The sequence below is a fragment of the Streptococcus sp. HMSC034E03 genome (genome assembly GCF_001811505.1).
GTDB lineage: Bacteria > Bacillota > Bacilli > Lactobacillales > Streptococcaceae > Streptococcus.
Genome location: NZ_KV804969.1, coordinates 57,672 through 101,017, shown reverse-complemented (window position 1 = coordinate 101,017; position 43,346 = coordinate 57,672). Strand labels below are relative to the sequence as shown.

Sequence of the window (43,346 nt, the reverse complement as noted above, 5' to 3'; positions counted from 1 at the left end):
AATTAATTGTCTAACTTTTTGGGGTCAGTACATTTGAAATCTTGATATTATACGTTTTTTTAATTTTAAAGACTTTTTAACTATTTTCTACGATTTGTTAAATTTATCAAGGTTAAAAAAATGCTACAAGACAGTAGCCATCCTGAAGTTTCTATCTTATTTTTAATACTAATTGAGTTATAAAAGGGCATGTTCAAATAACACCTCATCTGTATACAATAAAATGGACTAGGTAATCATTTTAGGGAATTGACCGATTACAATAGTATAGATCCGTGAATGCCATCTGCTTCAGTCTTTTTTCTGTTAATGTAGTATAATAAAGGGTGTAGGGATTCTATTTTTTAAAAGGATTTTTCTAAGAACGAAACTCCAATTAGAAAGAGGAGAAGTATGAAGCAATCACTTGAATTTTTAAGAGAAAGAATCACCGATAAGATGCCCTTAGAGGATATGGTAGCTATCTTTGAAGACTTGTGTCGTGAGCCTATTGATGATGAGATGATTTTGTTTGAAACAGGGACATTTACAAGTATATCTGATAAACCATTGTTTCAACTATCATTAGTAAGGCAAGCTCCAAATGAAGATGAAGAGTTTTATCAAGTTCACCTTGATATTTTCTATGAAGCAAGTCAAGACAATCAAATCTTTAGTGAATCAACCTGGGATGAAGATTTAGAGGAAAATATTTTTGACTACATTAGAAATTCAGAAGTATTTGCCTATGCTAAAGAGCAGGAATACCTAGCAGTCAAAATGTATCTTGAAGAAACTTAAGAAGGTGAGTTAAATGTTTGATTTTTTTAGAAAGAAAAAAGCTAAGGTCCTTTCTATGAATTTCCACGGAAATTCTATCGATGTTCTAGAAACAAGCTTGCATTTCCCTTTATCATTAAAGGATATAGAAACTGTTTTTGGAAAACCTGACCGATTTTTCAAAAAAGAAGGGCAGTTTATCAAATATATTTATGATGAACTTGGTTTCGTATTTGTGCATTCCTTTGAAATTAAACAACACTTAAAGAGTTGTGAGGTCTATATTGATGAGGAGCATTTAATTACTTCGCTTTATTTATATTTTGGAGAGAAGGTCAAACCCATGTGGGACGAGGAAGAATTACCTCTCAATCCTTGCAAGACCCTGATAACTTGTAATGGAATTCCAGAGACCATTACAGATACACTATCAATTTCCTACTTCCCAGAGGTCAAACATGAACGGGAAAGCTACAAGTTAAAAGAAACTGACGAAGAACTGCTACACTTTGACAATATAAATTTTAAACTAACTATTATCCAAGTTTTGATGTACGATTTACGAGTACTGAAACCCTACTTTGACATCTATGATTTTGCGGATGAATTTAGTGAACTGGAAATCGATACAGAAAGTATGGAGATTATTCAGCCAGCACTTGATTATACGATAAATCTTCCGATACCCAAAAAATATGCCGAACAAGTCCAAGAAATCTATATGGATGGCGGAAATGAAATTTATCTGAATTTGATTCCTCAGTGGGATGGAGAAGATGATGGTTTCGATCTAAATGAAGTTAGTCTTAAAGAACTGCAACAGTTTCCAAATCTGAAGCAAGCGACTATCATAAGCAGTAATTTTGAACATGTCAAAGAAACGTTCGACATGCAAGGGGTTCAAGTGAAGGTATTATAATTGTTGCATTTATCTGAATAAATCATAAATGGATGGTATAAGTTCTTTAAGGATAAGGGCTAAAAAGGAAAGAAATCTGGTGATAGATAATGAACATTCTTGATCTTAATTCTAATCAGAAAGAGACGATATTGTTAATCCACCCTATGTTATCTTCTGCTAAAGGGATGAAGTCCCTCATTGCAGATCAGATGGGGCAAGAGTTTAGATATATTATTCCGGCTTTGTCCGCGCATGGGCAATCAGCTTCGGATACTTACGAGTCAGCTCTTAAGGAAAGCCAGATGATTTATGATTATCTAAAGGCTCATCATATAAAAGACTTGTGTTTAGCCTTTGGCGCATCCTTGGGTGGTGTTGTATTACTGCAATTATTGAATTATAAGGATATCAGGTTTGGGAAACTTGTTTTTGAAGGGGTTAGTTTATGGACAAATGCGCCCTTGCTTGATGTCTTTACTAGGTATTTATTATTAATAAAGCATAGAAAAGCTCTGAGAAATAGAGATCTTGCTGTTCGTAAGATGGTTGCACTTTATGGAGAAAAAGGAGAGATGATGGTGGATTCTTTCATTGCTATGGGTGAAGAAAGCATCAAACATATTTCCCATGATTGTGCATTTGTGGCTTTGCCTAACCTCACGCCAGAGGAACAAAAAAATTGTGTTTTCTTTTATGGTTCAAAAGAATTCGACTTGATAGCTGCTAAAAAAGTTATCCCCAAAAAGTATCCTCATGCCACATTTCACATTTGGCAAGGATATGATCACTGTTGCAAAATCACTGAAAATTCGGCAGTTTACTGTAAATTATTAAAAGAAATGATTGTAAAGAAAAATACCAGTTTTAATGAGGTAACACATGACAAGCAAAAGATCTGATCTTGAACATTATAGAAATATGTTAAAACAACCTTGGGGAAAGATACAATATGAAATAACCTTTGCCCAACTTGCTCATCTGGAAGGTAAGAAAATTCTTGATTTTGGATCTGGATTTGGCTTGGTCAGTGAATTTCTTTCTTGCAAGAATCAAGTTATTTCTGTTGAACCTAATGAGGAAATGCTCTATGCCAACTCTTCCACATCCTATGAAAAATTGTGGGGAAGTATTGACCAACTCGCTCGTTTTACGGATAAATCCTTTGATCTTGTCCTTTGCCATAATGTTTTAGAATATATAGATCCTAATGACCGAAAAGACTATCTTCTGGAGTTCAAAAGAATTTTAAAAGATGATGGCTTGATTTCAATTATCAAGCATAATCAAGTTGGAAAAGTTCTACAAAGTGTTGTTTTTGCTAATGATATCAATCAAGCATTTAGCTTACTCAATGGTGAAAATTTTGAGAGCCTATCTTTTGCAAGTGGTTCTACTTATACAATTGAGGAAATATTAGCTTTGTCTGGTCTTAAATTAGAAAACTATTTGGGGATTCGAACATTTTACAGTCTACAACCAAATGAATTTAAGAGCAAAGAAAACTGGTTAGAAGAAATGACAAAGATTGAACTTGCAGTATGTGATTTAAAACCCTATAAAGATATTAGTTTTTTACAACATTTGTGGCTAAAAAAATAATAGAAGCATAGTTTTTGTTTTAAAGTAAAATAAAAACAGTCGTATATGAAGAAAGAGTGAATGAGATGATTTCTTCAGTTTGTAACTTGATAAAATTTTTTCCACAAATTTATTTTTCGAATTTTGAAAGAAAAATTCTTAGACAGTTCAGGATTGTATCTATTTTAGTTCAGTACTTTCAAATTTTATTTTTAGAAATTTCATTATATAATAAAGTGTATCAAAAAAAGATATATTGATAGCCTAAAGATGCAAATAGATATTGAGGAGAAAATGAATGCAAAAAATAATGTTGATTATCAATCCAACCTCTGGTGGAGAAAAGGCTTTAGATTATAAGGAAAAGTTAGAAAATAAGGCTAAAAAATACTTCGAGCAAGTCGATACCAGAATTACACAAAAAGCGCAAGACGCAACCAACTTCGCCACAGAAGCTTCCAGGGAGCATTATGAGGCAGTTCTCGTATTCGGTGGAGATGGAACAGTCAATGAAGTAATCTCAGGTATCGCGGAAAAAGACTACATTCCTAAACTTGCGATTATCCCAGGAGGAACTGGAAATCTTATCACCAAACTATTAGAAATCAATCAAGATATTGATGGTGCCATTGACGAGCTTGATTTTAATTCTACGAATAAGATTGATATCGGAAAATCAAATGGAAATTATTTTGGTTATATCTTTAGTATTGGTTCACTACCAGAAGCCATCCATAACGTTGGGATAGAGGATAAAACAAAATTTGGTATGCTAGCCTATGCGATTAATACCATGAAGTCTGTCGTGACAGATCAAGCATTTAACATTCAAGTTGAAACAGAAAATGGAAACTATATTGGAGAAGCAAGTCACGTTTTAGTTCTCCTAACCAATTATTTTGCTGATAAGAAGATTTTTGATGAAGATAAGGACGGATATGCAAACGTTCTGATTCTTAAGGATGCATCAATTCTTACTAAATTGTCAGTTATCCCTGACTTATTAAAAGGGGACGTCGTAGAAAATGATCACATCGATTATATAAAAGCTCGTCATATAAAAATCTCTTCAGATGTTGAGTTGGAAACGGATGTTGATGGAGATAAATCTGATAATCTACCAGTGGAAATTAAGGTACTAGGGCAGCATATTCAAGTATATTCACAGCCGAAAGAATAATGATTTTCACACTTAACAACAATTTTTTAAACAAAGGAAAGCCTATGAAATTTAAAAAATTAGCAACTCTTGGTCTTTGCTCAACACTTCTTTTTACCTTCGTGGCTTGTAGTCAAGCACAAAAGAAAAGCGAAGCTACTACGGAAAACTCAGTCAGTCAATCACAATCAAATCAGGTTTCCTGGAAAGCTACTTATAGCAATATGAACAGTAAGCCCAGTGAAGAAGAAGTCAGAAAAGCCTTGGCTGCGCATTTGGATAAAGACAGTGTGGATGCATTTTTCAATCTTGTCAATGATTATAACAATACTGTTGGTTCAGTAGGCTTAACTGGAGATTTTTCTACATTCACCAAAACCGAGTATGACGTAGAAAAGATTAGCAATCTTTGGACACCGAAAAAAGGTGATTTTGTAGGTACCAACTGTCGGATTAACAGTTATTGTTTATTGAAAAATTCAATCGAAATTCCTAAGTTAGAGAAAGATGATTCCCTCTTGTTTGTCGATAATGATGCTATTGATAAGGGAAAAGTCTTTGGTGCAGAAGACAAGGATGCTTTTGATATTTTATTCTCAAGAGTTAAAACTGAAGCAACAACTGATGTCAAGGTACATGCTGCAAAGATGGAACAGTTCTTTTCTCAATTCAAGTTTAATGAAAATGCAAGAATGCTATCTGTTGTAGTTCATGATGACTTGGATGGTCAATCCCTCTTTATCGGTCATGTCGGCATACTTGTGCCAAGCGAGGACGGTTATCTCTTTGTCGAAAAGATAACCTTTGAGGAGCCTTATCAAGCTATCAAATTTGCAACCAAGGAAGATTGTTACAAATATCTAGATACAAAATATGAAAACTATACAGGTGAAGGTCTAGCTAAACCATTTATTATGGACAATGATAAATGGGTCCAACTCTAAAAGGATGATTTGCCTAAAGAGTGGGATAAGAAGTTACCAATCGAATGATAGCTAAATTGATATGATTAGAGGACAGCAAGCATGGATGAACATACATTAAGAGTTGTAAAAATTGATAAGGAAGCTATTTTTGAGTTGATCTACGAAACGTTTATAGCGCAAGAGCAAGAACTGCTGGACCTGTCGCCAGTAGATGTTATCAATGATTGTGCTATGGATTGGGAAAAGGGGGAGTTTATCTTTGCAGCACATCTTCAAGAAAATAGTCTGGGAGAATTTAATCCTCTTCCCACTAATATTGATATCCAAGATTTGCTGCAAAAACTACCTGTTACAACAGATTCCGTTCTTGGCAAAGAAGTGATTTATAGAGATTTTTCATTCGACCAATTAAAAAAATAGTATAATAGTAGTAAATAAAATAGTCATAAGGAGACACAATGGATATTAAAGATTTTACAGAAAAAGAACAAGAAATGATTAAAAAGGGACTAACTTTCTCTAAGCTGACCGATAAGGAAACTGCCGATAAAATTATCGCCTTAATTCCTCAGGATATGATTAAACGGATTCCGTTTTTTGTTAGAAAACATGCCATTACACGTACTGTTAAGAGAATCTCGCTCGAATATCCAGAGTTGTATGCCGTTGCTGAACAAGAAGGCCAACTTCCTGAAAAGGAAGCTCAAGAATTGCGACAAATTCTTACAGATATTTTCCAAGAAAAAATGAACAAGCATAAGATTAAATAAGTTTTGAGATTTAGCAATAAGATGTCGATTGAGTATTAGGAGTTGAGAATGGCTATTGATGGCGTTAAAATCATTGACAGTGATCAAGGTTATGACATTTACAATGATGTGGTTGGTCGCTATAGAGATGGTGATCATATAGCCAATATTATCAAGGATATCCTTGATGCGGAGAATGATTACTGCCAAACAGACTTTTTTACAGAAATTTATTGGACTGCTCTTGCCTATTCACTGTGGAAGATTGGTCATCTGACAGGCGACATCAGAGATAAAACCTTAGAGCTTATCAAAAAAGGTCCTGATCCATTTTGGATGGAAATAGATCCAAAGGCTTTGAAGCAAAGGCAAAAAGTCTTGGAAAAACTTGCAGTTCAGTTGCAAACTGAAAATCCTAGACCTCTAAAGGTTCCTAAAGCAAAAGCTAATACTCAATGAAAATCAAAGAGCAAACAAGGAAGCTAACTGTAGACTGTACTTAAGTACGGCAAGGCGAAGCTGACGTGGTTTGAATTTGATTTTCGAAGAGTATAAACGCAAACCTTACTTTGAAGAAGGAGATATCCTTGCTGTTAAGTTCGAAGATGAATATGGTCTTGTCTTTGTATCTATGGTTGAGCAGAGTCCTAGAAAGCTTGAGTATCATCTAGCTTGCACGCGCCTCTTACAAACCAAAAAGCCCACCATCGATGATTTTTTGACCAGTCAAATCTCCTGTAAGATGGACAATACCAAGTTTGCTCTGGTTACAGATTGCTGGTTCAATCACAAAGATTTAGGGCAATTATTAGATAATATTGAAAAAATTGGACAGGTGAAACTCAGCCCATTTAGTCTTTGGATGCTAGCACCTGCCCAAAATTTAGAAGATATTTATCAAGAAATCACTAGAGATAAAGGTTCCTATGGCCTTCGATTCATCGAAACCTATAAACTTGTCGACGATATTTTTCCAGTTTAATGCTTATGTGATAAAGGGGGAAATGGTCAATTATTCCCACATACTGTGTTGGGCTCTGACTCCATAGCTATCAATCGAACCATCTGAATTGAACTTGGATTCAATCCGATACCTTTTCCAGAGGTCGTAATCTGCTGTTTGAATAGTCAGAATGAAGTTGGCATCGGTATCAGAGACATTATAATCAGCAGGATTGACTTCAAATATATCGATTAATTTTCGTGTTTGAAAATCTTGAAGCTTGAGATTGGCTAGCTTGACATGATTGATAGAAATTTCCTGCAACTGACGAGTATCCTTGGGCGTTCTGTAGTAGGTGACGACGCAGTTTTTGAGTTGATCAGTATCTTTGCTTGTGGGAGTGAGGCTCATAAAGCCATAGGGCTTATCATCCCGCTTGACTTCGAGAAGCTGTCCGTAGTAGAAGTGGTCGTTTTTGGGATTGGTGATTGGACTATCTGCACTTTTATCTTCGAAGGTGAACCCATGCTCCAAAAGCTCGGAAGCCTTGGTCTCCCCGATAATGACAGTGGTATCTTGAATGGTGACTGGAACAGGTTGAGCTGGAAGCCCACTCATCATCATGCAAAACATAAAAACATAACTCGTTAAAAAAGCTGTCCCGATAAAAGCGTTGGTTGATGCATAGACATGACTGTTATGAAAGTTTTTTCTTATAGCCAGTACAACAAATTTACCAATACTTTTTAAAACCATACTAACAAGTACGATGAAAAATTGTTTTTTCAAACATTCATAAATGGCTTGAGGAAAGCTATTGCCATGATAGTAGAAGCCAGCCAATAGGAGTAGATTGACTATTAGATAGATCAGCAAGAACCAATGAATCTCTTTAAGGGCATTGGCATCAGTGATTTCTTCATAGTCAATGTGAATTCTTCCTTGAACAGCATGGCCAAGTTTATAAATCCATTTGGGAATGTCTTTGCCTTTTTTAACCGCAACTACAAGTCTAATATAGAGATAGATAGTAAAGGACAAGGATAGAAAGAAAAGAGCATAAAAACCCAAAACAATACTAGTGAACATGACTACTTCCCCCGTTTTTCAATTGCTAGAGAACAATTTTCTTAGCTCCATTATAGCACTTTCTTGGGAAACAGAGCTAGAAATATCCGTATGATACTAACTGATTCAAAGGAGGAAAATCATGGGAATGATTGCTAATTATCAATATTTACCAGACGATGAATTAGAACAAATAAAAGCTCTTTCTAACCAGGAAGATGACTTGTTAGACTTTGCTGAGGATTCCGCTGATAGTCATGATATTTTACTAGATATTGACAAAATGTGGGATGTCTTGGTCTTTGTCTTGACAGGATTTAGTAGTTCAGAATTTTTGGACGACAATCCCTTGAGAGAAGCTGTTTTAGGGGTGACTCCTCTAGAGGATGTATCTGAATATATCGCCTATACTGAAAAAACTAAGATAGCCGAGATTGTAGAAGCTTTAGAAAGTTTTGACATGGACAGGGCTATGACTGACTTTAGTATGGAAGCCTGTAAGAAAGCGGATTTGTATCCTGATATTTGGGATTATCTTGAGGAAGAGGAAGAAATTAAGGATGACATTTTAACCTGCTTTGTCAAAATGAAAGACTTTTACAAGGAAATCTTAAATCACAAGGGGAATGTCCTAGTTACCATTTGTTAAGATTTTATGTCATCCATTAGAAAGGTAGTCCCATGAATCCATTTCTAGAAAAATACATTACATTAAAAAAGCAATACCTGGATCAAGATGGAAAGCCTTCAAGTGTTGCGGCACTTTATGATTTGGCTGATGAATTAGCTAAGTCTGATGATTTAGAAGCGAAGAAAGTCTTAGTTGACCTCTATGAACAATTGGGTCTCTACACTAGTGCCTATAGCTTATTTACTGAAATCTTAGACAAACCTGATCGAAAACAGATAAAGAAACTGAGCCGTTTACAAGAAATGAGTCAGAGTCATGGCGATCGTTTTGCCCTTCCTCGTCCTCTAAGAAAAGAAGAGAAGAAGCAAAGGCAGGACTTGTTAAAAGACTTACCCCATTTTCTCTATCATCCAGATCCCTTAGCTACAGGTTCATTTGTTGAAGGAGAAGCCAAGATTTGTCCATCTTGTGGGAAAGAAAGCAATGTTTATTATACCCTTATACCTTATTGTATCGAAGAGATAGAACATCTCTGCCCAACTTGCATTGCAAACGGTCATGCAGCCAAAAAATTCGATGCAGAATTTATCCAAGATGCCGAGTGGCAGGGTGAATTGGATCCAGAAAAGAATCAGCTGCTTTTTTGTCAGACCCCAGGCTACTCTAGTTGGCAGGGAGAATATTGGCTTTCTTGTTGCCAAGATTATTGTGCTTACTTGGGTACAGTTGGCACTCGAGAATTAAAGGCCATGGGAATCGCTGAGCAAGTCTTTTCAGACTATGAAGCGCGTGAAGAATATCAAGAGGTAGAAGACTACTTGGTCAAAGACGGGCCTATCTGTGGTTATTTGTTTAGATGTCTACATTGCCAAAAATACCAGATCTGGGTTGATGCAGATTAAATCGAAATGTGATTAGCTATGAAAATTAAAGAGAAGACTATGGAAGGACTAGAAGTATTCGAAGCCGCCTCCAAAGATTTATTAGATACTATGCAGGGATTTAAAGACAATCTATCTGCTCAATTTCCCCTATTAGATAGTGATAACTGGCAGTATGATAAGGGATCGATAAAAGTTTGTAAGGCTGATGAGTCAGGATTCAAAAAAAGATGTAGGGTCGGAATCAGCTACAACTTGAAAGTCTCCCTATTAAACGAAGATGCCGAGCAAATCTGGTTACTGTTTAAAGACTGGTTCAATACTAGCAGATTGAGTCTAGTTGAAAGAAATTCTAATAATGAGGATTTGAGAAGATATGTCTTTTCAGCAAGTTCCCCTCTAGGTGATCAGGTAGATTGTTCGATTTATTTGCCTAATGAGTGGAATATCCCTCAGATTAGCCTTTCAGGCTATCTAACAGCTCGCTATAGGGCTTGTGATCTTGATAAATCGCAAGGATAAGACGGAGGTTTTTAGAGATGAGAAAGATTGATTGGGACAAGATAAAGACTCGTTTAGATGCCTTGCTGGTTATTGATGAGTATCTGACAGATCCGAGTGAGGATTGGCTCAGACTCGTGATTAAGACTGAGGAAGACTATGGACTCCGCTACCTTATTGATAATGGCTCTGGTGATTCTTTAGATGTGATTTTGACTGATAAAATGATCCTTATAAAAGGCTTTGATCATGAAAGTAGTTTAAGCCAGTTTGCTGCTGACGAGTGGAATCAAGATATCATCGATAGTTTTTATAAAGGACTGGATGAAAAGTATGTCTCACTTTATTCAGAAGACCAAAAAGATGAAACAACCTTCCTTATCTGGTATGACGGTCAAGCGCATCAACAGACTTACCAAGACCAGGATGGCGGAGAATGGTTGCTATCTTACCTCTTTGATAGCTTTGAGAGATTTCATGAGTTTGTGACTGACTATTATGAAATTACCGTATATAAGGATTTACTTAGGAAACTTTACATGGAAGGAAAACTTTCAGACTTAGAATTAAAGCAATTAATCCAGGAGAGTTAAGAGAGTAATTATGAGAGTGAACTATAAAAATACCCCTGAAAGATATCAAACTCTGGCAGAAATAATCATCACACCATTGCTTGATTTACTCAAAAGTTTAACCTTGTTAGAAGAGGAAATTTTTGAGCGTAACAGAGCACTGGATAAGGAAAAAGAAGGCCTTGGCATCCCAGCAAATCAAGTTCATCCCAAGTGGAATGAACTTCTGGATGACTATTTTCAGAGACAAATGCAACTTCTAACTGGACGAGTGACTCAAAAATACTTGGAAAGAGGACCTCGAAATTCTTATGCTTCCCCAAGTGAGTATAACTATGTTCAAACGAATGATTTTTCTGTAGATTTTATCATGACAAAAGCTGAAGAAGCAAGAATTATCACCCATTATCAAGAAGCTTTAGAAATGAAGCATCAGTTTGTTCTTAGATTGGTGGATGGAAATTGGTTGCTTGACCAGAAATTTTACGGTTTTGAGGATGAAGAAACTTGGTATCTCGACTCACTTTGACCAAGATAGCTTTACTTTCCAACTGATATGAGAAAAGGAGAAGTCCTATGAAATTTTTGAAAAATCTATTTGCTAGTAAGAAAGAAAAGTCAGAGAAGAAAAAGAGCCTTACCTTGTCCATGCCCCTCTTCAAAGGCAAGCAGGCTTATTCTTTAGACCAGGTTTTTCAGGAATTGAAATCTCACTGGGGGCTTGAAATTTCTGAAGTTTCTGGTGATGATTCTAGTGCAACCTTTGTGATTGATGGTGCTTTCGTTGCTTTGGCATTGATGGATCTTCCTATCCCAAGTCAAGAATTTGAAGAATTGTATGCTTATTCTTACCTCTGGCAGGATGTTGAGAAGGAAACACAGGAGCACACAAAACACGCTATTGTTTCTATCCTGTCTGACAATCTTTCGCCAGTAGAAACTTATTCCTTATTAACTAAAGTCAATGCCTCTATCCTAAAAACTAGTCAATCAGCTATTGGTATTTATCAGGGTTCTACCACCTTGCTTTTGCCCAAAGATCTTTATCTAGACCTGGCTGACCTTTTGAAAGAAGAAATGCTTCCCCTTCAACTCTGGATCTATATGGGGATTATCAATCAGAAAGATAAGACCAGCATTTACACTTATGGTTTGAAAGAGTTTGGAAAAACTGAGATTGAAATTATCGACTCCCCTATGAATAGCGATGACTTATATTTTTTTCTCTTGTCTATTCTTCAGTATATTTTGGGCAGTGATGTCACCTTAAAGGACGGTGAAACCATTGGCTTTTCAGAAGATCAAAAAATCAAAATCACTGAGTCAAAAGCCATCTATTTGGAAGGAAATTCCTTGAAATTAGAGGTTTAGACCATGATTTATAATTGAGTGTTCTTCCTAGATTGAGGTTTTTATGAAGCGTGATATAAAAAAGTATTATCTCTACCGATTTCTGGTCTATAAATTTGAAAAACTCTCTTGTAAGAATCCAAGTATCAAGGAAATAAAGCCAGAGAACAAAGAAAAAATCCTTCTCGAGGCTACTCGAACTAGTCAAAAGATTATTCTAGTCCTTGGAATTCTTTATGTTTTGCTAAATTCTGCTTTATTCATTTACCTAAGGCTCAGTGATTTCCAAAATCCTTTGTTTATGATGTATACTGACTACATCGACTATTTGGGTCAGCTGATAAACGGAGAATGGGGCGGTAGTTGGCGTCAAAAGAAAGCTAGTTTTTTGATGATTGCTCTACTGGCTTTGCCCATTGTGCTGATAGAAGGTGGCCCCTTCTTCTTGCTGGTTTTATTGATTGGGAATTGGGTACTAAAGAGAAAGATTAGATTTGTGAGAGAACATAAAGGAGTAGAGAGCCATGGCTAGAACGGCGATAATAGGTACTTTAATAGTTTTTGCAATCTTTAATCTGCTACTCGGTCTGGGCTTTTATCTCTTTCTAAAAAAGAGGAGAGAGAATGGGCAGTCATTGTACGAAACCCCTGTAAATCAACAAACTCGAACAGAAAAACTGGGTCTAGGCGAGATTTTGGTCTACCTGTCCCTGATTGCAATCGCAGGCGTCTTTGCTTTTCAGACCTTAAATAGAGGTGGTGTTGGGAATTCTATTTTAGCCAAAATGATCCTCCTCCCAGCTATAATGGCTCTTTTCAATGCAAGAAAAAGGACTGGAAAGTCTTTACTTGCCCTCCTTATAACCTTGATGGTCTTTCTAGTAGGAGTCATGTTTAATCTCACGATTGGTTTGCCACCTCAAGCACCAATTTTGCAAATTAATGAAAGTAAAATCACTTTAGCAGAAACCAAAGCAAGTGATCTGATGGATGCTGGTTTTGACATCTATGTAAGACAGAGCGATGGTGCTAGCGACTACGAAGAGCTCCTGACAGATGGAAGTTTCCAAAAGTATCCAGGCGATAAATCAGTTACTATCGAAAAAGGCTTCAGACTTGATAGCAATGCTGTTCCCTACGCTCCCTATCTCTTTGCAAAAGATGGCATAGTTCTTGGGAGTATTTCCTTTTACGGGGCAGAAGATAAGGACGTGGTTCTAGAAGATTCTAAGGTTATTCAGGTTCGATTTAACAAGGATAGCATTGAAGCAGCTAAAGAACATTCTATAATTTTGAAATTGGATGAACTCGACTTGACTAGTCGACTGGATGTTCCACTTGTTCAAGAAACTTTTAAAAAGCATCTATGGTCAATCCCCCCATCACATACAAGTGATGTCACTCAATTGTGGTATGGATTACAGTGGTCAAGTAACAGTGACTCTCTATTTTGGAATGAATATTATAGTCTTATCCGACTAGATGAAAATTATTTGATGACTGATTTTGAGCTAGCTATTCAAGTAGCACGAGATGAGTAGATAGGATTTTGAATAGTTGACTGTACTTATAACTACTTGAGGAACTGAGTATTTTAGTTCCTTTTTAATCTTTTTGAACTTATTTTAAAACGATTTCTATTTTGAAACTAAAGCAATTTCACGAACAAAATGTTAAATTGTTTAAAAAAGGTTCTAAAAATACTTTACAAGATAGTGAAAACATGATATAGTAATGAAGCTTAGAAAATGAGATGATGTTTTCTAGCAAATATAAACCCGAGTAAAAAATGCCTACGGACAGGCAGGGTTGAATGCCGAAGCGTGGTTGGAAAGCCACATTATTGATAGGGTTAAAAGCCTACTTTTATAAGTTGATGTTAGGGCACTTGTCCTAATTCGTATAGATTTGTTAGTGTGGTGAAAGCACACGTCATCTTGTGAAACGATCAATAAAGTACGTAATATTTGCTACTAGAGAGTTAGGAAACATCAGGAACAGACATACTCAAAAGAAACAAACATAAACACGTCAGTAGATTGTAGAGCAGGTGCCAACCTGCTCTTTTTTCATAAGTATCCTTTAGCACCTTGCATTGTTAAGGTGTAAAACTATGGTAAAGGAGTATGTCTCTATAATGTTAAATCAAAACCAAGCTCCTATTTATGAGGGACTGGTCAAGTTACGAAAGAAAAGAATTGTACCTTTTGATGTACCTGGTCACAAACGTGGCCGTGGGAATCCAGAGTTGGTTGAACTTCTGGGTGAGAAATGTGTAGGAATTGATGTCAATTCTATGAAGCCTTTGGATAATCTAGGGCATCCCATTTCGATTATCAGAGAAGCAGAGGAACTAGCAGCGGAAGCTTTTGGAGCTGCTCATGCCTTCCTAATGATTGGGGGGACAACTTCATCTGTTCAAACCATGATTCTCTCCACTTGTAAAGCTGGAGATAAGATTATTCTTCCGCGTAACGTACATAAATCAGCTATCAACGCCCTTGTTTTGTGTGGTGCTATCCCCATCTATATCGAGATGAGTGTGGATCCTAAAATCGGTATTGCTTTGGGGCTTGAAAATGATCGTGTGGCGCAAGCTATTAAGGACCATCCAGATGCTAAGGCTATCCTAATTAACAATCCAACCTATTATGGTATTTGTTCAGATCTTAAGGGGCTAACAGAGATGGCCCATGCTGCAGGAATGAAAGTCTTAGTAGACGAGGCCCACGGTGCTCATCTCCACTTTACAGATAAACTTCCTCTATCTGCTATGGACGCAGGAGCAGATATGTCAGCTGTATCCATGCATAAGTCTGGTGGTAGCTTGACTCAAAGTTCGCTTCTTTTAGTTGGCGATCAGATGAATCCTGAGTACGTTCGTCAGATCATCAACCTTACTCAATCAACCTCAGCTTCCTATTTGTTAATGTCTAGTTTGGATATTTCACGCCGCAATCTGGCCCTTCGTGGTAAAGAGTCATTTGAGAAGGTCATTGAGCTATCTGAGTATGCTCGTCGTGAAATCAATGCCATCGGTGGCTACTATGCCTACTCAAAAGAGCTAGTAGACGGTGTGTCGGTCTGTGATTTTGATGTGACCAAGCTGTCAGTTTACACTCAGGGAATTGGGCTAACAGGTATTGAAGTTTATGATCTCTTACGGGATGAATATGACATTCAGATTGAGTTTGGTGATATCGGCAATATCTTAGCCTACATTTCGATTGGTGACCGTATCCAAGACATTGAACGCTTGGTAGGTGCTTTGGCTGATATCAAGAGACTATACTCGCGAGATGGGAAGGACTTGATTGCTGGAGAATACATCCAACCTGAGTTGGTGCTGTCTCCTCAGGAAGCCTTCTATGCAGATAGAAGAAGTTTAACCTTGGACGAGTCCATTGGTCAAGTCTGTGGCGAATTTGTCATGTGCTATCCTCCAGGAATTCCAATCCTGGCGCCAGGTGAACGGATTACACGAGAGATTGTTGATTATATAAAATTCGCCAAAGAACGTGGTTGTTCCCTCCAAGGAACAGAAGATCCAGATGTCAATCATATCAACGTCATTGAAAGAAAGGAGAACTAGATGGATTTATGGTTTTCTGAAGTTCATACTCCAGATGTGAAATTGTCCTTGAGAACTGCCAAACAACTCTACGCTGGAAAAAGTGAATGGCAGGATATAGAAGTATTAGATACACCAGCTTTTGGGAAAATACTGATTTTAAATGGGCACGTCTTGTTCTCAGATGCAGATGACTTTGTCTACAACGAAATGACAGTTCACGTTCCTATGGCTGTCCATCCCAATCCAAAGAAAGTCTTGGTTATTGGGGGTGGTGACGGTGGTGTTGCCCAAGTATTAACTCTCTATCCAGAATTGGAACAAATTGATATTGTAGAACCAGATGAGATGCTGGTTGAGGTTTGTCAAGAATACTTCCCAGAATTTGCTGCTGGTCTAGATGATCCTCGTGTTACCATCTACTACCAAAATGGGCTTCGCTTTTTACGGAACTGCGAAGATGATTACGATATCATTATCAATGATGCGACAGATCCCTTTGGCCATACGGAAGGGCTCTTTACCAAGGAATTTTACGGCAATAGTTACAGAGCCTTGAAAGAGGATGGAATCATGATTTATCAGCATGGTAGTCCCTTCTTTGACGAAGATGAGTCAGCTTGTCGAAGCATGCACCGTAAGGTTAATCAAGCCTTTCCAATCAGTCGAGTTTATCAGGCACATATCCCTACCAGTCCTGCTGGCTATTGGTTATTTGGATTTGCATCGAAAAAATATCACCCTGTCAAAGATTTTGACAAGGAAGGCTGGAAAAAGCGCCAGCTATTCACAGAATACTATACTGCAAACTTACATGTGGGTGCCTTTATGTTGCCTAAGTATGTAGAAGACATTTTAGAAGAAGAGGAAAGAAAAAAATGAGTCGTTTATTAGTTATCGGATGTGGGGGCGTTGCCCAAGTTGCTATTTCAAAGATTTGCCAAGATAGCGAAACCTTTACAGAGATTATGATTGCTAGCCGTACCAAGTCAAAATGTGATGACTTGAAAGCTAAATTAGAGGGCAAGACAAGTACTATAATTGAAACAGCTGCTCTTGATGCTGATAAGGTAGAAGAAGTAATTGCCTTAATTGAAAGCTACAAGCCAGAAGCCGTTTTGAATGTAGCACTTCCTTATCAAGACTTGACTATTATGGACGCTTGTTTGGCGACAGGTGCCCACTATATCGACACTGCCAACTATGAGGCTGAAGATACAGAAGATCCTGAATGGCGTGCTATTTATGAGAAACGCTGCAAAGAGCTTGGATTTACGGCTTATTTTGACTACTCATGGCAATGGGCTTATCAAGAAAAATTCAAAGAAGCAGGATTGACAGCTCTTCTTGGTTCTGGTTTTGACCCAGGGGTAACCAGCGTCTTTTCAGCATACGCCCTTAAACACTATTTTGATGAAATCCACTATATCGACATTTTAGACTGTAATGGTGGTGACCACGGTTATCCATTTGCGACAAACTTTAACCCAGAAATCAATCTACGTGAGGTTTCTGCACCAGGTTCATACTGGGAAAATGGAAAATGGGTAGAAGTCGAAGCTATGTCTATCAAACGTGAGTATGATTTCCCTCAAGTTGGTCAAAAAGACATGTATCTTCTTCACCATGAAGAAATTGAATCATTGGCAAAAAACATCCCAGGAGTTAAACGTATCCGTTTCTTTATGACTTTTGGTCAATCTTATCTAACGCATATGAAATGCTTGGAAAACGTTGGGCTCCTTCGTACAGATGCCATTAACTTTAACGGACAAGAAATCGTACCGATCCAATTCTTGAAAGCCTTGCTTCCAGATCCTGCAAGCCTTGGTCCACGCACAGTTGGGAAAACCAATATCGGTTGTATCTTTACAGGTGTCAAAGATGGTGTCGAAAAGACCATCTATATTTACAATGTTTGCGACCATCAGGAGTGCTACGCAGAAGTTGGTTCACAGGCAATTTCTTACACAACAGGTGTTCCTGCCATGATTGGAACAAAATTAGTGATGGATGGTACTTGGAAACAACCAGGAGTTTATAATCTTGAAGAGTTGGATCCAGATCCATTCATGGAAGCTTTGAACAAATATAGTTTGCCATGGGTTGTGGTTGAAAATCCACAAATGGTGGACTAATGAAGTTAGAACAAGTACCAACACCTTCTTATATCATTGACTTAGGAAAATTAGAAGAGAATTGCCGCATTCTACAAGAGGTTCAAGAAAAGGCAGGCTGTAAGGTGTTGCTAGCTCAAAAGGCTTATTCTCTCTATAAAACCTATCCTTTGATTAGCCAGTATCTGTCAGGTACGACGGCTAGTGGACTCTATGAAGCGAAGCTGGCTAGGGAAGAATTTCCGGGGGAAGTCCATGTATTTGCGCCTGCTTTCAAGGAAGCTGACATGAAAGAGTTGCTTCAAATATCTGATCATATTGTCTTTAACTCAGAGAGACAATTACGAAAATATGGTCAACCTTGTCGTGAAGCTGGGATCAGTGTAGGTCTACGCCTCAATCCTCAATGTTCAACACAAGGAGATCACGCGCTCTATGACCCTTGTGCACCTGGCTCTCGTTTCGGAGTGACTTCAGATAAGATACCTAGTGATTTGCTAGACTTGGTGGACGGGCTTCATTTTCATACTCTTTGTGAGCAAGTGGCTGATGATTTAGCGACAACCTTGAAAGCTGTAGAAGAGCAGTTTGGACAGTACTTGCATCACGTTAAATGGCTCAATATGGGCGGTGGACATCACATTACAAGAGATGACTACGATGTGGATTTACTGATTTCTGAGATTAAGCGAATTCAAGAAACCTATAATCTTGATGTCTATATCGAACCAGGAGAAGCGATAGCTCTTAATGCTGGTTATTTAGTTACTGAAGTCTTAGACATCGTTGAAAATGGGTTTGAAACCTTGGTGCTAGACGCCTCAGCAAGCTGTCATATGCCAGATGTCCTTGAAATGCCCTATCGTCCACCATTGAGAGATGGTTTTGAAGCGCAAGAAAAACCTTATACTTATAGACTCTCTTCAAATACTTGTCTGACAGGGGATATCATTGGTGACTATAGCTTTGAAAAACCGATTGAAATCGGCGATCGCCTCTATTTTGAAGACATGGCAATCTACTCCTTTGTCAAAAATAATACCTTTAACGGAATTGGTTTGCCAAGTCTCTATCTCATGGATAAAGAGGGTGAATGCAGTTTAGTCAAGGCCTTTGGTTACCAAGACTTTAAGGAGAGATTATCATGATGGACAGTCCAAAAAAATTAGGTTATCGTATGCCAGCAGAGTATGAACCCCATCATGGAACTCTCATGATATGGCCTACTCGACCAGGGTCTTGGCCTTTTCAAGGAAAGGCAGCTAAAAATGCTTTTAGCCAGATTATCAAAACCATTGCCCAAGGGGAAACAGTCTATCTTTTGGTGGAGGAGGACTATCTATCTGAAGCCCAATCTTATCTTGGAGACCAGGTCGTTTATCTAGATATTCCAACAAATGATGCCTGGGCGCGAGATACAGGTCCGACCATTCTCCTTAATGATAAAAGGGGAAAGTTAGCGGTAGACTGGTCTTTCAATGCCTGGGGTGGTGCAGTGGATGGACTCTATCAAGACTATGAAGCAGATGACCAAGTGGCCAGTCGTTTTGCAGAAGTCTTAGAGGTACCTGTTTACGACGCAAAACCATTTGTACTAGAAGGTGGAGCCATACACAGTGACGGTCAAGGAACAATACTTGTCACAGCAAGTTGCCTTCTCAGTCCGGGGCGCAATCCTCATATGACTAAAGAAGAGATTGAAAATACCTTACTAGAGAGTCTTGGAGCTGAAAAAGTCATCTGGCTTCCTTACGGTATTTATCAAGACGAAACCAACGAACACGTCGACAATGTTGCAGCTTTTGTTGGCCCAGCGGAGATTGTCTTAGCTTGGACGGACGACCACGATGATCCTCAGTATGCCATGTCTGCGGCGGATCTAGCTCTTTTAGAGACGGAAACAGATGAAAAGGGGCGTTCCTTTACCATTCATAAACTCCCAATCCCAGCGCTTCATCAAGTAGTGACGGAAGAAGATTTGCCGGGCTATTCATATGAAGAAGGTGAAGAAGAACGCTATGCTGGTGAACGTTTAGCTGCTTCCTATGTGAATTTTTATATCGCCAATAAATCTGTTTTGGTGCCACAATTTCAGGATGTAAACGATCAAGTGGCCTTGGATATTCTGAGCCAGTGTTTCCCAGACCGTGAAGTCGTAGGAATCCCAGCTAGAGATATTCTTTTAGGTGGTGGAAATATCCACTGCATTACCCAACAAATTCCAGAATAGGAGAAAAAGATGAGAAATGTAACGGTTGCAGCCATTCAGATGCAATGCGCTAAGGATGTGGAAACCAATATCCAAACAGCTGAACGTTTAGTCCGTCAAGCTGCTGAGCAAGGTGCGCAAATTATTCTCTTGCCTGAGTTGTTTGAACGTCCCTATTTTTGTCAGGAACGTCAATATGACTACTACCAGTATGCCCAGTCGGTGACAGAAAATACGGCTATTCAGCATTTCAAAGTGATTGCCAAGGAATTAAAGGTTGTTTTACCAATCAGTTTCTACGAAAAAGATGGCAATGTCTTGTACAATTCTATTGCAGTCATAGATGCTGATGGAGAAGTGCTTGGTGTTTATCGGAAGACTCACATTCCTGATGACCATTATTATCAAGAAAAATTCTTCTTTACTCCTGGAAACACCGGTTTCAAGGTCTGGGATACACGCTATGCCAAAATTGGTATTGGCATCTGTTGGGACCAGTGGTTCCCAGAAACAGCTCGTTGCCTTGCCTTAAATGGAGCGGAATTGCTCTTTTATCCAACAGCCATTGGTTCAGAGCCTATTTTGGATACAGATAGTTGTGGTCATTGGCAACGTACCATGCAAGGACACTCAGCAGCAAATATTGTCCCAGTTATTGCTGCTAATCGTTATGGTTTGGAAGAAGTCTCTCCTTGCGAGGAAAATGGTGGACAAAGTTCAAGTCTTAATTTCTACGGTTCATCCTTTATGACCGATGAAACAGGTGCTATCTTGACCCAAGCAGAACGACAAGGCGAAGCGATCTTGTTAACTACATATGACCTCGACAAGGGAGCAAGTGAACGCTTAAACTGGGGTCTGTTTAGAGATAGAAGACCAGATATGTATAAAGATATTGTCAGATAAGAGAAAGCCTATCGTAGGCTTTTTTTCTGTAGATACTATAATAATTTTTGATAATGTCCTAGGATTCTGATAAAATGGGGTATAAGAAATTAATAAGAAAGAGAACCACCATGCAAACACAAGAAGAAATGAATATTCTGGTACCTGAAAAACTAGCAGAAATTGAGCGTGATTATGATGTTACTGTTTTGTGGGCAATTGAGTCTGGTAGTCGCGCTTGGGGCTTTGAGTCTCCGGATAGTGATTTTGATGTGCGTTTCGTATACAAGCACAAGCAAGATTTTTATCTAAGCTTGAACGATCATCGAGATGTCATCGAACTACCAATTGACGATACATGGGATGTGAGTGGTTGGGATTTGGACAAGGCTTTAAAGTTGCTTTATAAGTCAAATCCAACCCTCTTTGAGTGGTTACAGTCGCCAATCGTTTACCAGCAAGACGAAGGCTTTATTGACCGTATCCGTCCGCTTGTTAGTCAGTATTTTTCCGAGAAAAAGATGCTCCACCATTACTTGAATACTGCTAGAACTCAAATGAATAAGTATCTTTCAGGAGACAAGGTCAAACCTAAAAAGTACTTCTATGCTCTGCGTCCCATTTTAGCTTGTCGTTGGATAGAAAAATATCATTCTGTTCCACCGATTTTGTTTGATGATTTATTGAAAGAATTGCTTCCTGATGAAATGAAAGCGCATGTGTCTAGATTACTTGATATCAAGATAAATGGACCTGAAGGTATGGAAATTGAGCCCATTAAGCCCATCCAGGACTACATCACCAAAAATATCCAAGAACTAGATGATTACATCCAAAGTGTTACCGAGGAGAAGAAAGACTGGGAAGCTCTTAATCAATTTTTCCTTGAAGAATTAAGTTGTGACTGAGGTTAGATATGGGAAAATGGACATGTAGATGTGGTCAAGCAATGAATGACCACCAAGCTCCTGATCCAAATGCTTATTCGGTTTATTCGGATGAGTTGCTTGAGGATATTTTTAACAATACTGATGAACATGATAGAATTTCCTATGAAGACATTTCGGAGGCTTCCTTCTATATGTGGAAATGCCCAAATTGTGGTAGTTTTATGGTCTTTGGTGAAGAGGATAATAAAGATTGTTTCACTTTTTATGAGCGCCAGACCAGTGCAAAAGCTGAACCACTTTTCGATCCTGATCAGGAGTTAAATATCGTTGTCGTTGAGTTTCAAGAAGGTGGAAATGGTTATACTTATATCTGTGACGACCCAACTATTCATGTCGGGCATGGTGTGATTGTTCCAACCGGGAAGGAAAATACTGAAAAAACTGCTTTAGTTGTCCAGAAGTATCATGCCCTACCAAAGGATATCACTTTTCCCGTTGAAAAGTTAAAAAGGGTTATCCGTAGGTATTCTATTTTTGATCCTGAGACTTCAAAAATAGTTTGTAAAAATATACTTGAGCATGGAAGAATTTTAAATGCTTGCTCGAAAAAAGTAAAAATAGAGTCTAAACAAATTTACCATGCAATCAAAACTCCTCTAGGCTATTTTTGGTTGGAGTTAAATAGAGTTCCAATTCCGATGAAAATCACACAAATTCAAGTACAAGATAAAAAGTATCAGGTTGATGGAGCCTTTTATATAAAGCCTGCCAAGGTAAACTACAGAAAATTGTTAGAACTTGAATTATGTGCAGATTTTGATATTGACGCCTCTCGTTGGATTGACGTTCTATCAGACGAAAATGTTTGGGGAAACACCTGGGAACTGAATGGCCTTCAATTTGGAATTACTGCAGGAGAGTCCCCAGAATTTGAAGATGAAGTAGTTGCAAGAAAATTTAGCCGTATCCCACTCTATTATGACTGGCATCCAGAATTTGAAGACTATTATGGCTTTAGCCTAGCATGGAAAAAATACGAGTCTGATAGTGATTTGTCAATTGATTTCTATACAACATAAGCTGGAGGATTATAAGTATGAATCAAGCCTGGGAATTATTGTTTGAGGGGAAGATTGAAGAGGCCAAGAAATTAGTCTCAGAAAATTTCTCTTTGGAAACATGCAAGGATTATGGCCTTCTCAATTTAATGGGGTATATTAAGCTCTTTGAAAAAGATTACAAAGAAGCTTTGCTGATTTATCAAAACTATCTAGATGTGGCAATTTCAAGTCAGGATAAAGAAAACGAACATATCGGCTATCACCAGTTAGCCATGGTTTATCGTGAAATGAATGACTATCAAACGGCTCTTAGCTATATAGAAAAAGAGCGAGAAGTTATTGAAGATTCTTTTTCAGAGGATGCACTCAAATCTTCTGTCAATAATTATGAGCAAGGTTATTTACGATTTAAGATTGGGGAAATCGTAAAATCGATCATGTATATGGAGCAGTCCTTAAAGCAAGCTTTACAAACAGATGATCTTATTGCTCAGGCCTGCGCTTATAGAGGTTTGGGAGAGATTTATTCTGTAGAAAAATCTGAAAAATCGCAAGAGAATTTTTTACAAGCTATCGATCTTTTTGAAAAAGCAGGCGATCAGGTTGGAGCTCAAGAAGTTAAAGACTTACTAAACAAGAAAAAGTAGCCCACTCAGGCTACTTTTTTAAAATTCTTTATAAACATAAGGGTTCTCTGGTTTGTCAACTTTAATGAAAGATTGAACTTCAAGGGTTGGAAGGATTTGGTTGAGTTCCTTGTGATAGTGATTGTTAATCTTCCCTTTTACTCTCACCCAAGTGTTATTTTCGTAATGATTGGTATTTCCAGTGGTCAAAAGGCCAAAAACTCCTGAATCAGCGATACAGTGCATAATACCAAAGCGAAAGATAAATTGACTATTAGCGTGATTCGGATCATTGTAGACAAAGCCTGTGAACTCGATTTCCTTGCCTTCAAATTCATTTGGAAAATCATAGATAACTTCCATGACTTCCAAGTAATTCTCATCCTTGATGACAATGCTTGATTGAGCTAAGTATTTATCAGCACTCTTACGAACAGTGTCTACATAAGTTGTGTGTGAATAAAACCTACTCGTATCTGGTTTAAGATACTGACTGCTCGTTCCTTCACTTGCTTGGATTGCCTTGTCAGTTCCTTCCGACAAAGGGAAATAATAGCCTTTTGCAGATACAGTTTGTGAGTCTAGTGCAACAGTTGGAAAGGCAAATCCAACTAACAAAGGTAAACTTAAGAGGACAAAACTAGCAAGCTTGGCTGCAAAACTATGTAAGTGACTATGTTCTTTCAAACGCTTGAAGCAAATATAGGCTTGAACGATGGCTAGCAAGAAAGACAACACCATTGTTATATAAGCCAGATAAGAGTAGTGGAGGTTTAGATATTGATTGAGCTTACCAGATAGGTGTAGATAAAGGGTTAAGAAAAAATAACTAATCAAAATAAGAAATCGTATCATATCATCACCCCGACTAGATAAGAATAGACAAGAACAACAAGAGTCACAATGGTCATGAACTGCCAAATAAAGCGAGTTTTAAGATAATTCTTCATCATGAGTAGGTTTTTGACATCAAGCATTGGTCCAATAACTAGAAAGGCAAGAACTGGCGCAAATCCGAAACTAGAGAGCAGCGAAGAGCCAATAAAGGCATCCGCTTCACTACAGAGTGATAGAAGGAAGGACAAGACCATCAAGAGAACAATAGCAAGTAGTGGTGTTGCGCTGATAGAAGTCAGGATCCGGGTTGGCACATATACTTGGACTATACTTGCAAAAAGACAGCCAAAGACCAAATAACGTCCCATATCAAAGAATTCATCAATAGCTTGGATAAAGACCTGAAGAAGTTTCTGACCTTTGGTCAAGTGAGAAAAATCATGTTCATGACAAGCCAGCCTATTTTCCTTTTGAATCGATCCTTCCCAGAAAAATCCAAGTAAGATACCCAATATAGTAGCAACAAGAATCGAACCTAAAGCGCGGAGTAAGACCATTTTAAATGAATTACCAAAGGCTGAATAAGTTGCAAAAAGTACGATGGGATTGATGATAGGAGCTGTTACTAGAAATGGAACAGCTGTATAGCTTGGAACCTTCTTCTCCAAGAAACGGTTGATGATCGGAACAATTCCACACTCACAAGAGGGGAAGAGAAACCCTATAAATGTACCAAAAAAGATCCTCCCCAAACGATTTTTAGGGAGAAATCTATATACTTTTTCAGGAGTCACATAGACTTCAATAGCACCAGAGATAATACTACCAATCAAAACGAAGGGTAGGGCTTCAATGATGATTGATAGAAAAATAGCACCAGCTTGTAAAATACTAGAAGGTAGGCTTTGAAAGAAATCCATCTATTTTTTCTTTTCTGCCTTTTCTTTCTTTTCTTTGTCATCTGGAAATGTCACTTGCTTTAAATCAGGTAGTTTAGCGAACTCTTCGAACATCTTATCTAAGTCATCAGTTTTTGTAAATTTAACAGCCATTGGGCATACCTCAATTCTTATTGTTTCCTCTATTATACTATTATTTCAGCCAAAAGGTTTAATTTTAAATTGTTAAGACCAATGAATTTTTATCTTCAACAAATACCAAGCTAACTGTGACATTAATGAAAACAAGCTTTCTTCCTTATGGTATAATAGTCTCATGGATAAAAAATATGAAAAAATTTCCCAAGATTTGGGTGTAACCTTAAAGCAAATTGATACGGTCTTGTCTTTGACAGCAGAAGGAGCAACCATTCCCTTTATCGCTCGTTATCGGAAAGACATGACTGGTAGTTTAGATGAAGTAGCTATCAAAGCTATTATCGACCTTGATAAAAGTCTTACCAACCTCAATGACCGTAAGGAAGCTGTTTTGGCAAAAATCAAAGAGCAAGGTAAGTTGACCAAAGAGTTAGAAGAAGCCATCTTAGCTGCTGAAAAACTCGCAGACGTTGAAGAGCTCTATCTTCCCTATAAGGAAAAACGTCGCACCAAGGCAACGATTGCGCGTGAGGCGGGACTCTTCCCACTTGCTCGTCTAATCCTACAGAATGTTTCTGACCTAGAAAAAGAAGCAGAAACATTTGTCTGTGAAGGTTTTGAGACTCCACAAGATGCTTTAGCGGGTGCAGTTGATATTTTGGTCGAAGCTCTCTCTGAGGATGTCAACTTACGTTCAATGACTTATCAAGAGGTCCTTAGACATTCTAAGATTACATCCCAAGTCAAAGACGAGAGTCTTGATGAAAAGCAAGTCTTTCAGATTTATTACGATTTCTCAGAGACGGTTGCTAACATGCAGGGATATCGTACTCTTGCCCTTAATCGTGGTGAGAAGTTAGGCATCTTGAAGATTGGTTTTGAGCATGCAGTTGATCGTATCCAAGCCTTCTTTGCTTCTCGTTTTAAGGTTAAAAATGCCTATATTGAAGAAGTTATTCAGCAATCTGTTAAGAAGAAGGTACTGCCAGCTATCGAGCGTCGTATCCGTACAGAGTTAACAGAGAAGGCAGAAGAAGGAGCTATTCAACTATTTTCTGACAATCTGCGTAATCTTCTTCTGGTAGGACCTCTTAAAGGGCGCGTGGTTCTTGGATTTGACCCTGCCTTTCGTACAGGTGCCAAACTTGCGGTCGTTGATGCGACTGGTAAGATGCTGACAACGCAAGTCATTTATCCAGTCAAACCAGCTTCAGCTCGTCAGATTGAAGAAGCCAAGCGTGATTTGGCTGATTTGATTGGCCAATACGGTGTTGAAATCATCGCTATCGGAAATGGAACTGCCAGTCGTGAGAGTGAAGCTTTTGTCGCCGAAGTGCTCAAGGATTTTCCAGAAATTAGCTATGTCATTGTCAATGAGAGCGGTGCATCTGTCTACTCAGCTAGTGAACTTGCTCGTCAAGAGTTCCCTGACTTAACCGTTGAGAAACGTTCTGCTATTTCTATTGCACGTCGCTTGCAAGACCCACTTGCTGAGTTGGTTAAAATTGATCCCAAATCCATCGGTGTCGGTCAATATCAGCACGATGTTAGTCAAAAGAAACTATCTGAAAGTCTAGACTTTGTTGTTGATACAGTAGTTAACCAAGTCGGTGTCAATGTCAATACAGCTAGTCCAGCCTTACTTTCGCATGTAGCTGGGCTTAACAAAACAATCTCTGAAAATATTGTTAAGTATCGTGAAGAAGAAGGAAAAATCACCTCACGAGCTCAAATCAAGAAAGTTCCCCGTTTAGGTGCTAAAGCGTTTGAACAGTCTGCAGGATTCCTCCGTATCCCTGAAAGTAGCAATATCCTTGACAATACTGGTGTTCACCCAGAAAACTATGTTGCTGTTAAGGAACTCTTCAAACGTTTGGACATTAAAGACCTAAATGAAGAAGCGCAAGCCAAACTCAAATCTGTTTCAATCAAGGAAATGGCTCAAGAGCTAGACCTCGGTCAAGAAACACTTAAAGATATTATCGCAGACCTTCTCAAACCAGGTCGTGATTTCCGTGATTCTTTTGACGCTCCAGTTCTTCGCCAGGATGTCTTGGATATCAAAGACTTACAAGTTGGGCAAAAGCTTGAAGGAGTTGTGCGCAACGTCGTTGACTTCGGTGCCTTTGTTGATATCGGTATCCATGAGGATGGCCTGATTCATATCTCTCACATGAGCAAGAAATTCATCAAGCATCCGAGTCAGGTAGTATCGGTCGGTGATTTGGTAACCGTTTGGGTGAAAAAAATCGATGCTGACCGCGAAAAAGTGAATCTGTCGCTTCTTGCACCTAATGAATCTAACTGATTACGTTAAACAGGTTTCTATAGAAGACTTTGGAAAACCTTTCAAACACCAAGCTCAATGGAATACTCGTCTACGGTCGACAGGTGGACGATTTTTTCCTAAGGATGGTCATTTGGATTTCAATCCCAAAGTATATCAAGAACTTGGTTTAGAGGTTTTTCGTAAAATTGTTCGTCATGAGCTCTGCCATTATCATCTTTACTTTGAAGGCAAGGGCTATCAGCATAAGGATTTAGCCTTTAAGCAACTTCTAAAGAGGTCGATGGTCTCCGCTTTGTTCCTCCCTTATCAAGTGCCAATCAAAAGCCAAGCTTAGTCTATACTTGTCAGACTTGTCACCAAATCTATCAAAGAAAGCGAAAAATCGATACCAAACGCTATCGTTGTGGTCTCTGTCGTGGAAAGCTCCTCTTGTTAAATCGGCCTAAGGACTGATGTAGACAGTTTAGCTTAGTGCTATACTAATATTAAGAAAACCGAAAGAGGAATAAATTATGAATACAAAATTTTATAAAATGAGAAGAAATCGCATGATATCAGGTGTTCTTGCAGGTCTATCTGATAAGTGGAATCTTGATGTAACCCTAGTTCGTTTCCTTTTTGCAATCTTTACAATCGCAAACTTTGGACTCGGGATTATTATCTACATTATCCTCGCTTCGATCCTACCAACAAAAGAAGATATCGAAGCTGAAATGTATGGAACAGGCCCACGCAAGATCAAAGATGCCCAGCCTATCAATGATGACGAAGGTTGGTTTTGGTGATTTTTATTAACTGTTTATATTTTGATAGCAAAAAAGATACCGCGCGGTATCTTTTTTAAATACTAAACAATTGTCCAAATAGATAGGTCACTCCCATGGTTAAAAGACCAATACAAAGGTTACGAATCATAGCTGTTTTGGTTGGTGCTTTTCCAAGTTTAGCACTGGTGTAGCCGGTAACTAATAGAGAAATTGCTACAATAACAACAGTAGCAGGGATTCGGTAGTCACTTGGAAAGATTGTAACCGAAAGCATTGGTGGTAAACTACCAAGAACAAAAGCGATGAAGCTAGATGTTGCAGCATGCCAAGGATTAGTAAATTCTTCGTACTCGATTCCGTATTTTTCCTCAACCAAAGCCTTGAGAGGATTTTTTAGAAAAGCTTTATTGACTAAAAGTTGAGCTGAAGTTTCACACTCACCATTTTGAAGATAAGCAGCATAGAGGGATTTTTTTGCAGCTTCGAGATCCTTATCCAAAAGTAATTGTTCGCGGGCTACAGCGGCTTCCTCTGTGTCTTTTTGAGTAGATACGGATACATACTCGCCACCAGCCATTGAGAAGGCACCAGCAAGAATTGCGGCTAATCCTGAGAGAAAGATAATCCAGATATTGCTGGTTGCACTGGCAACCCCGATAACAACACCTGCGATGGAAATAATCCCGTCATTGGCTCCAAGAACTCCAGCACGTAGGATATTTAAACGACCAGCAAAGTTTGTATCTATTTCATGTTTATTTTCTGACATAGTATTCTCCTTTATATCTAGTATAAAGTATAGGAGAAGTGAAAACAAGCATTTTAAACTATCTGAAAAAAGTTCTACAATTTTAATGAAAGATTGCTATTTTTCTCAATCAGGCATAGCCATAGCTATTGCTTATGCCAAGATATAACAAAGTTGTATTTGTAACCTAGTGAAATAGGTGATACAATGAACCTAATGAAATCTTTGGAGGTCTGATGATGACTCGTGAATTTAAATTTGAAACCCTACAATTGCATGCAGGACAAGTTGTAGATGCTACTACCAAATCTCGTGCTGTACCCATTTACCAAACAACATCTTTTGTATTTGAAGATACACAAGAAGGAGCAGAACTTTTTGCACTTCAGAAAGCTGGGAATATCTATACTCGTATTACTAACCCAACAACTTCATCCTTTGAAGAGCGTATTGCAGCTCTTGAAGGTGGTGTTGGTGCTCTTGCCACAGCATCTGGGATGGCAGCTCTTACTTATACTATTCTTGGACTTGCTCACGCAGGTGACCATGTTGTTGCAGCTTCAACTATCTACGGTGGTACTTTTAACCTATTGAAAGAAACCCTTCCTCGTTACGGAATCACCACAACTTTTGTTGATATCGATAATCTAGAAGAGGTAGAAGCAGCGATTAAAGACAATACCAAACTTGTTTTGATTGAAACCTTGGGAAATCCAGTCATCAACATTCCTGATATCGAAAAAATTGCTGAAATTGCTCATAAACATCAGATTCCTTTGGTTGCAGACAATACCTTTGCAACACCATATCTGATCAATGTCTTTTCTCACGGTGTAGATATCGCAGTCCACTCGGCTACTAAGTTTATCGGTGGTCATGGTACAACAATCGGTGGTGTTATCGTTGATAGTGGGAAGTTTGACTGGACTGCTTCAGGGAAATTCCCTCAATTAGTCGAAGAAGATCCAAGCTACCACAATATCAGCTATACTCGTGATGTTGGTGCTGCAGCTTTTATCGTTGCTGCTCGTGTTCAACTGCTTCGCGATATGGGAGCTGCCCTTTCACCATTTAACTCATTCTTGCTCTTGCAAGGCCTTGAAACACTTTCTCTCCGTGTAGAACGCCATGTTCAAAACGCTGAGAAAATCGTTGATTTCCTTGTGAACCATCCAAAGGTTGAAAAAGTTAATTATCCAAAATTAGCTGATAGCCCTTACCATACCTTAGCAGAGAAATATTTACCAAAAGGTGTTGGTTCAATCTTTACCTTCCATGTTAAAGGTGGAGAAGCAGAAGCACGTAAGGTGATTGACAACTTGGAAATCTTTTCAAACCTAGCCAATGTGGCAGATGCAAAATCATTGGTCGTTCATCCAGCAACTACAACTCATGCCCAGTTGTCTGACTCAGATTTAGAAGCAGCAGGGGTAACTAAAAATCAAATTCGTCTATCAATTGGTCTTGAAAATGTTGATGATTTGATTGAAGATTTGCGTCTTGCTCTTGAAAATATTTAAAAATATATAAAATTTATCTGGTTTAAGATCCTTCTCACGAATAATAAAGTGAGGAGGATTTTTATGTATAGTATTTCATTTCAAGAAGATTCACTCTTGCCAAGAGAACGGCTGGTGACAGAAGGAGTGGGAGCTCTGAGCAATCAGGAATTACTAGCTATTTTACTCAGAACAGGAACTCGTCAATCGACTGTTTTTGAAATCGCTCAAAAAGTATTGAATCAATTAAGTTGCTTAACTGATTTGAAAAAAATGACCCTACAAGAACTACAGGGATTATCAGGTATTGGTAGAGTGAAAGCTATTGAGTTGCAAGCCATGATTGAACTGGGCCATCGTATTCATAAGCAAGAAACCATGGAGGCAGAGAGTATTCTCAGTAGTCAAAGGTTGGCTAAAAAGATGCAAGCTGAACTGGGAGATAAAAAACAAGAGCACCTGGTGGCGCTCTATCTTAATACTCAAAATCAAATCATTCATCAGCAAACCATTTTTATCGGCTCAGCTACTAGAAGTATTGCTGAACCACGGGAAATTCTCCACTATGCTTTAAAGCATATGGCAACATCTGTGATACTGGTTCACAATCACCCTTCTGGTGCTGTCATGCCAAGTAGAAATGATGACCATGTTACGAAGCTTGTCAAAGAAGCCTGTGAATTAATGGGGTTGGTCTTATTGGATCATCTTATCGTCTCACACTCCGATTATTTTAGTTACCGTGAGAAGACGGATCTGGTGTAAAAAACCTGTATATGATACAGGTTTTACAATTCATTGACGACATAGTCGAAAAGTGTTTTATCTTTGGGGCGATTTTCAAAGAGAAATTCAGGATGCCATTGAACACCGAGGTAAGGGAAACCATCCGTTGTTGTAACAGCCTCGATAATTCCATCTTTAGGATCATGAGCTACAACCTTGAGATTTGGAGCTAGGTCCTTAATACTCTGATGGTGGAAAGAGTTGATATGAGAGATTTCTCCATAGATTTCTCGAAGAATAGTATCAGGCTCGGTGACTAAACGTTGAGTTGTATACTCGGCTGAAGTATCCTGCCAATGGTCTTCAATATCTTGATAAAGAGTTCCTCCCATAGCCACATTAAAGAGCTGGGTGCCTCGACAAACAGAAAAAATTGGTTTCTTTTGTTTGATTGCTTCTTCAATGAGTGCCAACTCAAAAAAATCGCGTTGAAGGTGGTAGTCATCGCTATCGATCGTTTTAGATTCACCATAGAACTTTGGATCGACATTTTGTCCACCAGTTAAAATGAGTTTATCAATCAAGCTAATGTAGTAACTGGCCATTTCTTGATCACCAATTGGTAGGATAATGGGAATTCCCCCAGCTTCCTTGACTCCTTCAACAAAGCCCTTCGCAGCATAGCTCATCATCAGCTCATCATCAGGATGAGCTTTTTCGTTTCCTGTAATCCCAATAACTGGTTTTTTCATAAATGCTTACGCTTTCTAATCCTCTTTTCTCATGAAATAGAGGAGAGTTTGCAATTCACTAGTTAAATCCACATACTGAGCTACCACATCTTTTGGTAGTTGGAGATGAACGGGTGAAAAGCTTAAAATTCCTTTAATACCTGCTTCAACAAGAAGATTAGCTACTTCTTGTGATTTGACACTCGGAACAGTTAAGATTGCAGTTTTAACATCTGCATTTTTTATTTTCTCCTTGATTTGGGAAATTCCATAAATTGGGATTCCATCGGGAGTTTTTGTCCCAACCTCAGGATGATCATCCAAATCAAAAGCCATAATGATTTTCATTTTGTTTCGTTCGTGGAAACGGTAGTGAAGGAGTGCATGCCCCATATTACCAATACCCACCAACATAACATTTGTAATAGAATTATCATTTAGAAGATCAGCAAAAAAAGTCATTAGTTTTTTGACATCGTAGCCAAATCCACGGCGACCAAGTTCACCAAAGTAGGAAAAATCTCGTCTAACGGTAGCAGAATCAATACCAATGGCTTCGGCAATTTGTTTTGAGTTGGCTCTTTCAATTTTTTCTGCATGAAATCTTTTAAAGATACGATAATAAAGAGAAAGTCTCTTTGCTGTTGCTTTTGGAATAGCAGACTGTTTTTCTTTCACAAAATCACAACCTTTCTAAATACTATTTTATAGAAAGATTGTGAAAAAATCAACAAAAACAAGAAAAAACTAAGAAAAATCTTAGCTTATCTTCGTAAAATCATAGTGAGATAGAAAACGATAGAGATTTCCCAGAAGCCCCTGATAGATTTCATTTCCATTATAGGTCAGAGAAGTAATGACAGTAGTATCTGGAAGAGTCACATAGCCTGAAAGTGATAGCATGAGTGCTTCATAATCTTCGTATTCTAAAACGCGATCGACTTGATAGGTGTCTTTGTAAGTTAATCGAAACATAATTGCCTTCTATCTTTCGCTTTTAGTAAAGACATCACGTTCAACAAGACTATCCATCAAGAAGTAAAATTTCTCTTGGTGGATATGAGTTTCTTCTGACTTAAAGATATCGACTAAACGTAGACCAAATTTATCAGTGATGTTGATTTTTGCACCTGTTAAGTCTTTGTTGATGATAATCTTAAGTTGGAAACCTTCCCCACTATTTGGAACTTTTTCAAGAAGACGTGTTAGTTCATAGTTACCAACCTTAGTTTCAAAAAAAGTGTTATCTTTTAGAGTGAACTTTTTGACGGTTGGGCTAAGTGTGTAATTATAACGGCAATTTTTAAGACTAATGGTTTTTTCGAATGCCATTGAGTTAACCTCCAATGATTTCTTTTAGAGTTTGTGCGAGAGTGATTATTTCTTGCTCTGTATTTTGAGGTGAAATGCTGACGCGAACGGATTCGTGTAAGCGAGGAGAGTCTTCACCGTAGAAAGCCTGAAGAACATGACTAACTTGAACGACACCTGCAGTACAAGCAGAGCCAGTTGAAATAGAAATACCTTCAAGATCTAGACGAAGGAGTAGTAGATCATTACGTTGACCTGGGAATCCAATATTAAGGACATAAGGTAGCTGGTCATTTCCTTGATTGAGGTAATAGTCTGTGTCAGCCATTTCCTTTAAGAATGTTTCTTTTAGTTTTTGAACCTTTTCAAAGTTTTGTGCTTGGTTTTCAAGATCATCCTTTAGAGCTGCTACCATTCCCACAATGGCAGGAAGATTTTCTGTTCCTGCTCTTTTTTTCTGCTCTTGATCGCCACCATGAAGGTAGGAGTCAAAATCTGTAGATGCAGCATAGAGAAAACCAACTCCTTTTGGACCATAAAATTTGTGTGCAGAAGCGCTAAGAAAATCAATTCCCAATTTTTCGGGAAGAATCTCTAATTTACCAACTGCCTGAACCGCATCGACATGATAGACGGCTGGATGATTTTTTAGAACTTCCCCAATTTCAGCAATAGGTAAAAGTGTACCAGTTTCATTGTTTGCAAACATAGTAGAAACAAGAATGGTATCTTCACGCAGTGCATTTTTGACCTGGTCTGCAGTAATTTCTTGATTTTCAGGCTGTAAAATAGTCACTTCAAAACCGAAATTTTCAACCAAGTATTTGATGGGTTCTAGAACAGCATGGTGCTCAATCGCAGTAGTGATAATGTGCTTTCCACGATTTTGATGGCGAAGGCAGTAGCCGATGATAGCAGTATTATTGCTTTCAGTACCACCAGTGGTAAAGAATATATGTTGTGGCTTTGTTCCTAGTAAACTTGCTAGTTCTTGACGAGCTTCTCGTAATAGTTTACCTGCTTGGCGCCCATGTCCATGAATACTAGAAGGGTTGCCATAAGTTTCCTGCATGACTTGAGTCATTGCTGAGATAGCAACTGCTGACATAGGAGTCGTAGCAGCATTATCCAAATAAATCAAAAGCTCACCTGATTTCTATTTAAATAGTGGACTAACTGGTTTTCTTTCGTGAATACGAACCATAGCATCACCAATCAATTCGCTAGCAGTGATGTATTGTACGTTTTTAGGTGTTTTCCCTTTAGTTGCAACAGAGTCTGTTACCAAGATTTCCTTGATATTTGCTGCATCTAACAATTCTGCAGCACCTTCAACAAAAAGTCCGTGACTTGAAACAGCATAGATTTCAGTTGCGCCTTCGCGTTCCACGATTTTAGATGCTTCAGAGAAAGTACGTCCAGTGTTAAGAATATCATCGATTAAGATTGCTTTTTTACCTTCAACATCACCAATGATATAGCCTTGGTTGCGTTCAGAATCATCTTGCGCATAGTCGATAATCGCAATTGGAGCATCAAGATATTCAGCAAGGCTACGAGCACGTTTTACACCAGAGTTCTTAGGGCTAACGACAACCACATCTGAACCAACGAGTCCTTTATCACAATAGTGTTTTGCAAAAAGTGGAATTGTGTAGAGGTTATCAACTGGAATGTCAAAGAAACCTTGAACCTGAACGGCATGGAGGTCTAGAGTCAATACGCGACTAACTCCAGCTTTGACCAACATATTTGCAACAAGCTTGGCAGTAAGTGGTTCGCGAGAAGAAGCGATACGGTCTTGACGCGCGTAGCCAAAGTAAGGAAGGACAACGTTAATCGTATTTGCACTAGCGCGAACACAGGCATCAACCATAATCAAGAGTTCCATCAAGTGATTGTTGACAGGGTAGCTGGTTGATTGGATGATATAGACGTCATAACCACGGACACTTTCTTCGATGTTGACTTGGATTTCACCGTCTGAAAATTGACGGGAAGACAACTTCCCAAGTGGTACACCAGCTGCATCAGCAATTTTTTGAGCAATTTCCTGATTGGAATTGAGAGCGAAAAGCTTCATGTTTTTTGTATCTGACATTGATAAACCGTCCTCTATAAACTATGTGAAGCTGTGTAGTAAACTATTTTTCTTAAAAATCCTTGTCTCTTAGTCTGAGAAAAGCTTATTTGAAGAAAGTATTTGCGACACAGATTCTATTATTTTTTATCCCTTCTATTCTATCAAAAAAAGAAGATTATTTCAGTATTTTTTCATATTTTCTATAAAACGAACTAATTTTGAGGGTGCTTTTTGATAATCGATGCCATTTGCCTCTAAAAAGTCCTTAAAATCAAGCTTTCCTTGGTCGCCATTTTCCACTTCTAACTCCAGTTCGTAGTCAACAATATCGAAGTAATGGCTTTGATCAAGTGCCATAAGACCTATAGAAGTTTCCTTTTCGTAACGAATGGTCGTCAAACAACCTAAAACAGTCCAATCTCTTGGTAAAATACCGCGGGAGAGGAGTTCATCAAGAATCATTCCTTGAGGGAGTTTTCCTGATTCAAGGCATTTGGTGGTTTCTTCTAAGCTTAAAGCTTGATTATATTCCATATTTCCTATGGTTTGTGGGATTTTAATAGTCAATTCAGCACTATCCTCAAAAGTACGAATGCGCATGGCGATTTTATTCTGACGGAGATAAAAATCTGGCGTGTCTAGGTAATAGTTTTTCTGTGTTATCGGTAAAATTTCCGAAAAATTTGCCTGTAATTGGTGGTACTCTTCCTCGGTTAAAAGAGTTTTCATTTCAATTTCCAAATGTTTCATTTTTTTAACCTTTTCCTTATCTATGAAAGCGATTATATGGTATAATAAGCATTGTATTTATTGTATATGATTTTTTCTATAAAATCAAAGACTAGATAAATCTAAAGTGTATAGAGAATTGGACACAAAAAATATATGATTACAGAATGGGAAGAGTTTTTAGATCCTTACATTCAGGCTGTTGGAGAGTTGAAGATTAAACTTCGTGGTATTCGCAAACAATACCGTAAGCAAAATAAACATTCTCCAATCGAGTTTGTAACTGGTCGCGTTAAACCGATTGAAAGTATAAAGGAAAAAATGGTGCGTCGTGGAATCGGCTATGATACACTTGAGCAAGACTTGCAAGATATTGCAGGTTTGCGTGTTATGGTTCAGTTTGTAGATGACGTGCAAGAAGTTGTCTCTATCCTTCATAAAAGACAGGATATGAGAGTCGTCCAAGAACGAGACTATATTAAGCATCGTAAGGCTTCTGGCTATCGTTCGTATCACTTGATTATCGAGTACACTGTTGACACGATTAAGGGTGCTAAAACGATTTTAGTTGAGATTCAGATTCGAACTTTGGCTATGAATTTTTGGGCAACAATCGAACATTCGCTCAACTATAAATATCAGGGAGATTTCCCAGAGGAAATCAAGGAAAGACTTGCCATTACAGCGAGGATTTCTCACCAGTTAGACGAAGAAATGAGCAAAATTCGTGATGATATTCAAGAAGCACAAGCTCTCTTTGATCCCTTACATAGAAAGTTAAATGACGGGGTAGGAAACAGTGACGATACCGATGAAGAATACAGGTAAACGAATTGATCTAATCGCTAACCGCAAGCCTCAAAGTCAAAGAGTCCTATATGAGTTAAAAGATCGACTCAGGAAAAATAACTTTATATTAAACGACAAAAATCCAGATATTGTGATTTCCATTGGTGGAGATGGCATGCTCTTGTCTGCCTTTCACAAGTATGAAGACCAGCTGGATAAGGTTCGCTTTGTGGGAGTTCATACGGGACACCTGGGATTTTATACGGACTATCGTGATTTCGAACTAGATCAACTGGTTACTAATTTGCTCTTAGACAGTGGAGCTCGAGTATCATACCCGCTTTTAAATGTAAAGATTTTTCTGGAAAATGGTGAAGTGAAAATTTTCCGTGCCTTGAACGAAGCAAGCATTCGGAGAACTGACAGAACCATGGTAGCGGATGTTGTCATCAATCATGTACCGTTTGAACGCTTTCGGGGAGATGGTTTGACTGTCTCGACACCAACTGGAAGTACCGCCTATAATAAATCTCTCGGTGGGGCTGTATTGCATCACACTATCGAAGCTCTACAATTAACGGAGATTGCCAGTTTGAACAATCGTGTTTACCGAACCCTCGGTTCGTCAATCATTGTACCTAAGAAGGATAAGATCGAGTTGATACCGACTCGCAATGACTATCATACGATATCAGTTGACAATAGTGTTTATTCCTTCCGTAATATTGAGCGAATAGAGTACCAGATTGATCACCACAAGATCCACTTTGTCGCAACTCCAAGTCATACCAGTTTTTGGAATCGTGTCAAGGATGCCTTTATTGGTGAGGTGGATGAATGAGATTTGAGTTCATTGCTGACGAACACGTCAAGGTAAAGACCTTTTTAAAAAAGCATGAAGTCTCTAAAGGTTTGCTAGCCAAAATCAAGTTTCGAGGTGGAGATATTCGCGTAAACGGTCATCCACAAAATGCAACCTATCTCTTGGATATAGGAGATGTGGTTGTCATCGACATTCCTCCTGAGGAAGGTTTCGAGACACTGGAAGCCATTGATTATCCACTGGATATTCTGTTTGAGGATGATCATTTCTTGATTTTAAACAAACCCTTTGGTGTGGCATCAATTCCGAGCGTCAATCATTCTAATACCATAGCTAACTTTATCAAGGGCTACTATGTGAAACAGAACTATGAAAATCAGCAGGTTCACATTGTAACCAGACTAGATCGAGATACTTCGGGTTTGATGCTTTTTGCGAAACATGGTTATGCTCATGCTAGACTAGACAAACAGTTGCAAAAGAAAGCCATTGAAAAGCGCTATTTTGCTCTGGTTAAAGGAGATGGTTTTCTGGAACCTCAAGGTGAGATTATTGCACCGATTGCCCGTGACGAAGATTCAATCATTACTAGACGAGTTGCAAAAGGTGGTAAGTATGCCCATACTTCCTATCGTATAGTGGAGTCTTATGGCAATATTTATCTAGTTGATATTCGACTGCATACAGGAAGGACACACCAGATTCGTGTCCATTTCTCCCATATCGGTTTCCCTTTGCTTGGTGATGACCTCTATGGTGGTAGTCTTGAACATGGCATAGAGCGTCAAGCTCTGCATTGCCATTACTTATCGTTTTATCATCCTTTTCTTGAAGAGCAGTTGGAGATGGAAAGTCCACTGCCGGATGATTTTAAGAATCTTATAACTCAGTTATCAAATAATAATTTATCTTAAAAGGAGTAAAAACTCATGGAAGTTTTTGAAAATTTAAAAGCCAACCTAGTTGGTAAAAATGCACGTATTGTTTTGCCTGAAGGTGAAGAACCACGTATTCTTCAAGCAACAAAACGCATCGTAAAAGAAACAGAAGTTATTCCTGTCCTACTTGGAAATCCTGATAAAATTAAAATCTATCTTGAAATCGAAGGAATCATGGATGGTTATGAAGTGATCGATCCTACACATTATCCTCAATTTGAAGACATGGTAGCATCACTTGTAGAACGTCGTAAAGGAAAAATGACTGAAGAAGAAGCTCGCGAAATCTTAGTTAAAGACGTGAACTATTTTGGTGTTATGTTGGTATACATGGGCTTGGTCGATGGAATGGTTTCGGGAGCTATTCACTCTACTGCGGCAACTGTTCGTCCAGCCCTTCAAATCATTAAAACACGTCCAAATGTTAGTCGTACTTCAGGTGCCTTCCTTATGGTTCGTGGCACTGAGCGTTACCTATTTGGTGACTGTGCCATCAATATCAATCCTGATGCTGAAGCTTTGGCAGAAATTGCGATTAACTCTGCTATCACAGCTAAGATGTTCGGTATCGAACCAAAAATTGCAATGCTAAGCTATTCAACTAAAGGTTCTGGTTTTGGTGAAAGCGTAGATAAAGTAGTTGAAGCAACTAAGATTGCTCATGATCTTCGTCCTGACCTTGAAATTGATGGGGAATTGCAATTCGATGCTGCCTTCGTTCCAGAAACAGCTGCTCTTAAAGCACCAGGAAGTAAGGTTGCTGGACAAGCAAACGTCTTTATCTTCCCAGGTATTGAAGCAGGGAATATTGGTTACAAGATGGCAGAACGTCTCGGTGGCTTTGCAGCGGTTGGTCCAGTATTGCAAGGTTTGAACAAACCAGTTAATGACCTTTCACGTGGATGTAATTCAGACGACGTCTTCAAACTTACTCTTATCACAGCAGCCCAAGCTGTACACCAATAAAATAAAAGATAGCTCCTTTTCTGTTAAAGGAGCTTTTCAAGTAGGAAAGATTAAAGAGATTCTTATGCTTTGTCCTAGCTTTTTGGCTAGTTAGCTCTAAGGTTTAGGAGTTCAATTTCTTTATCTTCCAAATACAGAAAGGATTTTATAGATTGAAATACAAATTTCTACTCTTCGACCTCGATCACACACTACTCGATTTTGATGCTGCCGAGGATATAGCTCTGACTCAACTCTTAGAAGAAGAAGGAGTAGAGGATATCCAAGCTTACAAAGATTATTATGTACCTATGAACAAATCACTTTGGAAGGATTTGGAACAGAAAAAGATTACAAAATCAGAATTGATCAATACACGTTTTGCAAAACTGTTTGCTCACTTTGGCATTGAAAAAGATGGTTCCTACTTAGCAGAGCGCTATCAGCTTTTCCTATCTAAACAAGGTCAGACTTTCTCAGGTGTCGAAGATTTATTAAGAAAATTGATAAGTCAGGGCTATGAGCTCTATGCTGCGACAAATGGAATCACCTATATTCAGACAGGTCGTTTGAAGCAATCTGGTATCGCACCATATTTCAAGGAAATTTTCATATCAGAACAGCTCCATACCCAAAAACCAGATGCTGAATTTTATGAAAAAATTGGAGCTAGTATCCCTAATTTTGATAAAAATCAGACCCTTATGATCGGTGATTCTTTGTCGGCTGATATTCAGGGGGGGCAAAATGCAGGAATTGATACTGTCTGGTACAATCCTCAACATTTAGAAAATACAACACAACTGCATCCAACATACGAGGTTCATTCTTATAAAGATATGCTGAATTGTTTGGGGAAACTTTAAAGATTCCAAAATAAAATTAAATAAAAGGAGCATAAAATTATGGGAACATGGGATGCAACGATTTTTGGAAATGACACCTCCTTAGATATTAAAGAAGAATTCTTCGAGAGATACAATCAAGGAGAAGATGCAAATACAATTAAAAATGACTTGACGTCGGATTTATACGATGACGATATGTATGATGTCTTGTTCGCCTTAGCACACTGTTTATGGGAAGTTGGGCAATTAGATGATGAATTCTTGCTTGAAATTAAAGAAATCATTCTCAACAAAGAGGATTTAGAACTTGCCCAAGAATTGGGTGCAGATAGTGAATTTTTAGAACAAAGAAGTGAAAATCTAGAAAAGTTTTTAGAAAAGATAAGTGTAAAAAAAGAAAAGCCCAAAAAGAGAATTGCTCCGCCTGTTCCTGTAAAAAGCAAATATAGGAACGGCGCTGTGATGGTGTTTCAGTATGAAGATGGCATGTACGGTGCTTTGATAGCGGTAGATGGAGCTTTCTTTGATAAGGAAACCTATTATGCTTATCTGCAGACTGATATTAAAATGCCCACAAAACCGACCATGAAAGATGTGCGATCAGCACGAATTCTCGATCCAAGTTTTCATAGTGTAGAATTCAATTCATTTCGTGACTCTAAGTATTACTACTCTTTTGTAAATTGTATTTCAGGCTATCTAAAAAGTTCTGCAACTAAAAAATTTGAAAAATACAATGATAGTGTTTTTGAAATTATCGGCTATCTTTCAGATTGGGGGAGTTGCTGTAGTGCGGCTTCTGGAGGATTTGATTACTATAAACAAAAATCAAGTGATGAGTTTAAGATAAGCGTTGTAAAGGAATTGAATAAAAGATTTGATGAAAAACTTAATACTCGAACAGAATTGATTATTGATGAAATCGACAAAGAATTTATCCTTTCTAATACGAGAAAAGGTGTTGAATAAAGGCTCTTTAGTATAAATTCTCTATAAAACTTCTCAAATCTCAATAGATACTTTTAAAAGTGGTTTAGATAGCCACTTTTTGCTATAATAGAGGCAGTATTAACGAAGGAGTTGGCTATGCAACACTCATCTTGGCACGCTTTGATTAAAGAGCAATTACCTGAAGGTTATTTTGGAAAAATCAATCACTTTATGGAGCAGGTTTATGCTCAAGGAATTGTATATCCTCCTAAAGAAAAGGTTTTTCAGGCTCTTATAACAACTCCTCTGGAAGAGGTTAAGGTGGTGATTCTAGGCCAAGATCCTTATCATGGTCCTGGTCAGGCTCAAGGTTTGAGTTTTTCTGTTCCAGATAATATCCCAGCACCTCCTTCTTTGCAAAATATCTTGAAAGAACTTGCAGATGATATTGGAGTTAAGAATTCTCATGATTTGACTACTTGGGCTGAGCAAGGGGTTCTTTTGTTAAATGCCTGTCTTACAGTTCCGGCAGGACAGGCCAACGGTCATGCTGGTCAAATATGGGAACCTTTTACAGATGCTGTGTTCAAGGTTGTCAATAATATTGATAGACCCGTAGTTTTTGTACTTTGGGGTGCTTATGCACGTAAGAAGAAGTCCTTGGTTACAAATCCTCAGCACTTGATTATCGAATCAGCCCACCCAAGTCCTCTTTCAGTTTACAGAGGATTTTGGGGTTCCAAGCCTTTTTCTAAGGCCAATGCATTCTTAAAAGAAAGTGGACAAGAGCCAATTGATTGGCTTAGATAAGGAGAGAATATGCCTCAGTTAGCGACAATTTGCTACATTGATAACGGGAAAGAGCTACTCATGCTTCATCGCAATAAAAAGCCTAATGATGTCCATGAAGGGAAATGGATCGGTGTAGGTGGAAAGTTAGAACGGGGGGAAACTCCACAAGAATGTGCTGCTCGTGAAATTTTAGAAGAAACAGGTCTGAAAGCCAAACCAATTCTAAAAGGAGTCATCACCTTTCCAGAATTTACACCAGACCTTGACTGGTACACCTATGTATTTAAAGTAACTGAGTTTGAAGGTGAGTTGATTGATTGTAATGAAGGGACCTTAGAATGGGTTCCTTATGATGAGGTTTTAAGCAAACCAACCTGGGAAGGAGACCATACCTTCGTAGAGTGGCTTTTAGAAGATAAACCATTCTTTTCAGCCAAGTTTGTTTATGATGGCGATAAGTTATTGGATACCCAAGTGGATTTCTACGAATAAAGGAGAAAGCAGATGTTACTAATTAAAAATGGTCGAGTAATGGATCCTAAGTCTGGTTTGGATCATGTGTGTGATGTATTGGTTGAAGACGGTAAAATTGTCAAAATTGCACCACAAATTAGTGAAAAAGATGCAGAGGTCATTGATGCAACTGGTCTTGTAGTTGCACCCGGTTTGGTGGATATCCATGTTCATTTCCGTGAACCTGGTCAAACTCATAAAGAAGACATTCATACAGGTGCACTAGCAGCAGCAGCTGGTGGTTTTACGACAGTTGTCATGATGGCTAATACCAATCCAACCATCTCCGATGTTGAGACTTTACAGGAAGTTCTTCAATCTGCGGCAAAGGAAAAAATTAATGTTAAGTCTGTAGCAACGATTACCAAGAACTTTAATGGCCGAGACTTGACTGACTTTAAGGCGCTTTTAGAAGCTGGAGCCGTTGGTTTTTCAGATGATGGTATTCCGCTTGAAAGCAGTAAAGTGGTCAAGGAAGCCATGGAAGAGGCTAAAAAACTCAACACCTTTATCAGCTTACACGAGGAAGATCCTGGACTGAATGGTACGCTTGGTTTTAACGAAAATATCGCTAAAGAACACTTCCATATCTGTGGAGCAACAGGAGTAGCTGAGTATGCTATGATTGCACGT

At 38.4% G+C, this 43,346-nt stretch carries 51 protein-coding genes and 2 pseudogenes (1 of these 53 only partly in view); 41 read left to right on the top strand and 12 right to left on the bottom strand.

The genetic code is table 11. The annotated features are described in order from the left end of the window. The first annotated feature begins 393 nt into the window (after positions 1–393). The 10 genes and pseudogenes from HMPREF2805_RS03355 to HMPREF2805_RS03310 all read left to right on the top strand — a co-directional run bounded on the left by HMPREF2805_RS03355 (position 394) and on the right by HMPREF2805_RS03310 (position 7,054). The gene (locus HMPREF2805_RS03355) at positions 394–780 is read left to right on the top strand and encodes a hypothetical protein (protein WP_075231397.1); all 387 of its coding nucleotides are present in this window, start codon (positions 394–396) and stop codon (positions 778–780) included. Between the two features lie 13 nt (positions 781–793). After that, positions 794–1,678, top strand: coding sequence for a DUF6892 domain-containing protein (locus HMPREF2805_RS10555; protein WP_075231396.1), 885 nt, complete (start codon positions 794–796; stop codon positions 1,676–1,678). A gap of 89 nt (positions 1,679–1,767) precedes the next feature. Beyond that, the gene (locus HMPREF2805_RS03345; protein ID WP_075231395.1) at positions 1,768–2,559 is read left to right on the top strand and encodes an alpha/beta hydrolase; all 792 of its coding nucleotides are present in this window, start codon (positions 1,768–1,770) and stop codon (positions 2,557–2,559) included. Continuing rightward, entirely contained in the window at positions 2,540–3,259 is a 720-nt protein-coding gene (locus HMPREF2805_RS03340) for a class I SAM-dependent methyltransferase (RefSeq protein ID WP_075231394.1), read from the top strand. The genes HMPREF2805_RS03345 and HMPREF2805_RS03340 overlap by 20 nt, the downstream gene beginning before the upstream one ends. A gap of 277 nt (positions 3,260–3,536) precedes the next feature. Continuing rightward, on the top strand, positions 3,537–4,418 hold the full coding sequence (locus HMPREF2805_RS03335; RefSeq protein WP_075231393.1) for a diacylglycerol/lipid kinase family protein: 882 nt from the start codon (positions 3,537–3,539) through the stop codon (positions 4,416–4,418). A 44-nt stretch (positions 4,419–4,462) separates the two neighbouring features. Continuing rightward, on the top strand, positions 4,463–5,341 hold the full coding sequence (locus tag HMPREF2805_RS03330; RefSeq protein WP_075231392.1) for a DUF4300 family protein: 879 nt from the start codon (positions 4,463–4,465) through the stop codon (positions 5,339–5,341). A gap of 81 nt (positions 5,342–5,422) precedes the next feature. After that, entirely contained in the window at positions 5,423–5,743 is a 321-nt protein-coding gene (locus HMPREF2805_RS03325) for a hypothetical protein (protein ID WP_075231391.1), read from the top strand. Positions 5,744–5,781: 38 nt separating this feature from the next. Then, positions 5,782–6,093, top strand: a complete 312-nt coding sequence (locus HMPREF2805_RS03320; RefSeq protein WP_075231390.1) for a hypothetical protein — start codon at positions 5,782–5,784, stop codon at positions 6,091–6,093. A gap of 48 nt (positions 6,094–6,141) precedes the next feature. Next, a pseudogene (locus tag HMPREF2805_RS03315) lies at positions 6,142–6,523 on the top strand (hypothetical protein); the annotation flags it as partial. A gap of 84 nt (positions 6,524–6,607) precedes the next feature. Beyond that, positions 6,608–7,054 carry a hypothetical protein gene (locus HMPREF2805_RS03310; RefSeq protein WP_261676231.1) on the top strand — a complete coding sequence of 149 codons (447 nt, stop codon included), beginning with the start codon at positions 6,608–6,610 and terminating at the stop codon, positions 7,052–7,054. A gap of 30 nt (positions 7,055–7,084) precedes the next feature. Here the strand turns inward: HMPREF2805_RS03310 and HMPREF2805_RS03305 are convergent, their stop codons facing one another. After that, entirely contained in the window at positions 7,085–8,104 is a 1,020-nt protein-coding gene (locus HMPREF2805_RS03305; RefSeq protein ID WP_075231389.1) for a hypothetical protein, read from the bottom strand. 121 nt (positions 8,105–8,225) lie between these two features. Here HMPREF2805_RS03305 and HMPREF2805_RS03300 point away from each other — a divergent pair, with 121 nt between their 5' ends. From HMPREF2805_RS03300 to HMPREF2805_RS03220, 17 genes are all read left to right on the top strand, one after another. Beyond that, positions 8,226–8,732, top strand: a complete 507-nt coding sequence (locus tag HMPREF2805_RS03300) for a YfbM family protein (RefSeq protein WP_075231388.1) — start codon at positions 8,226–8,228, stop codon at positions 8,730–8,732. A 32-nt stretch (positions 8,733–8,764) separates the two neighbouring features. Beyond that, positions 8,765–9,616, top strand: coding sequence for a CbrC family protein (locus tag HMPREF2805_RS03295; RefSeq protein WP_075231387.1), 852 nt, complete (start codon positions 8,765–8,767; stop codon positions 9,614–9,616). Between the two features lie 18 nt (positions 9,617–9,634). Then, on the top strand, positions 9,635–10,117 hold the full coding sequence (locus tag HMPREF2805_RS03290; protein ID WP_186822550.1) for a hypothetical protein: 483 nt from the start codon (positions 9,635–9,637) through the stop codon (positions 10,115–10,117). Between the two features lie 17 nt (positions 10,118–10,134). After that, on the top strand, positions 10,135–10,689 hold the full coding sequence (locus tag HMPREF2805_RS03285) for a hypothetical protein (RefSeq protein ID WP_075231385.1): 555 nt from the start codon (positions 10,135–10,137) through the stop codon (positions 10,687–10,689). Positions 10,690–10,699: 10 nt separating this feature from the next. Then, entirely contained in the window at positions 10,700–11,197 is a 498-nt protein-coding gene (locus HMPREF2805_RS03280) for a hypothetical protein (protein ID WP_075231384.1), read from the top strand. 47 nt (positions 11,198–11,244) lie between these two features. Further along, positions 11,245–12,039: a DUF4261 domain-containing protein gene (locus tag HMPREF2805_RS03275; protein WP_075231383.1), complete on the top strand. Its 795-nt coding sequence runs from the start codon at positions 11,245–11,247 to the stop codon at positions 12,037–12,039. A 43-nt stretch (positions 12,040–12,082) separates the two neighbouring features. Beyond that, positions 12,083–12,550, top strand: coding sequence for a hypothetical protein (locus tag HMPREF2805_RS03270; protein ID WP_075231382.1), 468 nt, complete (start codon positions 12,083–12,085; stop codon positions 12,548–12,550). Then, a complete protein-coding gene (locus HMPREF2805_RS03265) occupies positions 12,543–13,559 on the top strand; it encodes a hypothetical protein (RefSeq protein ID WP_075231381.1) in 1,017 nt (338 codons plus the stop codon). The genes HMPREF2805_RS03270 and HMPREF2805_RS03265 overlap by 8 nt, the downstream gene beginning before the upstream one ends. Before the next feature lie 596 nt (positions 13,560–14,155). Beyond that, on the top strand, positions 14,156–15,610 hold the full coding sequence (locus tag HMPREF2805_RS03260; RefSeq protein ID WP_075231380.1) for an aminotransferase class I/II-fold pyridoxal phosphate-dependent enzyme: 1,455 nt from the start codon (positions 14,156–14,158) through the stop codon (positions 15,608–15,610). Next, a complete protein-coding gene (speE, locus tag HMPREF2805_RS03255; RefSeq protein WP_075231379.1) occupies positions 15,611–16,471 on the top strand; it encodes a polyamine aminopropyltransferase in 861 nt (286 codons plus the stop codon). Beyond that, entirely contained in the window at positions 16,468–17,727 is a 1,260-nt protein-coding gene (locus HMPREF2805_RS03250; RefSeq protein ID WP_075231378.1) for a saccharopine dehydrogenase family protein, read from the top strand. Before speE ends, HMPREF2805_RS03250 begins: the two co-directional genes overlap by 4 nt. Continuing rightward, a complete protein-coding gene (gene nspC, locus HMPREF2805_RS03245) occupies positions 17,727–18,854 on the top strand; it encodes a carboxynorspermidine decarboxylase (RefSeq protein ID WP_075231377.1) in 1,128 nt (375 codons plus the stop codon). Before HMPREF2805_RS03250 ends, nspC begins: the two co-directional genes overlap by 1 nt. Continuing rightward, on the top strand, positions 18,851–19,936 hold the full coding sequence (gene aguA, locus HMPREF2805_RS03240; RefSeq protein WP_075231376.1) for an agmatine deiminase: 1,086 nt from the start codon (positions 18,851–18,853) through the stop codon (positions 19,934–19,936). The genes nspC and aguA overlap by 4 nt, the downstream gene beginning before the upstream one ends. 9 nt (positions 19,937–19,945) lie before the next feature. Beyond that, positions 19,946–20,821, top strand: coding sequence for an N-carbamoylputrescine amidase (gene aguB, locus HMPREF2805_RS03235; RefSeq protein ID WP_075231375.1), 876 nt, complete (start codon positions 19,946–19,948; stop codon positions 20,819–20,821). A 110-nt stretch (positions 20,822–20,931) separates the two neighbouring features. Further along, a complete protein-coding gene (locus HMPREF2805_RS03230; protein WP_075231374.1) occupies positions 20,932–21,708 on the top strand; it encodes a nucleotidyltransferase domain-containing protein in 777 nt (258 codons plus the stop codon). Positions 21,709–21,716: 8 nt separating this feature from the next. Then, positions 21,717–22,769 carry a hypothetical protein gene (locus HMPREF2805_RS03225; protein WP_075231373.1) on the top strand — a complete coding sequence of 351 codons (1,053 nt, stop codon included), beginning with the start codon at positions 21,717–21,719 and terminating at the stop codon, positions 22,767–22,769. Between the two features lie 17 nt (positions 22,770–22,786). Further along, entirely contained in the window at positions 22,787–23,398 is a 612-nt protein-coding gene (locus tag HMPREF2805_RS03220) for a tetratricopeptide repeat protein (RefSeq protein ID WP_075231372.1), read from the top strand. An 18-nt stretch (positions 23,399–23,416) separates the two neighbouring features. Here HMPREF2805_RS03220 and HMPREF2805_RS03215 read toward each other — a convergent pair whose 3' ends face one another. From HMPREF2805_RS03215 to HMPREF2805_RS11460, 3 genes are read right to left on the bottom strand one after another with little or no spacing between them, the layout of a single operon-like run. Continuing rightward, positions 23,417–24,232, bottom strand: coding sequence for a TIGR03943 family putative permease subunit (locus HMPREF2805_RS03215; protein WP_075231371.1), 816 nt, complete (start codon positions 24,230–24,232; stop codon positions 23,417–23,419). After that, complete coding sequence (locus tag HMPREF2805_RS03210) at positions 24,229–25,134, bottom strand: permease (RefSeq protein WP_075231370.1); 906 nt, start codon at positions 25,132–25,134, stop codon at positions 24,229–24,231. Before HMPREF2805_RS03210 ends, HMPREF2805_RS03215 begins: the two co-directional genes overlap by 4 nt. Beyond that, positions 25,135–25,266 (bottom strand): SPJ_0845 family protein, encoded by a 132-nt coding sequence (locus HMPREF2805_RS11460; RefSeq protein ID WP_148131582.1) that lies wholly within the window; start codon positions 25,264–25,266, stop codon positions 25,135–25,137. It abuts the gene before it with no gap. 163 nt (positions 25,267–25,429) lie between these two features. On the opposite strand from HMPREF2805_RS11460, the gene HMPREF2805_RS03205 reads away from it, so the two are divergent. The 3 genes and pseudogenes from HMPREF2805_RS03205 to HMPREF2805_RS03195 all read left to right on the top strand — a co-directional run bounded on the left by HMPREF2805_RS03205 (position 25,430) and on the right by HMPREF2805_RS03195 (position 28,326). After that, positions 25,430–27,559, top strand: a complete 2,130-nt coding sequence (locus HMPREF2805_RS03205; RefSeq protein ID WP_075231369.1) for a Tex family protein — start codon at positions 25,430–25,432, stop codon at positions 27,557–27,559. Further along, positions 27,546–27,994, top strand: a pseudogene (locus HMPREF2805_RS03200) (SprT family protein). The gene HMPREF2805_RS03205 and the pseudogene HMPREF2805_RS03200 overlap by 14 nt, the downstream one beginning before the upstream one ends. Before the next feature lie 59 nt (positions 27,995–28,053). Beyond that, positions 28,054–28,326 carry a PspC domain-containing protein gene (locus tag HMPREF2805_RS03195; protein WP_075231368.1) on the top strand — a complete coding sequence of 91 codons (273 nt, stop codon included), beginning with the start codon at positions 28,054–28,056 and terminating at the stop codon, positions 28,324–28,326. A 55-nt stretch (positions 28,327–28,381) separates the two neighbouring features. Here the strand turns inward: HMPREF2805_RS03195 and HMPREF2805_RS03190 are convergent, their stop codons facing one another. Continuing rightward, positions 28,382–29,077 (bottom strand): VIT1/CCC1 transporter family protein, encoded by a 696-nt coding sequence (locus tag HMPREF2805_RS03190; RefSeq protein ID WP_075231367.1) that lies wholly within the window; start codon positions 29,075–29,077, stop codon positions 28,382–28,384. A gap of 218 nt (positions 29,078–29,295) precedes the next feature. Between HMPREF2805_RS03190 and HMPREF2805_RS03185 the strand changes: the two genes are divergently transcribed. Both HMPREF2805_RS03185 and radC read left to right on the top strand, forming a co-directional pair. Beyond that, positions 29,296–30,576: an O-acetylhomoserine aminocarboxypropyltransferase/cysteine synthase family protein gene (locus HMPREF2805_RS03185; protein WP_075231398.1), complete on the top strand. Its 1,281-nt coding sequence runs from the start codon at positions 29,296–29,298 to the stop codon at positions 30,574–30,576. A gap of 63 nt (positions 30,577–30,639) precedes the next feature. Beyond that, entirely contained in the window at positions 30,640–31,320 is a 681-nt protein-coding gene (gene radC / locus HMPREF2805_RS03180; RefSeq protein WP_075231366.1) for a RadC family protein, read from the top strand. Positions 31,321–31,343: 23 nt separating this feature from the next. Here the strand turns inward: radC and HMPREF2805_RS03175 are convergent, their stop codons facing one another. The 7 genes from HMPREF2805_RS03175 to HMPREF2805_RS03145 all read right to left on the bottom strand — a co-directional run bounded on the left by HMPREF2805_RS03175 (position 31,344) and on the right by HMPREF2805_RS03145 (position 36,156). Further along, on the bottom strand, positions 31,344–32,033 hold the full coding sequence (locus tag HMPREF2805_RS03175; RefSeq protein ID WP_075231365.1) for a gamma-glutamyl-gamma-aminobutyrate hydrolase family protein: 690 nt from the start codon (positions 32,031–32,033) through the stop codon (positions 31,344–31,346). Between the two features lie 15 nt (positions 32,034–32,048). Next, positions 32,049–32,690, bottom strand: a complete 642-nt coding sequence (locus HMPREF2805_RS03170) for a redox-sensing transcriptional repressor Rex (RefSeq protein WP_075231364.1) — start codon at positions 32,688–32,690, stop codon at positions 32,049–32,051. Positions 32,691–32,771: 81 nt separating this feature from the next. Next, the gene (locus HMPREF2805_RS03165; RefSeq protein ID WP_075231363.1) at positions 32,772–32,987 is read right to left on the bottom strand and encodes a DUF4649 family protein; all 216 of its coding nucleotides are present in this window, start codon (positions 32,985–32,987) and stop codon (positions 32,772–32,774) included. A gap of 9 nt (positions 32,988–32,996) precedes the next feature. Next, on the bottom strand, positions 32,997–33,344 hold the full coding sequence (locus HMPREF2805_RS03160) for a DUF1831 domain-containing protein (protein ID WP_075230512.1): 348 nt from the start codon (positions 33,342–33,344) through the stop codon (positions 32,997–32,999). 4 nt (positions 33,345–33,348) lie between these two features. Beyond that, complete coding sequence (locus HMPREF2805_RS03155; RefSeq protein WP_075231362.1) at positions 33,349–34,464, bottom strand: cysteine desulfurase family protein; 1,116 nt, start codon at positions 34,462–34,464, stop codon at positions 33,349–33,351. A 15-nt stretch (positions 34,465–34,479) separates the two neighbouring features. Next, positions 34,480–35,424: a ribose-phosphate diphosphokinase gene (locus HMPREF2805_RS03150; RefSeq protein ID WP_075231361.1), complete on the bottom strand. Its 945-nt coding sequence runs from the start codon at positions 35,422–35,424 to the stop codon at positions 34,480–34,482. A 162-nt stretch (positions 35,425–35,586) separates the two neighbouring features. After that, positions 35,587–36,156: a CYTH domain-containing protein gene (locus tag HMPREF2805_RS03145; RefSeq protein WP_075231360.1), complete on the bottom strand. Its 570-nt coding sequence runs from the start codon at positions 36,154–36,156 to the stop codon at positions 35,587–35,589. Positions 36,157–36,291: 135 nt separating this feature from the next. On the opposite strand from HMPREF2805_RS03145, the gene HMPREF2805_RS03140 reads away from it, so the two are divergent. The 9 genes from HMPREF2805_RS03140 to HMPREF2805_RS03100 all read left to right on the top strand — a co-directional run. Next, the gene (locus HMPREF2805_RS03140; RefSeq protein ID WP_075231359.1) at positions 36,292–36,963 is read left to right on the top strand and encodes a GTP diphosphokinase; all 672 of its coding nucleotides are present in this window, start codon (positions 36,292–36,294) and stop codon (positions 36,961–36,963) included. After that, on the top strand, positions 36,947–37,765 hold the full coding sequence (locus HMPREF2805_RS03135; protein WP_075230147.1) for an NAD kinase: 819 nt from the start codon (positions 36,947–36,949) through the stop codon (positions 37,763–37,765). Before HMPREF2805_RS03140 ends, HMPREF2805_RS03135 begins: the two co-directional genes overlap by 17 nt. Next, complete coding sequence (locus HMPREF2805_RS03130; protein WP_075231358.1) at positions 37,762–38,661, top strand: RluA family pseudouridine synthase; 900 nt, start codon at positions 37,762–37,764, stop codon at positions 38,659–38,661. The genes HMPREF2805_RS03135 and HMPREF2805_RS03130 overlap by 4 nt, the downstream gene beginning before the upstream one ends. Before the next feature lie 15 nt (positions 38,662–38,676). Beyond that, positions 38,677–39,651 (top strand): phosphate acetyltransferase, encoded by a 975-nt coding sequence (gene pta / locus HMPREF2805_RS03125; RefSeq protein WP_075231357.1) that lies wholly within the window; start codon positions 38,677–38,679, stop codon positions 39,649–39,651. Positions 39,652–39,803: 152 nt separating this feature from the next. Continuing rightward, positions 39,804–40,496, top strand: coding sequence for a pyrimidine 5'-nucleotidase PynA (locus HMPREF2805_RS03120; RefSeq protein WP_075231356.1), 693 nt, complete (start codon positions 39,804–39,806; stop codon positions 40,494–40,496). A 39-nt stretch (positions 40,497–40,535) separates the two neighbouring features. Beyond that, entirely contained in the window at positions 40,536–41,447 is a 912-nt protein-coding gene (locus tag HMPREF2805_RS11455; RefSeq protein ID WP_075231355.1) for a hypothetical protein, read from the top strand. 117 nt (positions 41,448–41,564) lie between these two features. Next, a complete protein-coding gene (locus HMPREF2805_RS03110) occupies positions 41,565–42,218 on the top strand; it encodes a uracil-DNA glycosylase (protein WP_075231354.1) in 654 nt (217 codons plus the stop codon). Between the two features lie 9 nt (positions 42,219–42,227). Continuing rightward, complete coding sequence (locus tag HMPREF2805_RS03105) at positions 42,228–42,692, top strand: NUDIX hydrolase (protein ID WP_075231353.1); 465 nt, start codon at positions 42,228–42,230, stop codon at positions 42,690–42,692. Positions 42,693–42,704: 12 nt separating this feature from the next. Next, a protein-coding gene (locus HMPREF2805_RS03100; RefSeq protein ID WP_075231352.1) for a dihydroorotase crosses the window boundary here: on the top strand, positions 42,705–43,346 show its 5' portion. It continues 630 nt past the right edge of the window; only the first 642 of its 1,272 coding nucleotides appear in the window; the start codon lies at positions 42,705–42,707; its stop codon lies beyond the right edge, outside the window.

Excerpts from the sequence above, each read along its gene's own strand:
- HMPREF2805_RS03355 (WP_075231397.1), top strand. The coding sequence starts at position 394 with ATGAAGCAATCACTTGAATTTTTAAGAGAAAGAATCACCGATAAGATG.
- HMPREF2805_RS10555 (WP_075231396.1), top strand. The coding sequence starts at position 794 with ATGTTTGATTTTTTTAGAAAGAAAAAAGCTAAGGTCCTTTCTATGAAT.
- HMPREF2805_RS03345 (WP_075231395.1), top strand. The coding sequence starts at position 1,768 with ATGAACATTCTTGATCTTAATTCTAATCAGAAAGAGACGATATTGTTA.
- HMPREF2805_RS03340 (WP_075231394.1), top strand. The coding sequence starts at position 2,540 with ATGACAAGCAAAAGATCTGATCTTGAACATTATAGAAATATGTTAAAA.
- HMPREF2805_RS03335 (WP_075231393.1), top strand. The coding sequence starts at position 3,537 with ATGCAAAAAATAATGTTGATTATCAATCCAACCTCTGGTGGAGAAAAG.
- HMPREF2805_RS03330 (WP_075231392.1), top strand. The coding sequence starts at position 4,463 with ATGAAATTTAAAAAATTAGCAACTCTTGGTCTTTGCTCAACACTTCTT.
- HMPREF2805_RS03325 (WP_075231391.1), top strand. The coding sequence starts at position 5,423 with ATGGATGAACATACATTAAGAGTTGTAAAAATTGATAAGGAAGCTATT.
- HMPREF2805_RS03320 (WP_075231390.1), top strand. The coding sequence starts at position 5,782 with ATGGATATTAAAGATTTTACAGAAAAAGAACAAGAAATGATTAAAAAG.
- HMPREF2805_RS03305 (WP_075231389.1), bottom strand. The coding sequence starts at position 8,104 with ATGTTCACTAGTATTGTTTTGGGTTTTTATGCTCTTTTCTTTCTATCC.
- HMPREF2805_RS03300 (WP_075231388.1), top strand. The coding sequence starts at position 8,226 with ATGGGAATGATTGCTAATTATCAATATTTACCAGACGATGAATTAGAA.
- HMPREF2805_RS03295 (WP_075231387.1), top strand. The coding sequence starts at position 8,765 with ATGAATCCATTTCTAGAAAAATACATTACATTAAAAAAGCAATACCTG.
- HMPREF2805_RS03290 (WP_186822550.1), top strand. The coding sequence starts at position 9,635 with ATGAAAATTAAAGAGAAGACTATGGAAGGACTAGAAGTATTCGAAGCC.
- HMPREF2805_RS03285 (WP_075231385.1), top strand. The coding sequence starts at position 10,135 with ATGAGAAAGATTGATTGGGACAAGATAAAGACTCGTTTAGATGCCTTG.
- HMPREF2805_RS03280 (WP_075231384.1), top strand. The coding sequence starts at position 10,700 with ATGAGAGTGAACTATAAAAATACCCCTGAAAGATATCAAACTCTGGCA.
- HMPREF2805_RS03275 (WP_075231383.1), top strand. The coding sequence starts at position 11,245 with ATGAAATTTTTGAAAAATCTATTTGCTAGTAAGAAAGAAAAGTCAGAG.
- HMPREF2805_RS03270 (WP_075231382.1), top strand. The coding sequence starts at position 12,083 with ATGAAGCGTGATATAAAAAAGTATTATCTCTACCGATTTCTGGTCTAT.
- HMPREF2805_RS03265 (WP_075231381.1), top strand. The coding sequence starts at position 12,543 with ATGGCTAGAACGGCGATAATAGGTACTTTAATAGTTTTTGCAATCTTT.
- HMPREF2805_RS03260 (WP_075231380.1), top strand. The coding sequence starts at position 14,156 with ATGTTAAATCAAAACCAAGCTCCTATTTATGAGGGACTGGTCAAGTTA.
- speE (WP_075231379.1), top strand. The coding sequence starts at position 15,611 with ATGGATTTATGGTTTTCTGAAGTTCATACTCCAGATGTGAAATTGTCC.
- HMPREF2805_RS03250 (WP_075231378.1), top strand. The coding sequence starts at position 16,468 with ATGAGTCGTTTATTAGTTATCGGATGTGGGGGCGTTGCCCAAGTTGCT.
- nspC (WP_075231377.1), top strand. The coding sequence starts at position 17,727 with ATGAAGTTAGAACAAGTACCAACACCTTCTTATATCATTGACTTAGGA.
- aguA (WP_075231376.1), top strand. The coding sequence starts at position 18,851 with ATGATGGACAGTCCAAAAAAATTAGGTTATCGTATGCCAGCAGAGTAT.
- aguB (WP_075231375.1), top strand. The coding sequence starts at position 19,946 with ATGAGAAATGTAACGGTTGCAGCCATTCAGATGCAATGCGCTAAGGAT.
- HMPREF2805_RS03230 (WP_075231374.1), top strand. The coding sequence starts at position 20,932 with ATGCAAACACAAGAAGAAATGAATATTCTGGTACCTGAAAAACTAGCA.
- HMPREF2805_RS03225 (WP_075231373.1), top strand. The coding sequence starts at position 21,717 with ATGGGAAAATGGACATGTAGATGTGGTCAAGCAATGAATGACCACCAA.
- HMPREF2805_RS03220 (WP_075231372.1), top strand. The coding sequence starts at position 22,787 with ATGAATCAAGCCTGGGAATTATTGTTTGAGGGGAAGATTGAAGAGGCC.
- HMPREF2805_RS03215 (WP_075231371.1), bottom strand. The coding sequence starts at position 24,232 with ATGATACGATTTCTTATTTTGATTAGTTATTTTTTCTTAACCCTTTAT.
- HMPREF2805_RS03210 (WP_075231370.1), bottom strand. The coding sequence starts at position 25,134 with ATGGATTTCTTTCAAAGCCTACCTTCTAGTATTTTACAAGCTGGTGCT.
- HMPREF2805_RS11460 (WP_148131582.1), bottom strand. The coding sequence starts at position 25,266 with ATGGCTGTTAAATTTACAAAAACTGATGACTTAGATAAGATGTTCGAA.
- HMPREF2805_RS03205 (WP_075231369.1), top strand. The coding sequence starts at position 25,430 with ATGGATAAAAAATATGAAAAAATTTCCCAAGATTTGGGTGTAACCTTA.
- HMPREF2805_RS03195 (WP_075231368.1), top strand. The coding sequence starts at position 28,054 with ATGAATACAAAATTTTATAAAATGAGAAGAAATCGCATGATATCAGGT.
- HMPREF2805_RS03190 (WP_075231367.1), bottom strand. The coding sequence starts at position 29,077 with ATGTCAGAAAATAAACATGAAATAGATACAAACTTTGCTGGTCGTTTA.
- HMPREF2805_RS03185 (WP_075231398.1), top strand. The coding sequence starts at position 29,296 with ATGACTCGTGAATTTAAATTTGAAACCCTACAATTGCATGCAGGACAA.
- radC (WP_075231366.1), top strand. The coding sequence starts at position 30,640 with ATGTATAGTATTTCATTTCAAGAAGATTCACTCTTGCCAAGAGAACGG.
- HMPREF2805_RS03175 (WP_075231365.1), bottom strand. The coding sequence starts at position 32,033 with ATGAAAAAACCAGTTATTGGGATTACAGGAAACGAAAAAGCTCATCCT.
- HMPREF2805_RS03165 (WP_075231363.1), bottom strand. The coding sequence starts at position 32,987 with ATGTTTCGATTAACTTACAAAGACACCTATCAAGTCGATCGCGTTTTA.
- HMPREF2805_RS03160 (WP_075230512.1), bottom strand. The coding sequence starts at position 33,344 with ATGGCATTCGAAAAAACCATTAGTCTTAAAAATTGCCGTTATAATTAC.
- HMPREF2805_RS03150 (WP_075231361.1), bottom strand. The coding sequence starts at position 35,424 with ATGTCAGATACAAAAAACATGAAGCTTTTCGCTCTCAATTCCAATCAG.
- HMPREF2805_RS03145 (WP_075231360.1), bottom strand. The coding sequence starts at position 36,156 with ATGAAACATTTGGAAATTGAAATGAAAACTCTTTTAACCGAGGAAGAG.
- HMPREF2805_RS03140 (WP_075231359.1), top strand. The coding sequence starts at position 36,292 with ATGATTACAGAATGGGAAGAGTTTTTAGATCCTTACATTCAGGCTGTT.
- HMPREF2805_RS03135 (WP_075230147.1), top strand. The coding sequence starts at position 36,947 with ATGAAGAATACAGGTAAACGAATTGATCTAATCGCTAACCGCAAGCCT.
- HMPREF2805_RS03130 (WP_075231358.1), top strand. The coding sequence starts at position 37,762 with ATGAGATTTGAGTTCATTGCTGACGAACACGTCAAGGTAAAGACCTTT.
- pta (WP_075231357.1), top strand. The coding sequence starts at position 38,677 with ATGGAAGTTTTTGAAAATTTAAAAGCCAACCTAGTTGGTAAAAATGCA.
- HMPREF2805_RS11455 (WP_075231355.1), top strand. The coding sequence starts at position 40,536 with ATGGGAACATGGGATGCAACGATTTTTGGAAATGACACCTCCTTAGAT.
- HMPREF2805_RS03110 (WP_075231354.1), top strand. The coding sequence starts at position 41,565 with ATGCAACACTCATCTTGGCACGCTTTGATTAAAGAGCAATTACCTGAA.
- HMPREF2805_RS03105 (WP_075231353.1), top strand. The coding sequence starts at position 42,228 with ATGCCTCAGTTAGCGACAATTTGCTACATTGATAACGGGAAAGAGCTA.